Source organism: Fusibacter paucivorans (assembly GCF_018390735.1).
Taxonomy (GTDB): Bacteria; Bacillota; Clostridia; order Peptostreptococcales; family Acidaminobacteraceae; genus Fusibacter; species Fusibacter paucivorans.
Genome location: NZ_JAHBCL010000007.1, coordinates 57672 through 115342, shown reverse-complemented (window position 1 = coordinate 115342; position 57671 = coordinate 57672). Strand labels below are relative to the sequence as shown.

Here is a 57671-nt window from a genome sequence, read left to right as displayed (position 1 = left end):
TATGAAAACAATCAGTTGGCGCGAACGACTTATACAGATAAAATCGTTTTTAACAACGTCTTTGAAGAATGGATTTACAATCGGGAAATCAATTTATTGCCAAACGAGCAATATTCCTTAAAGCATTTACACTTCGATCGGCTCAACAATGGCCCTATTGATTTAAAACTCACCGTTGACAGCGGACGTCTGGAGATAGCCTATCGCGTATTTGAGCGTGTATTCTTACTTCTCTACGCCCTTTTCAACATTGTCATTCTCTCCATTATCCTCTCGTGGATTTCAAATCCCATCAAGCGCAGTATTCGACGCCTAACCTATACGACAAATGAAATTCGCAAGGGCAATCTCAATGCTGAACTGGAATACAACGAAAATGACGATTTTGAAGGGCTTGCTGAAAGTATTGAAAGCATGCGGCAATCCCTCAAGCGTTCTGTACAAAAACAACAGGTTCTCGAAATAGAAAAAAAAGAATTGATCGCCAATTTTTCACATGATCTGCGAACACCTATCACCTCCATTCGCGGCTATGTCCAAGGCCTGCGAGATGGCGTAGCCCGTACGGAAGCAATGCAGCAGGAATACCTCGATACCATTGCCGCCAAAACAGATATGCTCGAAAGCCTTGTCAATGACCTTTCTGAGATGGCAAAGTACGATCAGCAAGGCATTCAACTAAAGCTGCAGCTCATTAACCTTCGCAACTTTCTCTTTGACTGCGTTGACGAACTCCAGCGCGATGTAAAAAAAGCCGGCGGCGTGCTATACTTACATTACATCATCAAAGACACTTATATATACGCAGATCCTGAAAAGCTCATGCGCGTTTTTATTAACATCATCGAAAATGCAATCAAATACCGAGGCACTGATCCTATAGAAATTGTTATTTTGGCCAACCGAGATGATGATGGTGTTCTCATCAACATCTCTGATAACGGAATCGGCGTCCCAGAAGATGCGATCGACAGGATTTTTGATCGATTCTATCGCTCAGATAAATCACGTAATCTCAATATCAAAGGCAGCGGAATAGGTCTCAGTATCTGCCGTGAGATTATCGAGCTACACGGTGGTCGCATGACTGCTTACAGCAATAAATCAAAGGGACTCACGCTGTCTATTCGCATCAAGGCTTATAAATCAGACAAAGTACAGCCTTATTAAACCATTGTCGCAGGGTCATCTTGCTATTCGCCGTTCAACCTTTTCAGGCAATTGCCTCATTTATAAAATTGGAGATAAAAATGGAAAAAATTCTCGTCATTGAAGACGATAAAAGCATCGCCAGACTTCAAAAGGACTATCTTGAAATTAATGGCTACGCCGTCACTATCGAAGAAACAGGCGACATTTCTAAAATCATCCCTTTGCTTGACGATGTTAATCTCGTCATTTTGGACTTAATGCTGCCAAAGGGAAACGGCATTGAAATTTGCAAGCGTATTCAATCGCTTAAAGACATCCCCATTATCATCGTCTCTGCCAAAGATCAGGATATGGACATCGTACTGGGCCTAGGTGTTGGCGCCGATGATTATATGACAAAGCCCTTTAGTACCAATGAGCTAATTGCCCGCGTGAAAGCACAGCTCAGACGCTATAAAAAAATGAAGTCATCCCCTGCAAATGCCTTTGACGATGCGAATATTATGATTCGCAATATGAGCATTAACGAAGTCACAAAGACCTTTACAGTTGACGGCATACAATTGGACTTAACGCCAAAAGAATTTGATATCATACTCCTTCTGGCTAAAAATAGAGGACGCGTTTTTTCAAAAGAAGAAATATATGAACGCGTCTGGAAATACGACAGCCTCGGTGATGCTTTTACCGTAACGGTACATGTCAAGCGCATTCGCGAAAAAATTGAAACTGCTTCTGAACACGCGCAACTTATTGAAACAGTCTGGGGGGTGGGGTATAAAATTGTCTGAATGGCATTTCATTATCCCTGTTGCAGCATCGTCATACAAGATTAAATTGATAATCGCACTTTATCCGTTTATCAGTCGGACAAAGTGCGATTTTATTTTTAAGTTCATAGACATTTGTATCATAGATGGCTGTTCGTCGAAATTAAACATTTAATCCTTACTGTTTTTTACATAACGCTTTATGAAACGATATTTAAGCGTTCACCCTTCATAAAAGCGCGAATATTGTCTGCGGCAATTGTCATTAGTCTCAACCGCGCTTCTTTTGGCGCCCAAGCGATATGCGGCGTTATAAAGCAATTGTCCAAATGGTAAAGTGGGTGGTCTGCCTCCGGCGGTTCCAGTGTCAAAACATCAAGGCCTGCTGCAAAGATCGTCTTCTGCTTAAGCGCTTCATACAGTGCCGTTTCATCCATTAGTCCACCGCGTGCCGTGTTGATAAAAATGGCGCTTTCTTTCATCATTGCCAAGTGTTCTGCGTTGATGATCTGTTCCGTTTCAGGTGTAAGCGGACAATGCAAGCTGATGACGTCCGAAGTCGTCAAAACGGTTTCCAGCGACGTATATTTAAATTGCGCATGTTCGTGTTCAGGGTAATGCGTGCGATTATAGGCAATGACTTGCATGCCAAAAGCAGCTGCCATCTTGGCCACCGTCATGCCAATCCGCCCCGTTCCAATTAAGCCCAGCGTCTTGCCGGACAATTCAATAAGCGGGTGCTCCCAAAAACTAAAATCAGGCTGTGCTGCCCACGCGCCTTCCTTGACCAATTGCGCATGCTGCCCCACACGACAGGCGATTTCAAGCATAAGTGCCATGGTATGCTGGGCAACGGCGTCCGTCCCATAAGCCGGAATATTGGTCACTGTAATGCCACGCTTTCTCGCGCTCTCAACATCTACAATGTTGTAGCCGGTAGCAGTGACGCCAATGTACTTTAATTTGGGCAGCGACGCCATAACAGCATCGTCAAAAGTCAATTTATTTACCAACACAATTTCTGCATCTTTAGCCCGTTCCACGATCTGATCCTGCTCACAGCGATCGTATATTTCGATATCCCCCAGTGCTTCCAGCGGACCCCAGCCAATATCGCCGGGATTAATCGTATAACCGTCCAGCAATACAATTTTCATGATCCATACTCCTGTTCTTCAAAAATCCGTCAAACCTCATTAATGCCATCTTTCACGATGGTCATTTTATACGAAAGCGTTTTGCACATCCATGCAAAACGCTTTGTGTTTTAAACTATTATTTAATTAATTTCTCGACCATCTGTGCTCTGAGCCGCGCACCATGCGGGAAGCCTGAACCAATCAGCGGTTTTGCATATTTAAAAAATGCTTCTGTCACATAGTTACCGGCTTCATTAATATAAGAAGGATCCATATGCTTCGTCTTTGCCGCTATCTGTTCGAGTTCAAGCAAACGGTATGCTACAGCATAATCACCCGTTCTTACAATGGAAACTGAACCGTCAAGACCATCATCAAGTGCATATTGAACGGCCTTTTCACCAACTTCACGTGCTTCCATCTGATCAACATCCGACGTACAGCCAAGGAAAGATCGCTGGATGTATCCAAGTGTATCGGCGCGAACGCGTTTAATCCCAAGTTTCAATTTTACTTCTGCAACCAACAAGTCGCCAAGCGCGCCTGTACCGGAGAGCTGAACATTGCCATGTGCATCTTTTTCAATATGCTCCTGTAGCTTGGTTACAATCGGAACACCATCTTCATCCTGAATGCCCTCAGACACTGCGATAATACATCTGCCATATTTGTCATAAGCTTCTTTGACATCATTGATAAAGTGCTCAATGGTAAATGCGCGTTCCGGCAAATAGACCAAATGCGGTCCATCATCATTATAAACTTTACCGAGAACGGAAGCCGCCGTTAAAAAGCCGGCATGCCGCCCCATGACAACGCCAATGTATACGCCGCCCAGCGACTTATTGTCAAAGTTGACACCGGAGAATGCAGAGGCGACATATCTTGCCGCAGATCCGTAACCAGGTGTATGATCACTCATGACGAGGTCGTTGTCTACTGTTTTTGGTATATGAATAGCCCGAAACTCATAGTCATCTTTTTTAGCTTCCTCTTTGATAATTCTAACGGTATCCGACGAATCGTTGCCGCCGATATAAAAGAAGAAACGGATATCATGCGCTTTCATCACCTGAAACATTTTCTGGCAATAAGCCGCGTCCGGTTTCACACGCGTCGACAGCAATGCGGATGCAGGCGTTTTTGCCACCGCTTCAAGATTCGAACGCGTTTCGCCTGTCAAATCGAGAAACTGTTCTGTGGCAATACCTTCAACGCCGTGCAGTGCACCGTAAATTCTGTCGACCTGCGGATATTTTTTTGCTTCAAGGACGACACCCACCAAAGATTGGTTAATGACGGCTGTTGGTCCACCACCCTGTGCGACGAGCACATTCCCTCTAAGACCATGGTTGCTCATTAATAAACCTCCTCACGATTATGCTTCATTACAGTTGATATAATGCTGTATATTTCTTTTCGAGATAATCACAATAATAATCGGCATTTAGCGGTTCACCTGTAATCTTCTCAATTAAAACGGTTGGATCGTACAATGCGCCATATTGATGAACCTTATCGTTGAGCCATTTTGTAATCGGCTCAAAATCGCCTTCTGCAAGCAGTGTTTCAATCGCTAAATCTTTCGACATGTAATGGTAAAGCTGTGCGGCATACGCACTGCCGAGTGCATAGGTTGGAAAATATCCAAACAGCGCTTCCGCCCAGTGTACATCCTGAAGAACGCCTTCGCCATCGTTGGATGGCACCACGCCTAAATATTGTTCCATTTTATCATACCATGCTTTTGGAAGGTCCGCTACACTTAACGTCCCACTGATAAGCGCTAATTCGAGCTCATATCGCAGTAGAATGTGCAGTGAATACGTTAATTCATCTGCTTCTGTTCTAATGAGCGATGGTTGAACGATATTGACAGCACGATAAAGATCCATTTCGCTAACTGTTTTAAACTGTTCTGCAAAAGTCTCTTTTAAGATCGGATATAAGTGATGAATAAAAGCCTTGTTTCGGAAAAAATTGTTTTCGTAAATCCTAGACTGCGATTCATGAAGGGCATTGGATGCACCGGTTGCAATTGGCGTACCGCGCAAACGCTTGTCGACATTTTGCTCATAAATACCATGACCGCCTTCGTGTACAGTACTAAGCATCGCCGACAATAGATCATTTTCATAAAAATGCGTTGTCAGCCGCACATCTTCAATATCCACGCCCATGGTAAAAGGGTGTATGCTTTCTTTAAACAGGCCGTGATCACGCTTAAAGCCAATGAGATCCAATAGAGTCTCGCTAAGATGCTGTTGTTTTGCAACTGGATATGATGCGGTCACAAATTCAGTGTTCGGCTTAGGCAAGGCAATAATCTTTTTCAATAGCGGGACGAGACGCGCTTTAAGTGTTTCGAAAAAAACATCCAATTGATCGACAGTCATCCCCGGTTCATAATCATCAATAAACAAATTATATGGATGACCTGAATAGCCGCGATACTCGGCAAACTTTTTCATCATCTCAACGGATTTTTCTAAATAGGGCTCAAATTGATCATATGCCTCTGCTTCCTTGGCATCTTCCCATGCTGCGGCAGATTTTGTAATATGTGCCTGAAAAGCTTCGTATTCATCAGCTGGAATTTTTGACACGCGATTGTGTTCTCTCTGATAATGTCTGATGAGCGCATTTGTTATCTCGTCACATTCGTCAGGCACCGCTGCGAGCGCATCAATACATGCATTAAATTCAGAATCCGTCATTATGCGATGATAAAAGCTGCTGATGACGCCAATGGCATTGCTTCGCGCTTCTACGCCACTCTTCGGCGCACCTGTTGAAGCATCCCAAAAGACGATGTTCGATGTATAATCCAAACCTTGTAATTGTTTAATATAATGGTGGAACTTTTCTTTTGTCGCATTGATGTCTTTGCACATACTCGTTCTCCTTTTTCTTCCGCGGCGTATTTTGCAATTGCACGTTTCAAGACCCTTTCGCCTCTGTCGTACCAGCGGCAGATTTAAAAGGCCATGCGCTTCGTTATGCGCTAATGACTCAGTTCTAATACCGTATGCCATCTCAATCTTGATTATAACAAAAAAAGTTTCCAGTTGAAACCGTTTAGCGAGTATGATAGACTTAACACTGGAAAATTATGAAAGGAGACATTTCGATGTCACTATTTAAAGATTGGACGGCCCTTTTGGAAGGCAATGGTGCGTCAGATGAATTTTGGAATCAATATTTGGCGCAGGAAAAAGACATTTACGAAGCTATACTCACTGAAAAAACAACACAATTGAACGATACCGTTGCTGCTTTTGGCGAAAAGCACGACCTTTCGCCTACACTTGCCGTCGGTTTTCTCGACGGAATCAACACGAGCTTAACCGAAGCGCTCGATTTAGACAGTTTTACGGAAGAGACGGCATTTGATGCTACGATCGATTTCGAAAAACTCTATTTTAACATGCATAAAGCAAAAGCAGAATGGCTCTACTCTATTTCGGCATGGGATGACATTCTCACCAAAGAGCGTCAAGCAGAGATTAAAAAGGATTATAACCGTTCCGTAACCGTTGTTATTGAAAACAAGATCGGTAGAAATGATCCATGCCCGTGCGGCAGCGGCAAGAAGTTTAAAAAATGCTGCATTGACAAGGGAATCTACTAATCACACAGCTGTTATTAACGTCTAAAAAGTCATTTTCTATAACAATACAAAAGTGCGATTTTCGGTTTTTCGCTTATATTCAAATAACATTCAAACGGCAAAGATCTTAGTATGATCCTTGCCGCTTTTCATTGTCACCTCTCAACCGTTCACGGCTAATTAAGAAATTAGCCGATATTCTATTTAAGACAACCCCCTCATCCATACAACTACGAATGAGGGGGTTGCGTTTTTGCTTTTTAGTCTCGTCTAATTTTCATCCGTTACAGCAAACTTCGACCGATAGAGCCGTCTTCTGTCGAGGACAAAGATTGGATCGGTAAACTGCTCAGCTTCCAAATCTTTCAGCGCTTTGTTCATATCGTACATGCGTGCATCGATCATATCGATGTAATGCAGCAATTCACCTTCTGGAATCAATGGTTTCTTTGGACTGCCAAATTCCGGCTCATAATGGTGCGCAAGAATCATATGCTGAAGCAAAAGTGAAACTTCAGGGTCTATTTTAAGGGCTTCTGCCGTCTTTTCAATTTTCTTAATGCCCATGATAATATGGCCTAAGAGCTGACCTTCTTTCGTGTATTCTCCAACAATGCCAAGCTCATTGGCATCCATTTCATTCAGCTTTTCGATATCGTGAAGAATGATGCCTGCCAAAACTAAATCGCGATTGCAGTTATGATAAATATCGCACAGTGCATCACCTGTTCGAAGCATGCGAATAATGTGATAGAGCAAACCGCTCTTAATCGCATGATGATTGGACTTTGCCGCCGGATAGTACATCAATCTGCTCTTGGATTCTTCCAAAAGTGCCAATGTCAGCTTTTTAAAATCTTTATGCGTCATTTTGTTGATATAAAATAAAATTTCATTAAACATCGTTTCCGGATCAATTGGCGCAACTGGAATAAATTGACCATAGTCTACTTTATCTTCAGGTTCTACATTGCGGATTTTAATAATCTTCAGCTGCAACGTCGATTGCCATTGGGTAACAGTCCCCATGACTTTTACCAGTTCACCCGGGTTGTAAATATGTTCAATATCGCCTTTGACATCCCATAGCTTCGCATTGATGTCACCTGTGACGTCTTGAAATGTAAAATCGATATACGGCTTGTTTGCACTAGAGGTTTTCACATTTTTCGCTTTAATCAGGAAAAAGGTCGTCACTTCTTCTCCCACTTTAAAATCTTTTATCAACACACCCCTGCTCCTTTGTCTAGACTGAATAACCTAACTTTACTCATGTCTATTATAGCACAACTGCGTTCGCTGCACCTACCGTATCGCACCATTCTATCCGCTAATCTGTCGTTTGGCGTTAAAACATGCCGTAATGATCAATTTTACCAAGCCCTTTAAACAAGATAATGTAACACGTTTCTTGAATTATAGACCAACAGAAACCTTAAAATAGGACTTTAAAATAGAAAATTAATCCGGAAATAACCATCAAAAAACCGATTTCGACATATTTAACAATGTCAAAATCGGCTGATTTTTCTCGCTGCTCACTTTGAAATTCGATTCAACTGGCTGCGACGATCTTCGTAAAACATCCGCAACCGCGTTTTATATGCAAAAACACTTTAACGTTTTCTATAACATCTCAACTGTATATTTGCTCTTTAACGCTTCTACCTTTTCAAGGTAAGTCGCATTTTGTTTCTGAATGAGCAATTGCTGCTTAATCTGAGCTGCAACGGCATCAAATGACTGCACAGCCGCTTCTGTATAACCTGTTTTCTTGATAATATGAAAACCAAATTGTGTTTGAACGGGTTCAGAAACCGTATCGGTTGCCATTTCAAATGCAGCTGCTTCAAATTCAGGTACCATTTGACCTTTTTGGAAAAAGCCCAAATCGCCGCCGTTTTCTTTAGACGGGCATGATGAATATGTTTTTGCAGCTTCTTCAAAAGACAAGTCACCTTTTAACGCTTCTTGAACTTCATTGGCTTTTTCAAGGGTATCAACCAAAATATGTGATGCCTTGACTTGTTCGCCAGATGCAAAATACTGCGTATTGGCTTCGTAGAAAGCTGTTGCCTCATCATCTGTTACCGCTACACCTTCAATAAGATTTTTTATATTGAACTGTTTAAGCAGGTTTTCTTTTGCTTGATTGAGTTCCACCTTGAAAGCCTCAGTTTCTTCAAGCTTTGTATCCACCGCTTCTGCGTAGAAAAGCTCTTGGTAAACCAATTCATCCAAAAGGCGTTTCATTCCCTCATCACCTTGAAACTGCGATTGAACCTGCTGTCCAAGTGTTTGAAAGAACATGTTTAAATCATTTTCAGTAATGGCTCTGCCATTTACTTTTGCAAGTACTTTATCCGACATAATCGTCTCCCTTCAATCAATAGCTATGCTCACTATCATAACAAATTTTCTTGTAAAGCGCCATGATAAAGCGAGAATTATCCAACATCGCGCTGTTTAAACTGTTCGTAAAATGCATCAAATACCGATTTCGGAATGCCCATTTCCGAAAAAACCAATGCATTAAGCGATAAGTCAGCATCATCTACACCAACGATTTTCCATGCATAGTAATCGGCAATATGCATGCTCATAATGAGTTCGCAGTTGACGATGTTTTCATTCATCGGGTCGTGATGATAAAGTGCCGCTTCGATCACCGGTATTGGTAATCCCCACAAATCCAGTAAATGTCCCCCTAATTCTTCATGACTAAAACCAATCTGATCTTTTTCAACTAAATAGATTTCATGATCTGAAGACTGCTTGAGAATATCTCTCAGTAACTGCGGAAAATTGCACATGAGGACAATATTGCCGACATCATGTAATAACCCAGCGGCCGATATATTGTTATTCAGTTTTTTTCCAAGCACTTCAATATACAAGGCATTGAGTATTTTATTAGCATAATTAACATGCCGCCAGTGTACTTCTTTAAATTCGGGATCAAGTCCGTTATTGTCAAAGACGGCATTCGTCAATATAATGTTTTTAACATTGTTGAGCCCTATGTACATAATCGCCTGTCGAACAGAGCCCGTCTTCGCATTATAAAAAGCACTATTCGCCAGTTTCAGCACATTGGTGGCAATGGCAGGATCTTCTTCAAGTCGTGTTGATATTGCATCCACTGAGGCATTATTTTCAATAAGGCCTGTCAAGACATTATAAATTTTGGGAAGTGTCGGCAAGTGCCGCAGATTAGATACTAAGTTCAGCAGTTCGGCATTATTAATCCGTTCATCAATTTCGATGAGTTTCAATACCATGAGGACGAGTTCGGATATATCCTGATTCTTACGCCAACTCATCTGCGCATGCGCGTTGCCCTTAAATGCCATTCCATATTGATGATTTTCAATATTGATGCGGATAATTTTAGGGTAATGCTTTTGTAAAAACTTTAGATATTGTTCATTTTCATCCTGATTGGCAATGTCGACAATAACCGTATTAAAATTTTCTGCTTCAAGCGGCAAATAAGACGCTTCAATGTGCTCCACCCACTTAAGTGCATAGTGTTCTGGATTAAAACGCCTTTCAAACTTACCAAAAAATGCAACATCCTTTGATATGAGCATTATTTTCTTCATGAATGACTCCTCAAGCTAGTCTGTTTATCAATCTATTCTATTATACCCTATCCCAATTTTAAATTCACAAAATAGTTGAAAATTCTTGTCACAGAGGCTGTTGGTATGTTAAAATTGATATATTAATAACAGCAATTATTATCATCTTAAATTGTACCTCCCTCTGAGAATCCCTATGTTACAATTTAACTTGATAATTAATTGATATAGTCATTCCTTAATAATACTAGAGTTTCCTTGCTCTAGTATTCTTTTTTTATTGCTTACAAACACTGTCTTTATGGTATATATTGAATAAGAACTGGGATATGATGGAGGGATGAGTTTGTTAAATGCATATCAATTAACAGGTGCTTTTGAGCCCTATATCACACAAATTTTCAAAAACGTCGATGAAGAGCTGATTCCCGAAATGGGCGCCATTACCTTTCACATCGCTTCCAATAACCTCATTATGACATATAAAGATAAGGCTTTTACCTTCAAAACAGATCACGAACAGCTCGAAACGCTTTATGAAAAAAAACACGAACTTCAGGCATTCATCGAACTTATGCCGGATTTTGACCACGAGTGGCATCAAATAGTCATAACACAATTTACATTAACCCGTCAAAATCTTATTGCGTTTCTGCTCGTCTTTGACCGAAAAATGCTCTCACCTTATGAACGACTGCCTGTAAACAGCCGAACGGTAAACCGATCAATTATTGATGCCATTATCGCTGAAACACTGAGCATTCTTAATGAAGGAATCCGCACACTTGCCGAAGGGGAAGTGTTTTCACCGCCCTCAGTCGTTTCGTTAATGCGTGCTGCCGGCAAATCACTGTTTACAGAGCTGCTCGATGCGCCGCAAAGCGCCGCACCATTTGAAAGCATTAGTAAAATCTCTTCATTAAGTTATGAAAAGACTTTTAGCAACGGCAAAATACTACTGGCTTCTCTGGATGATTTGACTAGGCTTACCCGCAACAGCGCCTTTGAACGAATCGTCTCTTTTGAAACTGCCATACCACTTCATCGGTTACGGCATATTCGCAAAATTTTGGAACTATCTGGAGATGATATTTATCTGCTTTCAGACGGGGAATATATCTACGGCACCGTTCGCATCCTCGATGCTGTTGAAGCGTCACGGTATCTCAATCAGCTGCTAACCATTGAGTTTAGCCATTATGCAAGCTGGCAGCTATCGTACAACCTCGTCCGCCTCTTTCAAGTCGTCCATGAAGAACTGTTTATTCCCAAACCCAAAATCAGTTATTATAAATTCAGTCGGACACTTCGCGAGCTCTATCCAGAATTTAATGCGAAGCATACCCTACAGCTCTACAAACTGATTTTAGAAGCCTTTAAACAAATTAAGGGCACCCTTATTGTATTGTCTAAGAATGCCCGCAGCGAAGCACTTCGTTTAAAAAATCAGGGATTTGTCATTGAACCCAAACCACTTTCCGAAAGCGATATTCAGTCCATCACACGTATTGACGGAGCCATCCTCATGGACTTGGACGGCGTCTGTCACGGCATTGGCGTTATTCTCGACGGCATCGCCACTGAAAAAGGCGATCCATCAAGAGGTGCTCGGTATAACTCTGCTATTCGCTACGTTGAAACCGTCTCTCACAACACCACTTATGCAGATGTCATCGTCATCGTCATCTCCGAAGACGGCGATGCCGATATGATTACAAAACACACATTAAATACGATCTCATAAAAAAGCGTTGTCTTAAACAGTTTTAATACTGAATAGGACAGCGCTTCATTATTTTGCATTAATGTTTAGATCAATGTTTAGATCAATGTTAAAATCATATAAATGAGCATGGTTGCTAAAAGTGCCAAAATCATACTGCCGCTGACTGTTTTTAGCCAGCGCATTGCATCAAAGCCAATACTCTTCAGTGTATATTCTCGATCTGATATCGTTTTAAATTTAATATTCGAACTGCGCAGCAATGCTGTCATCATATGTGTAAAGAGCAGCGAGAGTCTAGCGTCAATTCGCATAATCGCCCGCGGCATAATGTGAAGGACAAAAGCCATACTCGGCTGGTACAAAAGGCGCTCTGCACTGATCCAGTGCATTGAAGGATTCACGTACATCCACTTACCATTTTCATTTTTTCTAAGCAGTCCGTTGATGAAGAAAACGTAAATCAGCCCGCCAAACAAAAAGATCACAGCACTGTGCATCAGGTTTTCCACTTCATAAAAGGCATAATGAAATTGACGTGTTCCGCCTAAGTGAATCGCGGCATCTCCCAACGCCGATAAAATCATTGATGGATGTGTTCCTTCGTAATAAATGGCAAAAGCCAATAGAAACAGCGGGAAATAGATCCACTTATTGCTGGTCTTTGGCGGTGTTTCTTCCGCTTTCCAAATAAATATGGCCACCATCATCTTTAATGCATAGGCCACTGTAATCATACTGCCTACATCAAAGAGAATCAGTAAAAAGCGATAAAAGAAACCGTGTATTTCGACATAGTGTTCCAACGCATGATATAGCAGTGTCTTTCCCAAGTAACCATTGAATCCCGGGAACGCTGTAAGACCAAGAACACCCACGAGAAAGAGTACAAACAGAATATATTTGCCCCTGCCAAATCCCTTCAAGTTATTTAAACTCAAATCCTTGACCAACGTATAGATAACGCCGGCACATAGAAACAGCAGCACTTTGTAGATACTATGGTTAATAATATACAGCAGTGTACCGTAGGCTGCATAGTTTTCATCAACCCCCAGCAGTGCCACACCCAACAAAATGAAGCCGATTTGGCTCATCGAGCTAAAGGCCATAATCCGCTTTAAATTCCGCTGATACATAGCCATAATACCCGTCAGAATAATATTGGCATAGGCAATAATCATCAGCATTGTGGCAAAATAATGATCGAGTCTCAGAAAATCATTTGCTACCATGATAATGCCGAATACGCCGCATTTCAGCATGACACCGGACAATACCGCAGAGGCAGGAGACGGTGCCGCCGGATGGGCTTTCGGCAGCCAAACATGCAGTGGGAAACAACTTGCCTTAACCGCATAACCAATGAAAATCAGAATGGCAATCACGTATTTGATATAACCCATCCCCTCAAAAATAGCACCGACTTCGTCAATCATAAAAGTCCCCGTATAGGCATAGAGCATAAAAATGCCTAGAAGCTGGACTAAGCCGCCGAAAATTGCCATGTTCAGGTAAATTGAACCCGCTTCATGAGAGTACTCATCTTCATCGTGAATAATCAATAGATACAATGAAATGGTCAATATTTCAAAGAACGTAAACATATTGATGATATTGGCAGAAAGGAAAAATCCAACCGTTGCTGACAATGTCAGTGTAAAAAACATAAAATAACGATTTCGATGGTTGTACTTGATCAAATAAAGAAAGGAATACAACATGGTCACAAACCATGCAAAAACGGCAATGGCCACAAATACAAAGCGATACAAATCACATTTTAATACAAATCCCGTTCCCATAACGCCTGGAATCGTCAACCAGATGACTTCACCGGTGCTGACAATACCGTAGATCTTATAGGTGATTAAGGCCTCTACCACCATCATACCTATCAGAAAGAAATTGCGGTATGACTCTCGAATCATGCCAATCCAATAGCTGACGACACTGGCAATCATCGGCATGAAGATGATTATTAAAAGCATTGTACTGACTTTCATCTCACCCTCCTATATGTTCAAGTAATTGACGACATGCTGGTTGATAAACGTCAACAGCGGATTTGGAAAGAGTCCCAGTAAGAGACACAGCAACACGAGCACAGCAATTGGCACGCGCATACTCAGATCCATTGGTACAATCTCGCGTTCTGTTTTCGGCGATTTAAAAAAAGCATTAATGCCGACCGGCATTAGGTATAGCGCCGTCATGAAGGCGCTGAAGAGCATGACGAAAATAAACGGCATCTTTGCCTGCTCAATGGCGCCGAGGGATAAAAACCACTTGCTGACAAAGCCGTTGGTGGGCGGCAAGCCCATAATAGAGATGGTTGCAATCATAAATGCACCAAAGCTAAAAGGCAGTTTTTTACCGTAGCCATCAACTTCATCAAAATCTGTAATCTTCGCATTTTTATAAAAACTGCCAACGCAGAAAAACAACGACATTTTAATAACAGCGTGATTGACGAAATGCAACAGCGCTCCCGTCAGCGCAATGCCATTTGACATGAGTATCCCGAGCATGATATAGCCAAGCTGACTAATTGTAGAGTACGCCAGCCTTCGTTTAAGATTTTTTTGATGATACGCCAAAAAGGCCCCAACGAGAATAGAAACCGTTACCATGGTAAGCAATGCATTCTGCAAGTAACCATGCGCATTAAGAAAAGCCGCACCAAAGAGGTAATAATTCAATCGAAGCATCGCAAAAATACCCGATTTTACCACGGCTACAGCGTGGAGCAACGCACTAACAGGCGTTGGCGCCAGCATTGCCGAAGGCAGCCAACTATGAAATGGCACCAGCGCCGTCTTCACACCAAATCCCAAAAACAGAAATAAGTAACTGATCACGAGGGTATCCCCATAGACACTCGCCTGTGAAAACGGCGTAAAATCCAAATTGCCAACATTAAAAAAATAAACGCTCATACCGACGATTACGAAACTAGAACCAACAAAACTGTAAATTAAGTATTTATTGCCCAAGCGAATGGCCTCTTCTGTATTTCTAAAAATTATGAGCGGAAATGTTGTAATGGTCAATAATTCGTAAAAAATATAGAGCATCATCAGGTTGCCTGACACCGCAATGCCGATCACTGCCGTCAGCACACAGAGCATATAGCTGTAAAAATGATGCGCGCGCGGCTCGCCCTTCATATAAGAAAAACTGTATAGCGTCGCCATGAGCCATAGAAAAATCGCCAAACTGCAAAAGATAATTCCCAATCCGTCTAATCGAAAGTGAAGACGAATAAGATCAATCATCTGAACACTGACGAGTTCAACATTTTGGCCGCGGATAAGCGCCTGTAAAATTAAAAAAATCTCAACGCCCAGCGTCGTCAACACCCATCCCTTTGAAAGTTTTTGCCGCTTCTTTGGTAAAAACTCATGAATGACACCAGAAGCAAAAGGCAGGAAAACCATGGTGTACAATCCAATTGCCGTCATATGTACACCCCCCCTGTCATCACTGCTGCCATTAGTTCCTTGGCATTAATAAAGTGAAAAATACTATTGGCGAAAAACCCCATCAGCACCATGATGCCAATGAGAAACACCAGTGGCAAAACCTCTCTAAAGGGCTTTGCCGTCACTTCAAAGTGCCGCATTTCAATATTTTCAGGACCAAAAAAGCCATTGATTATAATCGGTACTATAGTACGTTGCATTTAAAATCGCACTAATAAGAATGACAAAAAGGGGAATAACACTGCCGCTTGTCAACGTTGCCAGCGAAAGATTCCACTTCGTGATAAATCCTGGCAAGATTGGGATGCCAACCATGGATATTGCACCAAGTGCAAAACAGCCAAGCGTAATCGGAAGCTGTTTACCGACACCCTTCAATCGCTTTATTTCAGTGGTTCCCACCTGCTCGTACATTGAACCAACGCTCATATAGATAGCCGCTTTGGTTACCACATGTGCCAGCAATTGATACAGTGCAATGCGAATGCCGTATTCATTGCCAATGCCAATGGCTAAATAGACATATCCCAGCTGCGAAATCGTTGAATAAGCAATCATTTTCTTAAGATCCTGCTGGTGAATTGCAAAAATAGACCCACTGAGCATACTGGCGATGCCTAGGATAACGAGGACGCTATTTAAATGCAGCGCATTAAACAAAGTGATACCATAGCCGCTGAACACGAGCTTCATCATCACAATTGGCGAAATTTTGATGGTCACCGCCGAAAGCTGTGCGCTGAGTGGTGCCGGTGTCGTCGCAAAGAGATCCGGCATCCACGCAAAAAAGGGAAAGAGCACGCCATTGACACCAAGACCTACGATACACAGTGTCATACTGAGTGTATAATAATTGGCATCCTCTGACTGAAATGTGTTGAGTGCCGCATGCAGCATTTCAAAATCCATCGCATGCGTTTTGTACACCATCATTGCGAGACCAACAAACAATAAAAACAGTCCAAAGAGATTCATTGTCAAAAACCTTAGCTTCTCATAAGGTGCCGCCACTTTATTTTTAATCTGAATCATGTGATAGGCAGCCATGATAATGATGACATAGGCAACATACAGTGTTACAAACGTGTCTGTAAAAACTACAATGGTAATCGCCGCATTCATAATATGCATCAAACTGTAATACGTCGGAATTTTTGAAGGATCAATATATTTGCGTAGTGAATAATTGGAGAACCAAGTGATGGCGGCAATCGTCATATAGAAGACGGAGATCACCAGAACGCTTAAGGTACTGATAACCTTAAACCCTAACACCTGACTGAGAAATGACGGATACAAATAAGCACCGTAAGCATTGATATAATAAAAATTGAACAGCATCAGTATAAATGCAATAAAGAAAATACCGCCGCTGATCTGATGAATCATATGTACGCGTTTGGTTCGCTGAAAATAGAATGCGCTGACCAACAAGAGGACAACGCAAAATATCGGACCGTATCTAATCATACAAGCCTCCCGTCAAAAACATCATCCGAACGTTTATCATACTAACGGTTAAAGAAAAATTCGTAAATGGATAAACCCAATGCCGCTAAACAAAAGACAAATACATAGCCTGCCGTATACACACCTCCGCCTGCAATGGCGGCAACGGCCAATATCCCCAATATGCCAGCCGTCAGCTTGCCGCGTTTTGTCAACCTGTAATTTTTCATCCTAATACCCCTTTATCATAAACATATCCTAAGCGATTTCAATGCTGTCACATCATTGATGCATTGATTTCTTTCTCCTCTATTTTACTGTATTCAACGAGAATTTACCAGTCATTAACATACTTTCTCAACATACGACCCCCCTTGTGAAGGGATTAACGTAATTGAAAAGCGTTTTCACTTAGTGTATAATGGGGCATAATGCCGTTGAAACGATCCATATCAGGAGGTCATTATGATTATTCAAGTGAATGCATGGGCTGCCTTTACAGCAGGTATTGCCTCTTTTTTTTCACCCTGTTTACTGCCGCTAATCCCAGCTTATATCATGTATTTAACCGGCAGTTATGATGTTGAAGACATCAAACTTCAAAGGCGAAAAGCCATTATTCAGACACTGGGCTTCATTTTAGGATTTACCATCGTCTTTATCCTCATGGGCGTTACTGCCAGTGCTGTCGGGAAATTATTTGCCTCCAATAAAGCATGGCTTTCCAGAGTAGCAGGCATCTTTATCCTGTTTTTCGGCCTTAATATGCTTGGCATTTTAAAATTGCCGTTTATGCATCAGGACTATCGGAAACAATTCGTCCTCAAAAAAACAACCCCACTCTATGCCGTTGGGATGGGAATGGCATTCGCCTTTGGCTGGACACCTTGTTTCGGCCCGATTATCGGTGCTATTCTCGCTTCGACGACAGCCTTTAGCAGCAATGTCAGCGAAGGCGTCTATTTGCTCACGATCTACTCCCTCGGCATGGCGATTCCATTTTTACTCACTGCCATCTTTATTGATTTTGTACAAAACCACCTTGTAGCGCTGAATAAGCATATGTCATGGCTCAACAAACTCGCTGGACTCACGCTCTGCTTGTTAGGCCTATTAATGCTACTCGGTAAACTGGGTCCTTTGGTTAGCAGTCTTTTTAATTTATAAACACGAACAGGCGCCATAATGCCGTGTTCCTGAAACAAGGAGTTTATTTATGATGAATTATAAAAACACTTTTCGTCCATCGAAAAAAATACTGCTGTCTTTTGCAGGCATCCTGCTGATCCTTTCTTTGACGGCATGCCAGCCCGCCGATGAACCGTCATCATCTGTCGAGCCGTCATCAACTGCGGTAAACCCCACTGAAAGTACCGATGCACCAACAGCAGAAAACAATACTCCCGATGCTAATGATCCCGGAAATACTTCAGCACAATCAGATCAGTCAGCGTCAACAGCCAGCTCAGCCGATTCAGATTCTGAAAGTGCAGAAGCATCATCCGAAACCGCCGAAGCACAGGAGCCCTATTATTTTGACGACTTTGAATTAACCGCTTTAAATGGTGATACTAAATCGCTCTACGACTATGAAGGACAGCTTATCATCCTCAATTTTTGGGCAACATGGTGTACATACTGCGAACAGGAGATGCCGCTGCTCAACGAAGTTCATCAACGTGATGGTATTAAAGTTGTCGCTATTGATGTCGGCGAAGATGCCCAGACCGTTCAGGACTATATCGATTTGTACGGTTATGATCTTGACTTCTATTTAGATGAAGACAGCGCCCTCGCCAGTATGTTCGGTGTCTCCGCCTTTCCGACGACAATCTTCATCGGCCCCGACTTTGAGTACTATTATTCATATCCGGGCATGCTGACAGACGATTATCTCTCCCAACTCCTGGATGCAATCGACACCTACCAAGCAACGAAAAACGAAGGTCAATAATGGGCACACGACTTCATTTATGATAAAATAGCCTTATCAACCGGAGGTGCTTTATGAAGATAAAAGTGAATAAATCTTATTTTCTAGAGAAGTTGGAACACTTGCTCAAGACGGACAGCCCCAGCGGCTATACGCACCATATGATGGCAACACTTTCAGAGTGGGTCGATGCATTGGGTTATGCTTATACCTTTAACCAGAAGGGCGGCATGATTATTACCATTGAAGGAAAAGATCCTTCTAAAACCGTTGCACTTTCAGCACATGTCGACACCCTTGGCGCTATGGTGCGAAGCATCACTGCCGAAGGCTTTTTAAAATTCACACTAGTCGGCGGACCTATTGTTCCGACACTTGATTCCGAATACTGTCGTGTGCATACACGCGATGGCGACGTTTACACAGGTACTTTCCTAAGTAACGCACCTGCCGCACACGTCTTTAAAGAAGCGTCTACCCTTTCGCGAACACCTGAAAATATGATCGTTCGCCTTGATGAACGCGTTCGTTCAAAGGAAGATGCTGCTGCTTTAGGCATTCAAGCCGGCGATTTTATCTGTATTGACCCCAAGACGACTATTGTCAATGATTTTGTCAAATCACGCTTCATTGATGATAAGGGATCCGTCGCCTGTATCCTTGGCGTTATGGAATATCTTTCTGCCAATCATATCAAACCGACTTATACGACAAAAGTGTTGATTAGCAATTATGAAGAAGTCGGTCACGGCGCTTCTCAAATACCATCCGATGTCGTCGAAATGCTCGCCGTTGATATGGGCTGTATTGGTGATGATTTAAGCTGTACAGAGTTCGACGTGTCAATCTGTGCAAAGGATACTTCTGGTCCTTATGACTACAACCTCGTCTCTGAGCTCATCCAATTGGCAAAGTCCGTGGAACTCAGCTATGCTGTCGATATATATCCTTACTATGGCTCAGATGTCAGCGCTGCATTAAAAGCTGGAAACGATATTCGCGGTGCGCTAATCGGTCCGGGCGTTCACGCTTCACACGGCATGGAACGTACGCACTACGAGGCGCTTCACCACACGATGCAGCTAATTTACCTCTATTTAACACGCTAGTAATAGCGAAACAGCACATTCACATTATGAGCGCGCTCGCAAGCATCCGCAAGCCAATTGCCAATGCTTGCGGGCGTTTCATTATTTATGTAAAATTGTAAATTATTTTTGAATATTACATGCATCATCATGTTTTTCCTAAATTATTTAGGGTATAATAAGTTACTAATAAAATAACCATTATGTTACATGAATAACAAACCCTTGCAATGACGACATGCCGCTATGACACATCCCATTGACAATCGCCACAAAAAGGGGGGCACTTTATGAAAAAAAATCTATATACACTGCAATTGACATGTATCTTGACCGCCATCTGGCTCATTCTCTTCGAGCACTTCACTTGGCCGCTTCTCCTATTGGGAATGGCAATCAGTTTTCTGGCAATCCGAATCTCTGAACGCTATTTTCTAGGCTTTACCTTTTATGAACGCTATTATTTCAACCTCTTCAACATGGCGCTTTACATGCTGTTTCTCGTAAAGGAAATCTATGTTGCCGGGATCGCTACCCTTGGCAAAATCATTACCGGCGACGTCCATACCGATATCATCAACATTACAACTGAGCTCCCCACTGATTTTCAGCGCAGTATTCTGGCAAATTCCATTACCTTGACGCCCGGCACCGTCACACTTGACGTAAATGATCGACAAATTACCGTTTTATGGCTTGATGTGAAAACAAAGAACCAGACACTTGCCGGGGAGATCATCAAGGGCAAGTTGGAACGAAAGCTGAGGTGATGTCATGTTTCCCATTCTATTACTGATCATTCTTCTGTTAGTGAGTTCACTGAGAATTATCATTGGACCAACCATTTGGGACCGCATGTTAGGCCTCAATATGGTTTCTTCAAAACTCATTATGCTATTGGTGTTGATTGCATCTTTTAGACAGCAGACCTTTATTTTGGATGTTTCACTCACCTATGCGCTACTGGGCTTTATCGGCATGATTTTCATGTCACTGTATATTCAGGGAAAGGGGCGATTTTAATGCAGCAATTTATCGGAACTGTTCTCATCTATCTCGGTATTGCCTTTATTGCATTCGGCGTTATTGGAATCTATCGTTTCAACAATTTCTATCCGCGAATCCTCGTCGCTTCAAAAGTCGATACGGTTGGTTTTCTCACGCTGATGATTGGCGTTATCGTCCGAAACGGCTTTTCAGTCTTCTCGCTGAAAGTTGGTTTGCTCGTCGTCATCACATTGTGCATCAATCCCCTGATTACGCATTCCATCGCTCGATCGGCCTATTACAGCGGCTATAAGATCAGAAAGGACTAACGCATGCTCAATTTAACCCTGCTCGCATTGGTCGTATTTTCACTGTTCGCTGTACAGACGCAAAAGCTCAGACACGCCGTTATTTATTTAGGCGCCTTCTCTATGAGCATCGCATTTGTCTATTTGCTTTACGATGCCCCGGATGTCGCCTTAGCTGAAGCAATTATCGGCAGTTCACTGTCGACTATACTCTATCTCGTCGCCTTGCAAAAATACAAGATCTTTACCATCTACATCTGTGTAAATGATAAAGAAATAGAAGATGCACACTTTTTTTCAGGCGAAAAAACATTGGAACGGCAATTGTCAAAGTTTTGTGCACGAGAAGAACTGGAGCCACAAATTATCTATACGGTCGAAGATGTTCATAAGCTATTTGAACATCCCTACGCCATTATTGTCACTTTTGACAAGCAGTATATTACTTTATATGCCCACCCGGAAAATTATAAAATGCAAGCAATGGAACAATTTTTATTAAATGAAAAACCAGCGGATACCCCTTACCGATTCATTCAAATGGAGGATTAGCATGAAACGCAGACGCACGATTGCCCTCGCAATCTTTATATGCTTTGCCGCCGTCTTTTGGATGACAAGGCAAGCAACACTCGTCACAGACGCACCCGTTGCCGCTTATTATATTGAAAATGCCTACCACGACACGGCATCTGTCAACGTCGTGACAGCAATCTATCTCAACTATCGCTATTACGATACGATTTTCGAAGCACTGATGCTTCTCTTTAGTATTATTGGCGTCATCTACATGTCCGTACACGAAGGGAGTGAACACGATGAATGAACACTCTGACTTAACGTCAACAACACTTGGTTTCATCTACCCGCTCTTTATTATCTACGGCCTCTACATTATTTTTAACGGTCACATTTCACCCGGTGGTGGTTTTCAAGGCGGTGCCGTCCTATCAGCCATGTTTATCAGCAAATACCTGATCCTGCCGTTACTCGATACGCCGCTGGCAAAAATTCAAACAGTTGAAAAGCTGTTGCTGCTGCTCATTGTTGCAACGCCTATTCTCTTTTTGCTGACGCGCTTTAATACAGCGTATGCCGTACTGAATACACCCTATCTTATCTTAATGAATACGCTTATTGGTTTTAAAGTCGCATGCGGTATGAGCGTTATCTTTTTAAGATTTGTTTTTTATGAAATGCAGTGAGGTGACCATGCAAAATTTTATCATGCAGATCGACAAGCTCATAACCGGCGAAAACGTAAGCCTAGCCCTCTTTTTTATCGGTGTTTACGGCATTATTGCACGTCGTAATATATTGAAGTCCATCATTAGTCTCAGTATTATGCAAGCTTCCATCATCTTGTTCTTTCTCTCTATCCGCCATACAGATCAAATGGTGCCGCCCATCGGCATTGGCCTCACCGGCGAAGTCGCCGATCCATTGCCGCAAGCACTAATGATTACGGCAATCGTCATCGGTGTTTCCGTCACGGCATTAAGCCTTACGATGTTTACGTCACTATACCATAAATACGGCTCAACTAACTGGAAAAAAGTTAAGCAGAAGCGAGGTGATCAATAATGTACTGGCTGCTCGCGATGATTTTAGCCCCGATCTGTACCGGCTTACTTCTTTATGTCTTCAAACTAAAACACCGCATTTGGATCGCTTTAATTCTACAAGCCGTTCTCATGGGATGGACACTGGTACAAGGTGTCCATTTTGAACCCCTTCAGCTATCGCTTTCATCCGTTGGTATTCCATATGGCATGATGCTGAATATGGATCGTTTAGCATGGCTCATGCTCGTGCTTAACAACGCGCTCTTTTTATTCATGACGATCTTTAATCGCGACAAGCATTACATGGATCCGCTCTTCATCTTTCTGTTTCTTGGTTTGCAGGGATTAATAAACGGCATCTTTTTAGCCTATGACCTATTTAATACGTATCTTCTCATTGAGGTTTCAACCGTAGCCGTTAGCATTCTCATTATGTACAAGCGCGATTCGCGATCGATGTATGATGGTATGATCTATTTGCTTGTCAATATGTTTGCCATGGTTTTTTTCCTTATGGGCATTGGCTATCTCTATAAATACTTTGGCGTTTTGGACATCGCATCCGTCAAGACGGCAATTGGAGCCGTTGAAGATCGGCAAATTCTCTATTTGCCTTATGCTTTTATCTTAACCGGTGTTTCACTAAAAGCAGCCATCATGCCGCTCTTCAGTTGGCTTCCCAAAGCACATGGTACACCAAGTGCACCTTCTATCGTCTCTGCCGTTTTATCCGGTATCTATGTTAAAACCGGCGTCTATCTGCTCATTCGCGTCCATGAGGCTTTTACACCGCTTCCGATGAATAATGTCTTTATCGTGATGGGGATTATTACTGCCATCCTCGGCTTTACTTTCGCTATTGCACAAAAGGATATTAAACTCATCCTCGCTTATCACACAATTTCTCAAGTGGGGCTCATTCTCATAGGCATTAGCAGTACCTCCGCCACACAGCAGGCCGGAGGGTTATATCACCTTTTTAATCATGGGATTTTTAAAGCATTGCTCTTTCTAATCGCCGGACTCCTCATTGAAACCTACCATACTCGAAACATTACGCAAATGCATGGTCTATGGCAAAAATCACGTTTTCTCACGGTAATCCTGCTCATTGCCGTACTAAGTATTACAGGTGCACCATTTTTCAGCGGCGGCTATTCAAAGTATTATATCGCCTATGGAAACAACGGCATCATCATGCAACTCATCATGCAGTTTATCAACCTTGGCACCATTCTCTCCTTCGTCAAGTTTTTTAAACTCATGCCCGCCGCAAAGGAGAATAAAACAATCACCTCTACTTTGACCGATCCGGATACATCAGCAGACACGAAGGCCGTGTATATCCCGACGGCAACTAACGATGAAGACGATATGCCATTGACACTTTCCCCCGGCAGTAAAATAACACTCATCGCACTTGCTGCACTCGCCTTTTTTTCCGGCATTGCAGGAGATATCATTATGCCTTGGCTCACAGGTTATGAGAGTCATCTAAACGTACTCAATCAGCTTCAAAAGTTGCCAAATTACTTAATCCTCGTCGTCATGGGCTTTGGAATCTACCGTCTTGGCTTTCATGAAAGTCTCTTTATTAAAGCCTTCCGAGCCGTTGACCTCGGCTTTAATGCCATAGCGGCAACCGTCGTTATCTATTTTATGGGAATGTTGTCACTGCTTTACTTTGTCGTCTAACGGCACTTGTTTAATGCGGTAATGATGGCATTTCATTAAACAGTATATAAAAAGCGCTTTTTTCAGCAATTGCCGAAAAGAGCGCTTTTATTCGTTAAGCAACGATTAATCATATTAATGCCAACTGTTGTTTTACAGGTATCAAAGCTATTTAAAATATGCGATGCCGACAACACCTTCCCCGGTATGCGTCCCGATGACAGCACCGACTTCAACGTCGTAGATGCGTTCAATTTTAAACCGCATTAAAAGTTCTCGCTTTAAAGTCTCCGCCAGTTCAGGCGCATCAGCATTGGCGATGGCGATATCTGGAATTTCTCTCATTGGGTAATCATTTTCCAGTTGATCAATCATCCAAGCAATCCCCTTGCGGCTCCCCCTTGCTTTATGGGCAACATTCACCTGACCTTCCTGCACTTCGATAATCGGCTTGATGTTCAACATTTTACCGAGTGCCGTAGCGCCAGCGGAGAGTCTGCCGCCTTTGTGCAGGTTATCGAGCGTATCGAGCATACCGTATAGCTGTGCACTCGCGACGAGATCATCTTTTTTTGCCATAATTGTTGCCGCATCATTTCCTTCTTGAATCAAATCATAAAGACGCATCACCATAAGACCAAGTGAAAAACTGGCAGTTCTGCTGTCAATAAGGAAAATCAAGTCTGAATTCAGCATTTCCTTTGCAACAACTGCTGAGTTATAAGTACCGCTCAATTCAGAAGACAGAAAAACGCCAATAATCTGATTGCCTTTCTGCAGTTCTTCTGAAAAAATTTCGTAAAACTCGTTAGGATTAACCTGTGAAGTCGTCGGAAGCGTCTCAGATGATCGCATTTTTTCATAGAAAGCGGTATTGGTTAGATCCACTTTATCTATGTATTCACCATCTTTAAACAGCACTTTGAGCGGTGCGAAAAGAATATTTCTTTCTGCTAAAAAAGCCGGTGAAAGATCACAGGTACTATCCGTTATTAGTGTAATGCCCATATAAACTCCTTGTATAATGAACGCCTGCGGTTCAAATTATTAATCATTTATCATTAACATCGTGGGGTACAATGATAATTATGCCTTTTAATTGTGTATAAGGCCGCCTCATCATCAGCCATGACATAGCACTTACTGAATGCCTTCACCATATTTTTCTTCAAAATACAGTGTGATTTTTGAAAGTGCTTCTACGAGCACACCAGTCTCACCGTCGCTTAATGTGCGAATGACGAATTCGATCATATCATCGTGAAATGCCTCATGATGACGATAAGCTGCCTCGCCGGTATCCGTCAGACCTATTTTTACAACTCTTCGATCATTTTCATCACGTACTCGCTGAACATAACCTTTTCGAACGAGATTATTCACAGCAATCGTCAGCGTTCCAACTGTCACGCCAAGTCGATTGGCAATTCGCGTCATGTTTGGAGCCTTCTCCAGACCAACCGCCTCGATCACGTGTAATTCACTGATGGTAAGATTTTTAAAATCACCTGTTTTTAATGCTTTTTCTTCAATGGTCAAAATATTATTAAATAGTACAACTAGAAGATTGTTTAAAATATCGCGTTTAGATTCCATTCATATACTCCTATCCGCGCTGTCAAGTCAAGGCATCTCTCGATACATTACAAATGCGTTTAAGACCTTGCAACTTCAATGAAAAGGGCAGTCATCTGAAAAATCTCTTACTAGCGTTTCCATATAAACAGCCCAATACTTTGATTATCAAAGTATTTTTATTATAGCCAACCGTCTTTTTACTGTCAAGTCCTTGATCTCATCCTAAAATTATTAATTTTTTGAAATCTATTGACAAATATCCTCAGCATGTTATCATATCTTTATTAAGTTTAGAGGTGTTACAAATGTATATCTATTCATTTACAATAACACAACTGCATCATCATCATAGATCGGGTTTTATCTTCAATAACGCATAGTCATTGCAGCATTGTAGATATAAACCCTATTTGAGTTTCCTAAATAAGGGCGCGTATCTATGATGAGTCAATAGTGAATACACTGAGTCATTTAGGTCCGTCCTAAATGACTCTTTTTTATTGCTTCTTAAAAATTACCGGCTCACACACGAACAGCCGAATACCAATCACATTCAGAAAGGAATTGGTTATGAAACAGCGAAAAACAGGTTCACTGGTTGACAACAAAAAAAGATATGCCCTCATACAGGAATTAACGCAGCTTTACAAGGCACACGGGTACGTTCAAATTTCCATTCCCATTTACGAACCGGAAAGTGACGTGAAAAATGGCAATTCCAAAAAATCAGTTCGGTTTGTCGACCCGACCAAAGGCATTTTAACCCTGCAAAACGATCCGACAACAGCTATGATGAAAATGCTTCAGCAGGAAAAACTAAATGACGTCAATAAATTCTGCTATTATGCCAACACATTTGGCTATCAGGCCAATACACTTCAGGAAATGACGCAGATCGGTCTTGAATACTACGGCATCTCAGAAGCCGCTTCCGATGCAGAAATCGTCGTGCTCGCCATTAAATCACTGCTTCGCATCAACAAAGAAGCCTTGGTCGAAGTCAGTGAACTCAGACTGTATAAGGCCGTTGAAGCGATTATCAATCAAATGGCGCCCGATCCGGAGCGCGTTCGCTTCTTGCTTTCAACGAAAAACATTCCCGGCATTCGCCGTGAAATGCTTCCCGAAGCATTGGAAGCTCTGTTAATCGAATACCTCGGCTGTACTGGGTCACCAAAAGAAGTCATTGAACGCGCCAAACGCTTCATTGAAAATCCGCTCTTTAAAAAGAAGAATGCTTTAACACAAGCCATTCACTATTTGGAAGAAATCGTTGAAATTGTTGAAGCTTACGAACTCTCTTCCTATTTTTCACTGGATTTAACCATCTTCGGCGAATACAAATACTATAACGGGATCTTCTTTAAGGGCTATCTTAAAAACTGTCCTACAGAAATATGCTCAGGCGGCCGCTATGATCTGCTGTCGGCTGAATACGGCAAACCCATCCCGGCATGCGGCTTTGCCATTAAAATCGATAAAATACTCTCGACGATGGCAGTAAAACCAATATATCGACCAAATGCGATCATGATTTGCGAACACAAAATAAGCGAAAGCGGCATTCAAATAGCCGAGCTTTATCGCTCAAAGGGGTTCATCGTCGATATACGCTCTTATCAGTCTGAAAAGGCCGCCATTGATTTGGCACTCGCTCAATCCGTTGAAAACATCGTTCTCTTAAGCGATAAAACTGCCAAAGTCATTAACCTGCGCAAAGATGAAATTGTCAAATATCCCATTGGCGAATTTAAAGGCAAGGTATCCGTCACATTTAAAAATGAAAGCATCCATTAGAGAGGAAGGTTCTTATGAATACAGCCAACACTAATCCGGTTACCCTCGCATTGGCCAAAGGCCGCATTTCCGAAGAATTCTTTGCAAAGTACTCTTCAAAGGTCAAAGCAGTCAATATCGAATCGCGAAAGCTCATTTATCAAATTGACCATATTAAAGTCATCCTCGTCAAACCTGTGGATGTGCCGACATATGTTGCCGCAGGCGTTGCAGATCTTGGAATCGTCGGTCGCGATGTCATCCTCGAATCCGGCAAATCCTTTTATGAACTCAATGAACTGGATTTTTCAAAATGTCGTATGTCCATTGCCGGGTTTGATGAAAATATCAATCTCAAAGGCAGCATTACCATCGCGACCAAGTATCCAAACATCTGTCACATGTTCTTTCCAAATGCCCGAACCATATATCTCAACGGCTCAGTGGAACTGGCGCCGATTATGGAACTGTCCGATGTCATCTTCGACATCGTCGAAACAGGTGCCACGCTTAAAGAAAACGGTCTTGTCGTCATTAAGGACGTGATTGACATCAACCCTGTACTCATCGCCAATAAGGCGTCTTATAAATTTAACCGCGTCACCATTAATGAAATATCCGCACTATTTAATCCAGAAGAAATCGAGGTGCTTCCATGTACAAAGTAGAAGAAGTCGAGTCGCGAATCAGGCTCAACGCAAATGAAATCAATATTCCCCTCAGTGATGCGGTGATTGATGATATTCTTTCAGAAATGAATCTCGCCGGTTTTAACCGCTATCCGGAAAGCGATTCGCAGTCGCTCATCAAGGCATATGCCGACTATATGAAAATCGATGAAGACGAAGTCATTGCCGGCAATGGTTCTGATGAAATTTTGGACATTCTCTTTAAAGCATTTACCAGCTATGGCGACAAGGTCATGTCTATTGCGCCGAGCTTTGTCATGTATGAACTCGTGTCACAAGTTTACCGATGTGCCTTTGTGCCTTATCAACTCAAGGATTACAACAGTTTTGACACTGACGATTTTATTGAGGTTCTTCAAAAGGAAAAACCGCGCATGGTCTTTATCTGCAATCCCAATAATCCGACTGGCTTGCTCATTCCAAAAGCAGATCTCATCAAAATAGTGGAATCCACAGACGCCATGATTATTTTAGACGAAGCCTATGGTGAATTCATCAGTGATACCTTTAGGGATTACAGCATGATTGATGAACGCCGCAATTACCGTAATCTCATTGTTTTGAAAACACTTTCAAAGGCTTATGGCCTCGCAGGACTCCGCGTTGGGTTCGGTATTGCAGGCAAAGAACAAGTCGCTGCGATGGCGGAAAAAAAATATCCTTACAATGTCAGTCTCTTTTCACAACAATTTGCCCTCGGTCTTATCAATCGCGCTAGTTTGCCTTTTTTCAAAGAGCGTATTCAAACAACCATTGAGAATCGCCGCTACTTTGTTGAAGCGCTGAAAGCATTTGAAACCATTACGGTCTTTCCATCCGCTGCAAATTTTGTTTGGCTCTATGCACCTACAGTGGATTTAAAAGCACTCAGTGATGCTGCCGGTATTTTGATCCGCGTCTTTACCACCGACCAGCTCAAAGGTTATTGCCGCATTTCCATTGGCACCAAAGATGAAATGGACGCCATGCTGGACGCCATTAAGGAGGGCCTATCATGAGAACCGCTGACTATAAACGCAGCACCAATGAAACCAATATTTTTATTCAACTCAATCTCGACGAATCAAATGCACCCGATATCGATACAACGATCCCATTTTTCGATCACATGCTGTCACAGCTCGGCAAACACAGTGGGTTTACGCTCTTCGTAAAAGCGGCCGGCGACGATCCGCATCATATCGTCGAAGACTGCGGCATTGCCATTGGCAAGGCATTTTATGAGGCACTTGGCGATAAAAAGGGCATCGAACGGTACGCAAGCATTTTGCTGCCAATGGACGAATCGCTTTTTAGCGCCGCAATCGACATTTCCGGCAGACCTTTTCTAAACTTTAAATGTGAATTTCCAACACCTGCTACCAGCAATTTTGAATCAGAACTCGTGCGTGAATTTCTAATGGGGTTTGTCAGTGAAGCGCGAATCACACTGCATATGATTCAAATGGAAGGCATCAATACACATCACATGATTGAAAATATTTTCAAAGCACTTGCATATGTTCTGAAAAAATCCGTACAAATTACCGGGGATACACTCCCTACGACGAAAGGAGTCATTGCATGATCGCAATTATAGACTATGGTATTGGCAATGTATTTAACGTTCAAAACGCCGTTGTACCGCTGATGAACGACGCTAAGCTCACCAGTAGCCCCGCTGAAATTCTCTCGGCGTCTCATATTATTCTTCCGGGTGTCGGCGCCTTTCGGGATGCCATTGAAGCGCTGGAACAACAAGGCCTCGTCGAAGTGCTCAAACAGGCACACGAAAAACGCATTCCTATTCTGGGCATCTGTCTCGGCATGCAGCTGCTCTATGAAGTCAGCTATGAAAACGGCACCTATCAGGGACTCGGCTTTTTAAAAGGACCTGTGGTGCGTTTTCCCGAACCGCAAGTGAAACGCATCCCGCAAATTGGATGGAATACGCTCGTTGAAAACAAAGCGTCGCTCTTCAGCGGTGTCGAAGGTGAAGTTTACTTCGTACATTCCTACTACGCACAGGGCATAGAGGATGAAATCCTCACCTATGTCGATTATGACGGCGTTAAAGTGCCAGCCATTGTCGGCAGTGACAAAGTTTACGGCATGCAGTTCCACCCTGAAAAAAGTGCTGAAGTCGGCCGAAAATTATTAGAACGTTTTTTCAGTTTATAAGCATATTCATCTGATGATTGCAGTGCATAAGCAGCTATATAGGCAGCATTTGCCATACGGTTCGCATCACAGCTGTGTCATCTCATTCCAATAAAGAGGTGTTCCATGAAACTATATCCAGCCATTGATCTCTATCAAGGCAAATGCGTGCGACTTGAAAAAGGCGCATTCGACAAATCAAAAACTTATTACGAAAATCCCTTGGATGCTGCAAAATACTGGGAGGACCAAGGCTCCGACTATATTCACATCATTGACCTCGACGGTTCAAAAGACGGTCAGTTCGTCAATTTTAAAAGCCTTGTCGACATCGTTCAAAAGACATCGCTGAAAGTTCAGTTCGGCGGCGGCATTCGTTCCATGGCAAATGTGGAAACACTTGCAAACATCGGTGTCGATCGCATTATCATCGGCTCGCTGGCTATCAAGCAATTCGATCTTTTTAAAACTATTCTCAATCAGTTCGGCGAAAAAATCGTCTGTGCCATTGATGCCAAAGGCGGTTATATTGCCACAGACGGCTGGACAGAAATTTCGGAATACCATTTTCTCGAATTCGCTAAACTGCTGGATCAAGTCGGATGTTCCAACATTCTCTATACGGATATCAGCCGAGACGGCATGCTGACTGGCCCAGATTTAAAGAGTTATCAAATGCTCAAAGTCGGCAGTAAACAAAAGATTGTCGCCTCAGGCGGCGTCTCCTCACTTGACGATTTAAGAAAACTCAGCACTCTCAATTTAGACGCCGTCATCGTTGGCAAGGCCTTTTATGAAAATGCCTTTACCTTTGACGAAGCCATCAAAGCATTACAGGAGGAAACAAATGATTAAAAAACGCATCATTCCATGTTTGGATATTGCCGACGGCCAAGTCGTTAAAGGCATTAATTTTAAAGATATCAAGACTATTGCCGATCCAGTAGAAATGGCAAAATACTATTACGAATCAGGTGCCGACGAACTCGTCTTTTATGACATCACCGCATCTTATGAAAATCGGGGCACCATGGTTGAACTCGTCAAAAATGTCGCAAAACAGGTTTTCATTCCTTTAACAGTCGGCGGCGGCGTCCGAACTGTTGAAGACTTCGACGTCCTGCTAAAATCCGGTGCAGATAAAATCTCTGTGAACAGCTCTGCAATCGCCAATCCTGAACTCATCCAAGAAGCCAGCGAACGTTTTGGCGCGCAGTGTGTCGTCCTCTCCATGGACGTCAAACGCGTTGGCGATCAGTTCAAAGTCTTTTCAAAAGGCGGCAGAATCGAGACGGAACTCGATGCCATTGAATGGGCAAAACGCGGCGTTGCACTAGGGGCAGGCGAGTTAGTCGTCAACTCCATTGATACAGACGGCGTTAAAAAAGGTTTTGATCTGGAATTGCTCACGGCCATCAGCGCTGTGGTCAACGTGCCAATCGTCGCTTCCGGCGGCGCAGGCAAAATCGAAGACTTTGTTGAGCTCTTTCATAAGACGGATATTGAGGCCGGTCTCGCCGCTTCAATCTTCCATTCAAAGGAAGTCTCAATGACTGCCTTAAAGCTCGCCATGAAACGCGCTGCGATTCCAACGCGCCTCGCCTACATGCCACCGCTCAAATGGGATGAACGCGGTCTCGTGCCGGCGATCGTGCAGTCTGATATTACCCAGCGCGTCCTCATGATGGCCTACATGAATGAAACGTCATTAAGAGAAACCGTCAAATTGGGCGAAACCGTCTTTTTCTCGCGTTCAAGACAAGAACTCTGGCATAAGGGCGCAACCTCAGGCAATACGCAAGTTGTCACCGATATCCGCTATGACTGTGATGCCGATACACTCCTCATCAAAGTCAAGGAAAACGGTCCTGCGTGTCATACCGGTTCTTATACTTGTTTTGGCGAAGCGCCCGATGTCTTTGAAAAACTCTTTGAAACCATCATTGACCGTAAAGAAAATCCTATAGAAGGCAGTTATACCAATTACCTTTTCGAAAAGGGCATTGATAAAATTCTCAAGAAAGTTGGCGAAGAATCAGCCGAAGTGATTATTGGTGCAAAGAATACACGGGAAGAACTTATTTACGAGATGAGCGACCTCTTCTATCATAGTTTCGTACTGCTCGTCAATGAAGGAATCAGTTTAAAGGAAATAAAGGACGAACTGCAATCGCGTATTAAACCGCGTCAGTAGTGTTGTGTTTGAAGTCTTAGTCGTGTTAGAAGTGTTAGAAGTTTTAAAAATTTTAGTAATGATCAGTAGCATTAGTCATCTCAATGTCAATTTCGCAGACCTATTTCGCTGTATGTTATTTCTTCCCGGTTGGCGTATCCGTGAACATGTGTGACGATTAAAGCACTTATATTTTTATGACTTCATATAAAAAAAGGGATGTGCGCATGTCTATGCGGGCATCCCTTTTAAGGCTGGAAAACAGGGCGTGTTGAACGATCAGTCTCCGTAGTACATCATGCCTATTTCATCAAAATAAGCCATCAGCGTTTCCATATAATCCATATAGTCATCAGAAGTATCGACGGTATCGACGATGCTGTCGTCATCCGGATTTGAAATCATCAGCCTGTAGTGCGCTTCATTTAAGGCCTCCGGTGTTTTGACACGAAGCTGAACACGATCGCCTTGTTTAAAATGATCCGTATCGTGCTTTAGAGTAAAGACGGGATAGTGCATCGCCGTTTGTATCAACTCGCCTGCATCATATCTGAAATCGCCGACGCCGTAGACCATGTCGTCAAAGAGTTCAAAGGATGCATTGCCTTTGCCGTCAATGGCATGATCATAATACTGCGCCGAAAACGACTTAATCGACCGATAAAGATCTGCTTCGACCTGTACGCAAATGTCAATGGTATAGTCGGCACTTGGGCCTGCATCATAAACGAGTATTTCCATCTCGTCATCTGTTATATCCAAATCCGTCACCAAAGCGCCGATATAAGAGAGCGCCCATGCATCCGCCTCATAGCCATAGCCAAAATCAATGCGCGTGTAAAGCGAATCGCCATTGACATTTAAATGGTCTATCACGCCATCGTGATCAAAATCAATGCCAATGGTATCAGTTGACCATTCGGGTTCTGCCGATTGAAGAAAGGCAATATTGGCTTTTTCTATATCTGAAAAATTGTTTTCATCAAACGTGTTTGACGGCGTATACCATGCTTTTTTTCCAAAGTACTGCTGCCATTCCTCAGATTTAAAGGCATAGCCATGTCGTGCATAGATTTCATTAACACCCGCTTGCAGCAGCACTTGATCATACCCTTTTAGAGCATCAGCTGTTAGCCGAACCTGATCGCTCTCAGGGAACAAATACGTTTCTGAAAAATTGCCGCTTTCATCCGATCCAGATGCGTCTGAAGATGCAGACTCCGTAGAATCAGTTGTCGCCGTTTTATCATCGTCAGCTTTTTCAGCGTTGTCCGTTGTCGCCCCCACATTTCCCGCATCCGTATCATTCGTATTGACATCCGTTTCTGATGCCGTTTCTTGAATTGTTTTTTCCTGAGACTGCTGTGATGCGGTGTCTGAATTATCCTCAGGTGAGTCGTTTGAACCGCAGGCCGTAAAAAGTACCATACTGATGATTAAAACTAAACACATCTTCATTTTTTTGCTGCTTATATATCCATATAACATTTACACTGATCCCCCTTCAATCTGTCATATCCTTTATTGTATCAAAATCTCATAGGCTTGTGTTGGCAAAACGATTGATTAAGAACATGGGATCATTACCTTTCGCCACGCCTTTACAGCACTGTGTTGAATTTTAATATTTTGAAAATAATGCATACAACCGCATTCGAAAGCATTTAATACAAATGCAACATATTAAACGCAGCGAAACAAGAATGAAACAAAATGTATCGACGTTCAGACGACAGCTGCTGAAAAGAAACGCGAACCCTTGCAATAACCTCTTAAAATCTCCTAATGACACTTCGATTACATACTGGTATAGAATTTGCTTATTAATAATATAAGGCTGTGTGGACCATTATTTATGAAACAATGAAAGGAGGCATTTCATAAGGCACAGTTCTGATCTATACCATTGTATTATAAATATCATTTATTGGGGGATTTATTATGGAAAAATCAAAGTCAAGTGCACCGAATACTGCACCAAGCAATCCTTTGTCCAGACGTGTTGGCTTTTTTCTAGGACTCGGATTATTTATCGCCATCCTGATCATGCCAACACCATCAGGACTTGAGCCCATCGGTCAAAGGGTTCTGGCTGTTGCCGTGTTAATGGCAACGTGGTGGGGAACAGAAGCCATACCGATTCCCATTACCTCATTGCTTCCCATCGCACTCTTTCCGCTGCTAAATATCAGCGGTGCCAAGCCAACGACGAATATTAGTATGCTGCCGTCATATGCACATTGGGTCGTTTATCTCGTCCTTGGTGTTTTTGTACTCTCCGCCGCAATTGTCAAATGGAATCTTCATAAGCGTATTGCATTGCATATTATCCGTTTAAGCGGTAATAAACCCAGTCGCGTCGTCTTGGGATTTATGGTTGCAACGGCATTTATCTCCATGTGGATGTCCAATACGACGGCTACAGCTATGATGTTGCCTGTCGCCATTTCAATCCTCGTACAGATTGATGCCTCACACGAAGAACCCTTTGGCAAATGCCTTATGCTGGCCATTCCATTTTCTGCGACCATCGGCGGCATTGGTACTATAATAGGTACTGGCACAAACCTAACCGGTGTTGCCTTAATTAAAGATACGATTGGGCTCGATATCTCATTTTATGAATGGATGATGAAAATCGGCCTGCCTTTTGTCATCATTATTATTCCAGCCATGTGGATTTTTATGACAAAGTATTACAAAGTCAATCAGTCCATTCAACTTGATACGAGCGTTGTTAATGACGAACTCAAAAAACTTGGTAAAATGTGCAAAGGTGAAAAACTCACCGTCGCCATTTTCCTCGCAGCAGTCGTCCTCTGGCTTACGAAAACACTCTACAAGCCTTTCTTTCCTATGATCGGCGACGAAACAATTGCAATGCTTGCAGCCATTGCACCATTTGTCATTCCCGTTGACTTCAAAAAAGGCATTTTTGTCATGGATATTAAAACGGCGATAGAAAAAATCTCTTGGGGAACCCTCTTGCTCATCGGCGGTGCTTTAACGATCGGCGGCGCTTTTGCCAGTGCCGGCTGTGCCGCATGGATTGCAGGCGGTTTGGGATTCCTTGAAGGTGTTCCGATGTTTGGCATTATTATGTTTGTTGCCATCATCGTCGCATTCTTGACCGAGGTCACGACAAACATGGTCGTCGTTGCCGCTTTCTTGCCAATGCTCGTCGGCATTGCTCAAAGCGTGGGTGTTTCACCATTCCTACTCATGCTTACCGCGACCATCGCATCGAGTTTCGCATTTATGCTGCCGCCTGCAACACCGCCAAATGCCATTGCTTACGGCACTGGGTACATTGATATGAAAGACTTAATTAAGACGGGCTTCTGGACAAAAGTCATTTGTTTAATTATTTTCCCAATTGTGCTCTATCTCGTCACACTACGTGCTTTTCCAATGATGTAGTGCATTAACGCCATCATTAATTAAGACCATCGTTAAACGATGGTCTTAATTTTTTTGCTAATCATTACAATTACCGCTAATCACTGGGCATCCATAAAAGCCTACACCTCGAACTTGAAAATCAATCATTGGCGTAATCTTAGTCCTGATCTTAAACTTAATCTTAAATTCGGTCAAATTAGACAGTCGGATGGCAAAATATTTTAACGCTTAATTGCCACAACTCTAATCCGCTTATAATCAACGTACCAGCTCTTATCGACATATAATGAATCTCGCAGCTGCTCAATGGTCTTATTGATAATAACTTGTTGATCATTCGCTTCAACCGTTTTAAAAAAGTTGCTGCTGAACATGGCAATCCAGTTTCTCATGCCCTCTTCGCCTTCAAGCTTCGTAAAGCGATCATAGTGTATCGCATATGAAACTTCAAAGCCAACGCGTTCCAAAAGCTGTGCGTATTCGCCAATACTGGGAAAATACCAAGGAAACTGGTAAGTATATCCCCTCGCTTCAATGTTTTCGATAATCCGCTGATTAATTTGACTGCAATTGTCTTTGCCGCCAAATTCAACGACCATTCTGCCGCCGGGTTTTAATACCTGATAAATGCTCTCTAAAACACGTTCTTTCTCTAAAACCCAATGCAGTACCGCATTACTGAACACCGCATCAAACGCAGTCTCAAAAGCTAACGCAGTGGCATCCATCACACTAAAACTTATACTGGAGTATTTCTGCTGTGCTCTCAAAACCATTGCTTCCGAAGCATCAATACCAACAACCTCAGCACCGGATTCAGCAATTTTTTGTGTCAAATCGCCCGTGCCGCAGCCTAAATCGAGTATTTTTTCGCCGCTTTTGGGATTCAGCAATTCAACCAAATCATTACCGTAATTGGCAACAAAGCTATGTTTGCCATCGTATAGACTGGCATCCCATTTTTGATTGCTACTCATGGTGTACCTCCTCTGAATGCTTAAAATGACGGATGTGAATGTTTTGCTTCATCACGTTTCATTTTTTTATAGGGTGCAATACCACCTGCTTCGAGTACCTCTTTTAAAAACCCCGTCATCGGTACAATGGCGTATGATTCACCTTTTGTTTGATTGATAATTTTGCCTTGTGCTTGGTCAATCACAAGCACATCGAGATGTGTGATGCGATCTGCTTCAGGGCACTCAATGAGCGGGAGCCCTAAATTAATGGCATTTCTAAAAAAGATCCGCGCAAAGCTTTTGGCAATGACCGCACTGACGCCTAATGCTTTTAGCACTGCAGGCGCCTGTTCACGCGATGACCCACAGCCAAAGTTTTCTTCACCGACAACAGCATCGCCTTTCACAAAATCAGCAGCAAAGCGCGGGTGATGTTCGAATGTATAGACAGACATCTCTTCAATATTTGGCAAACTCAAATGCTGGCTGCCAATAATCTGATCTGTATCAATGTTGTCTCCGAATTTAATCGCCTTTTGTGACATTAGAGCACCTCCCTTGGATCAGTTATCTTGCCTGTAATGGCTGAAACAGCAACTACGGCAGGACTTGCAAGATAAATATAGGAATCCTTACTGCCAACCCTTCCGATAAAATTTCGGTTCGCCGTCGTTAATAGTCTTTCACCATCTCCCAGCAAGCCTTCTGTCGCACCAAAACAGGTGCTGCATCCCGGATTGCAGATCATTGCCCCGCTGTCCATAAAAATTTCCAGAAGACCATCGCGTGCTGCCTGCTTATAGATTTCCCTCGATGCAGGTGTGACGATCAATCGCGTCTGCGGTGCAATTTTTTTGCCTTTTAAAATATCGGCTGCAACTTTTAAATCCTCATAGCGGCCATTGGTGCATGCGCCAATAAAAAATTCATCCATTTCAAGGCCTAAGACTTCGCTGATGCCACAGATATTGTCTACAAAATGCGGACATGCGATCTGCGGTTCAAGATTTGAGATATCATAGCGAATAATGCGTTCATATTGTCCGCCTTCGCATACATCCAATTCAAAAGCGTCATTGCGGCCACGTGAGTTTAGATACTGTTTTACTTTCTCGTCCGGTTTAATGTACGCAAACTTCCCGCCTGCTTCGATCACCATATTGCACAGTGTCATTCGCTCGGCAATAGACATCGCCGAAACGGCTTCACCCTCAAAGACAATAGCCTTGTACGTTGCCCCTTTGGCTGTCAAATCCGAGATGACTTTCAGTGTAATATCCTTTGAATAGACCCCGTTTGATGCTTTGCCGTCAAGGATAATCTTAATGGTCTCAGGCACTTTTAGCCACGTCTTGCCGTCAAGCCACGATACGGCGATATCTGTTGAGCCCATTCCCGTTGAAAGGGCGCCAATGGCGCCATAACTGCACGTGTGCGAATCAGCGCCAATGATGAGTTGCCCCGGCATGATATGCTCTTCAAGCATCACTTGATGGCAAATGCCCACACCGTCGTAAACATATTTAACCGCCTGCTTTTTCGCAAAATCACGCATGATTTTATGCGTATTCGCCGCTGCTACGGTATTGCTCGGCGTATAGTGATCCATGACCATAATGAGTTTCTCATTATCCCATATCGTGTCACCTTCGAGTGTATCTTCAAAAATGCTGATATTAAGTGCTGTCGTCGCATCATTGGTCATAACGAAATCAACCGTCACTTCGACGATCTCACCGGGAACCACACGCTCAACAGCTGCATGTTTTGCAATAATGCTTTCAATTTCATTCATTGTTTCAAAACCTCCATTCATTTGCCCAGCATCTGGGATAATATGAATCGGAGGACTGTCATGATAACTGCGCTTTCTCAACATTACATGTTCTTACTAGGGCTCCTCTCTATACAATCCTTTGCAGAATTTATTATAGAATCCTTTGTAAACGCCACTGCTGAATCCTTTGCTGAATCCCATAAAATTTTCTTTACGAAATTTTTGAGGACAGCCTGTGCTCGCATCGATCAGGAATCAATATCATATGATTTCATTTTGCGCCATAGTGTCGACCTGCTTAGACCTAATCGTTCTGACGCTTTTGTCTTCGACCAGTTCGCTTCATTCAGCGCCTCTAAAATGCGCTGTTTCTCCTGAATAGAATGCTCGCTTAATTTTCTCTTTAAATTGACGTTTTCAATATTGAGAATATCGCCCAAAAGCTGTTTGTAATTTTCAAAATCATAAATATTTTCTTTCAGGACGACCATGGTGCGTTCAATAATGTTTTGCAGTTCACGAACATTGCCGTGGAAATGATAGCCCTCAAGCAATTCAAAGATAGCATCCCATTTTTCTTGATTGTCGATGTATAATTTGTAGTCATTAGTTTTGATAAGGTAATTGCCGATTTTTACAATGTCTTCTCTTCGATCTCTCAATGGCGGAATGGATAGTCTCAAGATATTAATGCGGTAAAAGAGATCTTCCCGGAAACAGCCTTCATTCACTGCCACTGCCAGATCCTTATTGGTTGCTGTGATCACTCTGACGTCAATTGGAATTATTTTATCACTGCCTAACCTTCGGATTTGTTTTTCTTGAAGGACGCGCAGCAGTTGAGCTTGAAGCGTTAGTGGAATTTCTGCTATCTCATCCAAAAAAATCGTGCCTTCATGTGCCAATTCAAAAAGACCCACTTTGCCGCCCTTCTTTGCACCGGTAAATGTCCCTTCTTCATAGCCAAAGAGCTCTGATTCAAGAATGGTCGCCGGCAGTGCGGCACAATTAATGGCCACAAAAGGCTGATTTCGCCTCGGACTGGCGTGGTGAATGCTCTGGGCAAATAATTCTTTTCCCGTACCGGATTCTCCATAAATCAAAACCGTCGAAGCGGATTTAGCATAGCCTTTTGCAATGTCAATACACTGCTGCATTGCCGGGCTGTCCGTTTGAATATCCGAAAAGGCATACTTGGCAACGAGCCCTTTGCCAGCTAAGTTTCGGCGTATTTTTCGCTCACTTTCCTGAATTGTCTTAACATCCTGAAAAGTGGCGACTACGCCCTGTACTTCATCGTTGATAAAAATGGGAATCCGGTTAATGATAATTTGTTTGCCATTCACTTTTTTAAAGACATCAAATTCGGCAGTTCCTGTTTCCATAACCTTAATGAGCTGGGTTTCAGGCAGTACATCGAAGATGTGCTTGCCGATTATATGCTCTCGCTTAATCTCTAAGATCTTCTCAGCCCAAGTATTGTAGACGTTGACGGTCAAGTTCTTATCCAGACCGATAATGCCATTGTAAGAAAAATCTACAACCGCTTTGTGATTTTCCATTTGAATCCGATACTTGGCTGACTTCTCTTTTTCTTCTCTTTGAATCCGATAAACTTCTTTTGCACTTTTAATGGCATTGACAATGGCATCACGCGATGATACCACGCGAATGTACTCAATGCCGCGTGCCTCGCATTCGTATTGAGAGACGACGCCGCCAATCCCCAACACCATGCCGTCTGCAATGGCACCATCCATAACAGCTGAAAGGTCGGTTCGGCTCTCAAATATATATTGTCTAATGTCGGCTTCAATAAGCTTTGCTACCGTATCCATATAGGCAATTCGTCTTTGATAACTAAAGAGGCCAATGACGCCTTTCGTCTCTTTTGCACGTTCCAGCGCATCCATGTAGTCTGCCAGATTGTGTGCCATATCGACGACGGGCATCGCTGTCACTTCACGAAGGTATTTCGTATTGCCCCCACGGCTGATTAATACTTCGGTACCTTCCTTTTCAAGCTTCTTGCACAGTTCAAAAGCCTCTTCCAAATAAGCAGTATAGACTTCAATTGCTTCGTTTGTCTCATTGACGATACACCTTATCCTTTCGCTCAAATCTTCATATGGCGAAATAAACACGATACCGGTTGCCATTGATTCACCCCTTAACTTTCCTAATCTTCGCTTAACATCCCTAATAATCCATAACATCTATTGGCATTATTGAAAATACAGCCTCGCCAGAATCAATTGTCGATTGCCTTGAATGCTTTTAAAATCAGCATTTTAGCGCTTTGAACTTCTTGCTTGGTACGTTTTTTCATGCCTTTATTATCTAAATCTCTCTATTTATACTTTACGATTGGTTTTAATATTGGTTTAACGTCTCTTTGAGACCTTTTCTTGATACTTGTTTTAATACTTGTTAGACACTGGTTCAATACTTGTTTCAACACCTATTCCTATTATATAGTGTGTTTCGATTTTTGTTACCCATTCTTTTCTGATAACGCCAGTAATGCAAGAATTCTTTCCTGTACGGGGCTAAAGGCTATTGTTTCCCCTGTCGTATGATTAATCGCGATTCCTTTTTCAAGCTCCAGAGATACGACATCTTTATGGTGAATGCCATTATAGAATGTATCATCAATTTCAAGCGGACAGATGCCGTTGTTGACACAATTCCGATAAAAAATTCGTGCAAAGGATTTCGCGGCGACGAGTTTAACGGCACAACCCTTAATTGCAATTACGGCCTGCTCCCGTGAACTGCCGCACCCGAAGTTGGTATCGCCTAAAATGATATCACCTGCTGCCACGGTCTCTACAAAATCAGAATCGAGATCTTCCATACAAAACGAAGCGAGTACGGCAGCATCCTTGGTCACCAGCCGCCGCGCAGGGATGATGACATCTGTGTCAATATTCTTGCCATATTTATATACTTTTCCTTTAAACGTCATGCAATCACCTCTTGAATAGCTGTAATACGCCCCGTCAGTGCTGAAGCAGCCGCCGTAATGGGTGATGCCAAATAAACCATTCCCTTTTTGCTGCCCATTCTACCGATGAAGTTGCGGTTTGTCGTTGACAGACAGACTTCATCATCACCGATAATGCCAAAATGGCCGCCAAAACATGCGCCGCATGATGGCCCATTGACGAAAGCGCCCGATTCGATAAAGGTCTTTATCAGCCCCTCTTCTAACGCCTGCTGGTATACCGCCTGAGAACCCGGCGTGATAAAGACGCGAACCGCTTCATGAATTTTCTTGCCCTCTAAAATGGCTGCCGCTTTCCGTAAATCCGAAATGCGCCCATTGGTACACGATCCAATGTAAACTTGATCAATCTGTGTGCCAGCCACTTCGTCAACCGGAACCACATTATCAGGCGAAGACGGTTTTGCGACCTGCGGCGTTAGCATTGTCAAATCAACGGTTAGCACGGTATCGTATTCAGCATCTTCATCAGCTGTGATACCGTTAAAATCCCTTTTTAGAACTGCTTTCAAATAGTCTCGCGTCACTTCATCCTGTTCGATGACACAGTTCTTGGCACCCGCTTCCACTGACATATTGGCAATTGTAAATCGGTCATCAATGCTAAGGTACTTGAGACCTTCACCAGTTACTTCGATACTCTTATACACGGCACCTTCAGCACTGAGTTTCCCCAGTATATACAGAATGATGTCTTTGCCTTGAATACTGGCATTTGGCTTGCCATTCAGCACAATTCTAACAGCACTTGGAATCTTCATCCACAATCGTCCCTTGTCTATTGCTGCTGCAATATCTGTCGTCCCCAGCCCCGTTGAAAAGGCACCTATCGCGCCATAAGTAACCGTATGCGAATCAGCGCCAATAATAATATCGCCCGGTGCTGCATACCCCATGTCCGGTAAAATCGTATGACAAATACCAACATTTTCAAGCCTTTTGAAACCGTACTGCTTAACATACTCGCGGCTGTACTTATTCTGATTGGCAGATGCAATGTTGGGCGCCGGCGCATAGTGGTCAATAACAACCAATACTTTTTCTGGCGCTGCCGGTTTGATGCAGCCCATTTTGGACAGTGCATCAGGCACGAATGGAAACATTACATCGGTTATCATGATTAAATCAATGTTGACATCATGAATTTCGCCCGCTTTTACGATGGACTTGCCACATGCTTTCGCCAGCATTTTTTGGGTCATTGTCATGCCCATCTGATCACCTCTTTTCTTTTTTGAAATTTACTTTTTATTTTTTGGCGTTTCATCATTAAATTCTGCAAGTCTTATGCCAATCAATATATGGACGTTTTGTGCTCTATTGCCATGCGTCTTACATCAGTAATAAACAAAACGTTTCACCATTCAGCGAAACGTTTTGTTTTGTTTCATTATGTTTCATTGCGTTGCAAAGACTTTGAAATGGATTTGAAATGGCTTTAAAATGGTTTTGCCCATGGTTTCGAAACGCTTTAACCCACCAAATCACAGCCGCGCTGCAGTGCCGCTTCATTAAGCGGCATCATTTTTTCTTTTGATGCGCCGAATACTTTTCGCAGCGCCTTTTTGACGGAATCGATTGACACAACATTGGTTGCCGCTACATAGGCACCGAGCATGACGAGATTTGCCACTTTGCCGCTGCCGATGCTAACGGCAATTTCATTGGCCGGTATATAGTAAACGTCAATATCCTCTCGACTGCTTTTTACATCAATCAGCGAGCTGTTGATAAACAATTTCCCACCTTTCAGCAGATCATTTTCAAATTTTTTAAGCGACGGTAAGTTCATGACCATTGCCGTTGTGGCATCGTTCGATACTGTCGGCGCACCAATGGCATCTTCGGCAACAATGACGTTGCAATTCGCTGTACCGCCGCGCATTTCCACGCCATAGGACGGCAGCCACGAGACTTGTTTGCCTTCAAGCATCCCCGCATAGGTAATCAGCATTCCCATGGACATGACACCTTGTCCACCAAAACCGGCACATATGATTTTTTCATTCAGCATCTATTTCACCTCTTCCAGTGTTTTGTAATTGCCCAGCGGATAGTAGGGAATCATATTATCCTTTAGCCAAGTCAGCGAATCTACCGGGCTGAGTCCCCAATTCGTCGGGCAAGTCGACAGCACTTCTACCATGGCAAATCCCTTGCCCGCCACTTGGTATTCAAATGCTTTGCGAATCGCTTTTTTTGCATTCCGAATACTGACCGGATCGTGTACAGAAACCCGCTCAACATAGGCTGTTCCCGGGATTGTCGCAAACATCTCAGAAATTTTAAGCGGCATGCCGGCATGTTTTGGGTCTCTCCCCAAAGGCGATGTCGTCGATTTCTGTCCCGGCAGCGTGGTCGGTGCCATTTGACCGCCCGTCATGCCGTAGATCGCATTGTTAACAAAGATCGTCGTAATGTTCTCACTGCGATGCGCTGCATGAACAATCTCTGCTGTACCAATTGACGCCAAATCGCCATCGCCTTGATACGTAAAGACGACTTTATCTGGATGCACCCGTTTAATGCCCGTTGCAACTGCCGGCGCTCTACCGTGTGTGGCTTCCTGAAAGTCGATATTAAAATATTTAAATGCCAATACCGAACAGCCTACCGGTGATACACCAATGGCTTTCGGCAAGACATCCATTTCTTCTAGAACTTCTGCTACCAGACGATGAATGATACCATGGGTGCAACCCGGGCAGTAATGTGTCTCCACATTTGAAAGTCCTTTTGTTTTCTCAAATACAATTGCCATTCGCCTTACCTCCCCAATAATTGCTTTGCTTCTGCTACAATATCATCGACAGTCGGAATCATCCCGCCTGACCGTCCGTAAAAAGCAACGGGTACTTTGGATTCAACTGCCAGTCTAACATCATCAACCATTTGCCCACAGCTCATTTCGACACTGAGTATGCATTTGACGGTTTTGGGAAGCGCTTGATAGGCAGCTTCAGGAAACGGCCAAAGTGTCATCGGCCGTATTAGCCCCGCCTTTATGCCTTCTGCTTTTAAAATCTTAATCGCATTCTTGACAATTCTCGCAGTGGTGCCATAAGCTGTAAAAACGATCTCCGCATCTTCAAGCTGATAGATTTCGCAGCGCGTTTCATTGGCTTTTATCGTCTGATACTTTGCTTGTAACCTTATATTAAGGGCTTCGAGCTCTTCGGGCGCTAAAAACAGCGAGTTGATGACATTAGGTGCTCGATCGCCATCCGTTCCCGTCGTCGCCCAGTTTTTTTCTGGGAGCGTCCACTGTGGTATTTCGCCAAATGCCACCGGTTCCATCATTTGCCCAATCATACCATCAGCCAGCACCATCACGGGATTTCGGTAATAATCCGCGAGATCAAATGCCTCTTGAACCATATCCGTCAGCTCCTGCAAACTGGCAGGCGCTAAGACGATGAGCTTATAATCGCCGTTGCCGCCACCTCTGGTCGCTTGATAATAATCCGACTGCGCAGGCTGTATACCACCTAATCCCGGGCCCCCTCTCACAACGTTCACCACCAGACACGGCAGTTCACAAGCGGCAATATACGTCAACCCTTCCTGCTTTAGCGCCAACCCAGGTGAAGAAGAAGATGTCATAACCCTCGCCCCTGCACCTGCAGCCCCATAAACCATGTTAATGGCGGCTACTTCACTTTCCGCCTGTAAAAAGACACCACCGTGTTTCGGCAGCTCCTTTGCCATGTATTCAGGCACCTCGTTTTGAGGTGTTATCGGGTACCCGAAAAAATAACGGCAACCCGCTTTAATAGCAGCAGCACCAATGGCCTCATTGCCTTTCATCAATACTTTTTCCATGCTTTATTCATCCTCTCTTTCTATCGTTCAACTGTGATGACAACATCCGGGCAGATCATGGCACAGTTGGCGCATCCCAAGCATTTTGCCATGTCTTCAACAGCTGCCGGATGGTAGCCCTTTGCATTGATTTTCGTCTTATCCATTTTAATAATGCTAACCGGACAAGCAGTTGAGCAAAGCTCGCAACCTTTGCATAAATCTTCATTAAATGTTACTTTCGCCATTTTATCCTCCTCATATCCATTCAAATTGCGTTTATTATAATTGATTGGCATATGCCGTTACATCCAATCTTCTCTAAAATGCATCTGCATCGGCATTAGCTTGGTATCGATTCCCATTTCCAACATCGTATGCATGCTCACATCCAAACACTGATTCATCAGTGTTGACTGTATACAGGTATAGACTACGGGTATTTCGAGAATCCATGAGATATTGCGAACCAGACGGTTACCTTTTTTAATGTCGCTCAATGTGGTTTCTCGAAGCATATGCGTATTGTTGACGAGGCCTGTCACTTTAAGCCCGGCGATGTCTTCAATGGCCTTAATCTGCATCAAGACACCTTTTACATCCTGTGTTTCAGGCCGATTGGCATTGACGATACAGAAAACATCGCAAGCTTCTTCAATAAAATAAGGACGATAGCGGGCGAGGATTTTGGCGCCAACGGCATCACCGCCCAAATCGATCACAACTTGACAGGTCTTGTCTTGAAGCGGTGCCGCGGCACGTGCCGAAACAGCCGGCATGTCTGCACTGTTTTGATCTGCGAGTGAGCTGCCAATAACTTCGATACCCTTTGATGCCAATAGTTGGCGCTTTTCTCGGGATCTAAAATAAGGATTGACAATATCGAGATCAATAATGGCAACGCGTTCACACTTTTCTGCAAGTTTCAGTGCATAATTAACTGAAAACTCCGTTTTGCCGCTCCCATAATGACCCGTGATAATATGGATTCGCCGTCCATCAGCCATTACAAGTCCCCTCCGCTGCCATATCACAGCTGCCCAGCTTTGACATATGACTGATAATAGGTGCATCGACTTTTTGCGCAATGGCTTCGACGACGTGTGCAATCCCCTCAGGCGAAATGGACGTCTGATACCCCATGGCATGAAGCATGTTCAAAAGGTCTTCCATCGCAACATTTCCCGCCGCTCCCGGCGCAAATGGACAGCCGCCCAGTCCACCGGATGCCGCTTCAAAGTTTCGTATACCGGCATTGAGTGCTACCAGTGTGTTGGCAAGCGCCATTCCCCTAGTGTCGTGGAAATGTACGATGAGCTTCGATGGATCGATTTGCGCTGTTACGGCTTTTAAAATCCGTTCAACTTTCATTGGATCTGCTACCCCAATGGTATCCGCCAGGATGACTTTATCTGCACCTGCGCGGAGTCCTCGCTCGGCAATTGAAACAATGCGCTCAACGGGAACCACTTCATTAAATGGACAGCCAAAAGTCGTTGCCAGTGCCAACCTGATTTTTACTTTGCCCATTTCACCGACAATGCCTTTAAATGCTTCAAATGATTCGTCAATGGTTCTGTTGACGTTTGCTTTATTGTGCGCTTCGCTGACAGAAATAACGTAAGTGATGGCGTCCACGCCTGCGGCTTTTGCTTTTAATGCACCGAATTTATTGGGCACCAGCGCAATGAGTTCAAGATTCTTTGCTGCGGCATATGTGCGAATACTGCTGACTACCGTTTCTGCATCACGCATTTGCGGCACCCATTTTGGATGCACAAAAGAAGTCACTTCGAGGTGCTTGACGCCGCTGTCAATCATTCGGCGAATAATTTCAAGCTTGTCCTCTGTTTCAATAAAGGTTTTAATGTTTTGAAATCCGTCTCTTGGGCCTACTTCTGTTATGCTGACATCTTTCATTCCTATCATGGTTTTCTCCATTCTCTTTTGATCAAATAATGCCTTCTGTTTTCAGCGCTGCAATTTCAGCAGCATCCAGACCGAGCATGCTGCTGTAAACATCCGTATTGTACTGCCCTAGTGCCGGTGCAGGTTTATCAATGGTCGGACGCGTTGTCATCAGCTTAACGGGATTGCCGTTGATTAGCATGTTGCCAATTTTAGGATGTTTCGATTCGACAAACATTTCACGTGCGCCTACGATGTGCGGGTCATTTGCCAATTTCGCCATATCGAGAATTGGTGCTGCCGGAACACCGGCCGCCAAAATGGTATCAACCGCTTCATCAATGGTCATCGTTGATGACCAATCCTCTATTTCCTTTTTTAATGCCTGATGGTGTGTACAGCGCTTTTCATTGGTATTAAAACGTTCATCTTTCATTAAGTCTTCACGTTTCAATACTTTTTGACACAACAGGTTGTAGAGCTTATCATTGCCACAGCCAATGACAAATTGACCGTCTTTTGCTTTAAAAGAGTCATAAGGGTATGCTGCCGCATAGCGATTGCCCATAAGCGGCGGTACATTGCCGGAAGCAAAATAACGCTGCGTCATGGTCTCCAGTGATGCAACCGCCGAATCCACCAGTGATACATCCACGCGCTGGCCCCTGCCAATCATACTGCGAGCATTGAGGGCAGCCAGTATGCCAATGGTCAGATTAAGGCCTCCAAGAACATCCCCCATAGCATTCCCCACACGCGTCGGACTGCCATTTTCTTCACCTGTGATACTCATCAGCCCGCTCATGGCCTGTGCGATAATATCATAGCCCGGCCGTGATGCATAAGGCCCATAGGAACCAAAGCCGGATACCGCCGCATAAATAATTTTTTCATTGACTTCTTCCAACACTTCATAGCCAAGTCCAAGTCGTTCCATCACACCCGGTCTAAAATTTTCAACGACGACATCTGCCTGCTTCACCATTTCTAAAAAAAGCGCCTTACCCTGCTTTGCTTTCAAATTCAGCGTGATGCCCTTCTTATTGCGGTTGATATTTGCATAATATAAGCTTTCACCATTTTTAAATGGCCCAAACTGTCGTGTATCATCACCAGATATGGGTTTTTCAATTTTAATGACTTCTGCGCCAAAATCCGCCAGCATCATTGTACAATAAGGGCCTGCCAAAACTCTGGTTAAGTCCAATACCTTGACACCTGCCAATGCACCTACATTTTTAAAATTCAAGTTTTTCGCCTCCAGTTATCATATTTTGTATACCTTACCTTTGTGCAATTAGCATGCCAATTTAAAAACGCCTGAAAATAGCTGTTTTCAGGCGTTTTTAAGGATATAAAAAACAAATTGTTTCAAATGGTATTATTCTGTTTCACTGTTCGTGACGCTTTGATTCATAAAAATAAGCCCATTGTCCAGACAACATTTTTTATGTCATCATCACACTGGGCTTTTTAATCTCCTTTATTTTTCTAAATACTGTTTTGGCGATACGGCCTCTTTTGACCACCCTTCTTTTGTGGTCCCCGGAAGCGGATAGCCATTGGGCATCATATTTTTCGGTACGACTTGTTTGCCAACCGTATCACAAAGTCTCAGCCGAACGCACTCTTCCATTCTGGCACCTCTGCAATACATATTGATAAAGCCGTTTACCCCCGTCGTCTTTTTGTACTCCTCACAACAATTGACAAAAGAACACCCTGCTAGATTTTTACACTCTGACATTTTAACCCTCCATTCTGACATAAGCCTGTTAATGATTACGACCTGTATGCACCCCCCTGCATTCAAAATAACATATACCCATATTTTACAAAAATATTAACAATTTTTTCACAATATAAAAAAGTGGTAATCACTCTTAGACCTCCATCGTACCGTGTCAATGGAATCATCAGAAATCTATCGTCATCAACTTTGATCTGAGTCGGATTCGCTAACCGCCATACGCGTCCTGTTTACGAAATAAATCCCTACGCTAACGCTAATGAGACCGAGTACAATGGATAAATTAAAGTGCTCACCCGGCACCAACAACGCCGTCAATAAGCTGCCGGCCACTGGAATCATAAAGCGAAAGATAGCAATTTCACCTGCTTTGTTGAATTTGAGCAGTGTAAACCAGAGGCCAAAGGCCGTTGCCGATAAAAACGATAAATAAATAAGCAGCCCACCTGAAAAGGCCGTAAACGGCAAACTGTCCACCCTCGCCTGCGTCAAACCGTAAGTCAGCAAAATCATTGCACCAATCAGCATTTGCCATGCCGTCACTTTAAAAGGATGTATAGATTTTCCCGCTCGTTTTGCCAACAGTGTGCCAATACCGCTTGAAAGACCTGCAAGAAGCATAAACCCTTCCCCATACAAGGTAAAGTTAAAGCCGCCAAACCCTTGATCGATATTAACAATGACAATGCCTAAAAAACCAAAGATGATGCCAAGTACTTTTCCGTGGTTAATATGATCGTCCTTGTAGATAAAATGAGAGAGCACTACAACAATAAATGCGTTCATACTTTGCAAAATAGAAGCCTTAATCCCCGAGGTATTGGCCAAGCCATTGTAAAAGAAAAAGTAGAGCAAAGTCGTATTGAAGAGCCCTAAAACCAGCAACATACGAAATGCTTTAAAATCAATGCGCATGTCCAATTTCAACACCACTTTTGAAAAGATAAATAGAATAACGGATGCCATGGTAAATCGAATACCTGCAAAGAGAATTTTGACGTTAAAGTCACTTGCTGTTAAGTGTAAATCTGCGTAGCTGAGCTTTAGTACTGGAAACGCACTTCCCCATAAGATACAGCAAAAGAAAACAAGTATCATCACACGCCTTTTTTCTTTAAACCAATTCATAAAGCCTCCTATAATGATGTCATATGCCCATGATGTCATAACTGCGTGTCATTGCTTGTTTTGACCATGCCGCCTATGCTATTTAATTGCAATCCCCGTCACTGGGTCAAAGAGATGAATACACGCCGGATCAATTTCTAGACAAAACATCATCCCTTTTTCATAATGACCGTTCGCGGGCAATTTCGCAACAACTGTCATTTGCTCATGTACTAAGTGAACGTTCATATCACTGCCAAGCATTTCAATCACTTGGATTTTAAAATCTGAGTGTCTACCATTACTGCTAAGGGCAATTGCTTCTGGTCTTATGCCCACAGTTACCGCTTTACCAATAAAGGTATCAGAATCCCGCAGCCGTTTTGGAAGCTGCAGGCGCAAACCATCCATTACAAGAAAATCTGATCGCTCATCTCGTTTTAGTATCGCAGATAATAAATTGATTTGGGGGGTGCCAATGAAACTGGCGACAAAGGCATTTGCCGGATGATCATAAATAGCCTTTGGATGATCTACCTGTTGAATGACACCGTTTCGTATAACGCAGATTCGCGTCCCCATCGTCATCGCTTCTGTTTGATCGTGTGTCACATAAATAAATGTCGCATTAAGCTCCTGATGTAATTTGATCAGCTCTGTCCGCATCTGAACACGTAATTTGGCATCGAGATTTGAAAGCGGCTCATCCATTAAAAAAACGGATGGTTTCATCACCATTGCCCGTCCAAGTGCTACGCGCTGTTTTTGGCCTCCAGAAAGCTGATCGGGTTTTCGATCCATCAGTTCTTCAATATTAAGTACCTCTGCTGCCCGCTTGATGGCCTGCTTAATCATCGTATCGGGCATTTTGTGTCGCTTAAGTCCGAAAGCGATGTTTTCATAAATCGTCATATGCGGAAAAAGAGCATAATTCTGAAAGACCATGGCGACATTGCGATCCTTCGATGCAACGTCATTGACTGATTCACCATCTATCAGCAGTTGACCATCAGTAATGGATTCGAGTCCTGCGATCATTCTCAGTGTCGTCGTCTTTCCACAGCCCGAGGGGCCTACAAGCACCATGAATTCACGGTCTCGAATTTCTAGATTAATGCGATCAACAGCTTTGTAATTTCCCGGGTATATTTTGGTAATGTCCTTTAGGTTCACATTTGCCATGTGACGCCCCCTTTCATTTTCGCTGCGTCACTCGGCCCATCCTCATATCATCACGCCTCAGTTCTTCTCGTATTGGTTCTTCTCGTATCGGTTCTTCTTATCTCGGTTCTTCTTGTCTGGTTCTTCTTGTCTGGTTCTTCTTGTCTGGTTTCTCGTTTCAACACTTCTGTCGGTTGCTTATTTGCTTTCAATAACCCACTTTATCGGATATACCTCGCCCTTAACAACCGGAATCCGATGTTCACCTGCTTCTTATCACCTTTAGAAAAAGCCTTCTCCGAGCACTTCTCTGACATTTGAAATCATAATAAATGCCTCCGGATCATGGTCTTTCACAAAGACTTTCAGCCGGATAAATTCCTTCCGGTCCATAACCGATGTAATGATTTCCTTTTCATCCGATGTGTAAGCGCCTTTTGCCGTATAAATCGTTGCCCCTCTGCCGATGTCTTCCACAATAAAGTGCTTGATCTCGTCTGATTTCAAGGAGATTATGGATACACTGACCTTCATGCGAAGTCCTTCGATCATGTTGTCAATAATATAACCGTTAAAGACAACCCCAAGGAGCGCATAAATCCCAAGTTCAATTCCCAGTACAAAACTGGCGAGAACTACGACGATGAGATCTGCCATCAATAGCGCTCTGCCCATATCTGTACCGAAGCGCTTATTCAGAACTTTGGCAATAATATCAGTTCCGCCTGTTGATGCATTTTGATTGAAGACGATCCCAAGGCCAACGCCTGAAATCAAAACGCCCATAATCAGATTGACAATAGGGTCCTGTACTAAAGGGCCTGACAGTTTAAAAACAGCATCTAAAACTGAGATCAAACCTGTTAATAAGAAACTTGCATAAATTGTCTTTGCCCCAAAATCAGGCCCAATGGCGATAAAACCAATAATGTAAAGCAAGACATTCAATACCAATAAGATAGCGCCGATAGGAATATTGGGCAAAACGCTCTGTATGACAATTGCCAGCCCTGTAACACCACCTGACGCCAATTTTGCCGGGATCAGAAAGAATGTAATACCAAGGCTGACAATGAATGTACCGAGTGTAATCAGCAATAGGTTTTTAAATGATTTCACTTCTACCTCCATAACTTACCGTATTCATTAGACAGATGTACAAATATCACCACTTAATCTATTTGTCTCTTATTATCCATCATACAATATTCAGCGGATTTGGACAATTAGTCTTCTATTCGAAATCATATCATTAAAAAGGCCATAAACCGATAGCAGATGGTTTATGGCCTTTTTTATTTAGGGTTAAGGAGTAGATGTGATTAACATCTAAAAAAGTTTGAGGTTTTGTAATCAATAAATATTTGAGGTTTTGTGTTTTTATTGTTTTTTGGTTAAAATGGTTTAGGGTTTGGGTTGATATTTCTTTATTACAGCTTTGGCAATGTACTCAATCGGTACGCTGTAATTCATGCTTTTCTTTCTGAGATATGCGTAAGCTTGATCCTCTGTAAGATTCCACTTACTCATAATCAGTTCTTTTGCTTTCACAATCGCAGCCGCTTTTGCGCTGTCGGTTAATTCCCGGTCTCTTTGTGACTTCGCTTTTTTGGCTTCATTAATTGCGACCAATGACGCTTTGACGATTTCCATCATATCATTGCGGTCAATGGGTTTCTTGACGAACTTTTTTAGCGTCGTTTCGTCGAGTAACTGCATAAAGTCATCATTGATGCTCTCCGCTGTTAAAACGACCTTAGAGAGTTGATCTGTCTCTATAATTTCGATCAACTGCTTTGTATTAATCCCCCTAATACTCGTATCCAGCAAAATCAAATCAGGCAGGATTTGTCTTGCAAGTCGAAGTGTTTTGAATGCGTCTTTACATTCAAAGATTGCATAGCCTTCTTGAGACAGCCACGTACAAATTTTGGTGCGAATGGACACCTGTTGTTCAACGATGAGTATCTTCGATCTAACAGCTTTCATAACTTAGAATTTTCTTAAATACCTGTTCAGTTCCCACTGAGACACGTATTTGGAGTATTCGTTCCATTCGTACATTGCAGCTTCTTTGTAACGTTTGAAGGCGTGGTCTCCTATGGCTTCTCGCATTGTGGCGCTCTGTGAAAACTCTTTTAACGCTTCATACAAGTTCGAAGGCAATCTTTCAATATTCAGTTCATCAATCTCTGTATCTGAGTATTCATATAAATTATTTGAAATCTGTGCGGGCGGCTCTATTTTATTTTTTATGCCGTCGAGCCCAGCTTTCAGTGTTGCTGCCAGCGCCAAATACGGATTGGCACTAGGATCCGGACTGCGAAGTTCCAATCTCGTGGATTCGCTTCTACCGGAAGGTACCCGTATGAGCGGGCTTCGATTCGATAGCGACCATGCAATGAGTATTGGTGCCTCGTAACCTGGAACGAGTCGCTTATAAGAATTCACTGTTGGATTGGTCAAGGCCGTAAACGCTTTGGCATGCGTTAACAGTCCCCCTAAGAAATGATAGGCCGTTGACGACATCTGCAGTTCATCCTTCGGGTCATAAAAAGCATTCGTTCCATTAGGATTTGAAAGTGAGATGTTGAGATGCATGCCTGAACCACTAATGCCAATGTGCGGTTTTGGCATAAATGTCGCGTGCAAACCATGTCTCTGTGCGATAATTCTCACAACCATTTTAAACGTCATGATATTATCAGCTGTTTTTAATGCATCTGCGTATTCAAAGTCAATTTCATGCTGACCTGGTGCAACCTCATGATGAGAGGCCTCAATCTTAAAGCCCATCTGCTTTAAAGTAAGTGAAATATCATTTCTCGCATTGCCGCCCATGTCCATTGGCGCTAGGTCAAAATAGCTCGCTTGATCATGGACTTCAAGTGAAGGGACGCCGTTGGAATCCGTATGAAAGAGAAAGAATTCACATTCGGGACCAACGTTCATCGTATACCCCAATGCCTCTGATTCTTTGACAGCCTGTTTTAAAATATACCTTGGACAGCCTTCAAAAGGTGTACCGTCCATATTGTAGACATCGCATATCATTCTGGCTTCTTTTGGGGAAGAGGTCCATGGAAAAACGGTAAAAGTAGTGATGTCCGGTCTGAGGTACATATCTGATTCTTCAACTCTCACAAAGCCATCTATACTGGATCCGTCAAAGGTAATCCCACTCTCCAGCACTTTATTGAGCTGATGAGCCATGATGGTCACATTCTTTGGAATGCCGATAATATCAGTAAACTGCAAGTGGATTAATTCTACATCTAATGCTTCAATGAGATCCATTAATTCTTTTTTTTCATCGGATATATATTTCATAGCGCCTCCAAATTTTCTGAATTAGCCTGCAAATGCCTCCTTTTTCATCTAGATTCCGCATCGCCGACAATATTTGCTTAAAACTGTACGCCTTATCGCAGCGCTTCTTTGTGCATAGCTTACCTTTTGTCATATGCTGCGTCAAGCACTAATTTCAAACATTGTCCCGCGGCGAAACCGATATGTGCTGTACGAAATTTTCATTAGGAACCTCACTTTGACAAACAGCCTAAGCTATTCCCACTTAAAAATCAAGGTCTCAGCAACTGTTATTCAGCTTTTATCCCCAACCGACGATTGTCGTCCTCGACATAGGCAATTATCATGTCATTTCCAAAGCTGTCAACCGCTTCGAGAACGTCCAAAGACGATCCGGGATATGGCAATCTGTACACTGCACCGCTTTTCGGTAAATCCTTCCGGCAATGCTATAACGAAAGTGCATTATTCCATACAAGGGCAATCTGCATTTATTGTTTGAAGTCTTATGCAGTGTGTATTAAAATAAAAAGGCGTCATCAATAAGAAGCTCATTTGCTCCTACTGAAGACGCCATTGCCTTTGTATTTAATTATCCCCTGAAGTTATACTGTATACAGGTTTAATATTTTCTGATTATAAACCAAAACAAAAACATTTTCAAGCCCTTTTTGAAAATAATTTGTTTTTTCGTATTCTTTCTGAAAGGAGCATTTGTCAAATTGCTAAAAAACATCTTAGACTTCGTAGAAATCCGAACAAAACTTGCAAGTGTTCTGCCAATGTTCATCGGCATATTTTATGCCCTTAAGCTCGGCTTTTCACTTAAACCGCTCAATTTCATATTGCTTTTAATTTCGCTCCTCTTTATTGATATGACAACCACCGGTCTCAACAATTATTTTGATGCTAAAAAGGCCATTTTAAAGCACGGTTACCACTATGATGAACACAACCCCATCACAGCCGGCAAATTGTCTGCGGCCTTTTGCCGGCACTTGCTCATCGCCTTTGCTTTTATCGCCGCCATCGCCGGTATAGGTCTCGTATTGGCATCGCACTGGCTGATTTTTCTGTTTGGTGCAATTTCATTTGCCGTTGCTGTCGGTTACTCCATGGGCCCTCTTCCTATCTCTAGGACACCCTTTGGTGAAATATTCAGTGGTCTTTTTATGGGACTGCTCATCCCAATCATTTCAGGATTTTCAATGATTCCGATCGATCACATTCTAAAAGCGAACTTTCATGGTACCATGCTATCGCTCGTTATTAATCTGCAATTGGTCCTGCAATTCTTCGCCATCGGCTTACCGCTCGCCTGTCTCATTGCCAATATCATGCTCTCCAACAATCTCTGCGATGCCGACGAGGACATTGTCAACGGCCGTTATACGCTGCCCGTTGTCATCGGCCGCGATAAGGCGTTAAAGCTTTACAGGTTTCTATTTCACACGGCATATGCACTTTTGCTAATTTTAATAATCCTTCGCATATTGCCGCTCACCACTTTAGCAGTCGTTGGAACATGGTATTTTACTTCAACACTAATGAGGACTTTCGTAAAATCACCTTCCAAAGCATTAACTTTTGTCAACTCCGTTAAAATATTCTTTATATTCGCCTCTGTTTACGCCTCTGCATTATTGATCAATCTCATTTTAAAGCATCTAATTCTATAACGAAATGCAATGGCAACCGTGCCACTCCACCTTTCATTCCCTTGCATGCCGCCATGCTTGATCTCTGTATACCATTACAAAGCTGTTGTATTGTTTCGTTATCCCTTAAAATTGATCTGTTTCTTTTGTATTTTCTACAATTATTATATAATAGCGTTAATATACAATAAAATGAAGGCTTCCGAATACATCTACCAGAAGAAGAGGCTATGATGTCCCAATAGCTAGTCGCGAAAGGAGTTATGAAGATGAAAAAGTATGATTATATGATCGAATATATGAATTGGCCCACAGTGCGTTCAAAAATTGACGCCGGTGCAAATGCAGTCATTATCTGTACCGCATCAATCGAACAGCACGGCTATCACCTCTCCGAGTCAACAGATCCTATTTTGGGTGAAGCTATGGCGCTACGCGTGGCTGAAAAATTGGGCAATACGCTTGTTGCACCCATTATACGCCCTGGTCTATCGGCTCATCACATGCCAATGGCAGGCAGCATCACCCTAAGACCTGAGATATACCGTGGTGTCGTTGAGGACTATGTTACGTCCCTTAAACGTCATGGTTTTAAATATTTCATCCTCTTTTCAAGTCATGGCGGCAATTTTTCTGAAGATGAAAAAATATATGCTAACTTAAAAACACTTCATCCTGATTTGACATTTATACGCCCGCTGTCCTTTGAAGGCCTCGTCGGTCTCATGGCAGATTTTGAAAAGACATATCAACTGCCTTCGGGCAGCTGCGGTCACGCTGGCGCTTTTGAAACTTCCGTTATGCTTGCAGAAGCTCCTGAACAGGTGGAAATGTCTAAGGCTGCCGCTGGCTATGTTGGACAGTTAGATGCCAAGGCAGCAGAAAAAATGTTTGCAAGCGGCATTGTCGGTCTCACAGAAGTCGGCGTACTCGGCAATCCGCTCCCGGCAAAAGCAGCATATGGTACAACTTTCTTAGAAAAAGTAACCGATGACATGGTTGAGAAAATT

General features: G+C 42.9%; 58 protein-coding genes (2 of these 58 cut by a window edge). 25 read left to right on the top strand and 33 right to left on the bottom strand.

The window, feature by feature from the left end; all coding sequences use genetic code 11:
• Both KHM83_RS05495 and KHM83_RS05490 read left to right on the top strand, forming a co-directional pair.
• Positions 1–1170, top strand: the 3' portion of a protein-coding gene (locus tag KHM83_RS05495; RefSeq protein WP_213235905.1) for a sensor histidine kinase. 279 nt of this gene lie to the left of the window's left edge; the window shows 1170 of its 1449 coding nt (coding positions 280–1449); its start codon lies beyond the left edge, outside the window; the stop codon is at positions 1168–1170.
• 80 nt (positions 1171–1250) lie between these two features.
• Positions 1251–1943 (top strand): response regulator transcription factor, encoded by a 693-nt coding sequence (locus KHM83_RS05490; protein ID WP_213235904.1) that lies wholly within the window; start codon positions 1251–1253, stop codon positions 1941–1943.
• A gap of 179 nt (positions 1944–2122) precedes the next feature.
• Here KHM83_RS05490 and KHM83_RS05485 read toward each other — a convergent pair whose 3' ends face one another.
• From KHM83_RS05485 to KHM83_RS05475, 3 genes are all read right to left on the bottom strand, one after another.
• On the bottom strand, positions 2123–3079 hold the full coding sequence (locus KHM83_RS05485) for a D-2-hydroxyacid dehydrogenase (RefSeq protein WP_213235903.1): 957 nt from the start codon (positions 3077–3079) through the stop codon (positions 2123–2125).
• A gap of 118 nt (positions 3080–3197) precedes the next feature.
• The gene (locus KHM83_RS05480; RefSeq protein ID WP_213235902.1) at positions 3198–4421 is read right to left on the bottom strand and encodes a 6-phosphofructokinase; all 1224 of its coding nucleotides are present in this window, start codon (positions 4419–4421) and stop codon (positions 3198–3200) included.
• A gap of 28 nt (positions 4422–4449) precedes the next feature.
• Positions 4450–5955, bottom strand: coding sequence for a carboxypeptidase M32 (locus tag KHM83_RS05475; RefSeq protein WP_213235901.1), 1506 nt, complete (start codon positions 5953–5955; stop codon positions 4450–4452).
• A gap of 236 nt (positions 5956–6191) precedes the next feature.
• On the opposite strand from KHM83_RS05475, the gene KHM83_RS05470 reads away from it, so the two are divergent.
• On the top strand, positions 6192–6692 hold the full coding sequence (locus tag KHM83_RS05470; protein WP_213235900.1) for an SEC-C metal-binding domain-containing protein: 501 nt from the start codon (positions 6192–6194) through the stop codon (positions 6690–6692).
• A 249-nt stretch (positions 6693–6941) separates the two neighbouring features.
• Here the strand turns inward: KHM83_RS05470 and KHM83_RS05465 are convergent, their stop codons facing one another.
• From KHM83_RS05465 to KHM83_RS05455, 3 genes are all read right to left on the bottom strand, one after another.
• A complete protein-coding gene (locus tag KHM83_RS05465) occupies positions 6942–7901 on the bottom strand; it encodes a 3'-5' exoribonuclease YhaM family protein (protein ID WP_213235899.1) in 960 nt (319 codons plus the stop codon).
• A gap of 396 nt (positions 7902–8297) precedes the next feature.
• Entirely contained in the window at positions 8298–9041 is a 744-nt protein-coding gene (locus KHM83_RS05460) for a peptidylprolyl isomerase (RefSeq protein ID WP_213235898.1), read from the bottom strand.
• Between the two features lie 77 nt (positions 9042–9118).
• On the bottom strand, positions 9119–10276 hold the full coding sequence (locus KHM83_RS05455; protein WP_213235897.1) for an HDOD domain-containing protein: 1158 nt from the start codon (positions 10274–10276) through the stop codon (positions 9119–9121).
• Between the two features lie 325 nt (positions 10277–10601).
• On the opposite strand from KHM83_RS05455, the gene KHM83_RS05450 reads away from it, so the two are divergent.
• Entirely contained in the window at positions 10602–11999 is a 1398-nt protein-coding gene (locus tag KHM83_RS05450; RefSeq protein ID WP_213235896.1) for a DNA integrity scanning protein DisA nucleotide-binding domain protein, read from the top strand.
• 77 nt (positions 12000–12076) lie between these two features.
• Here KHM83_RS05450 and KHM83_RS05445 read toward each other — a convergent pair whose 3' ends face one another.
• Genes KHM83_RS05445 through KHM83_RS05425 form a run of 5 tightly spaced genes read right to left on the bottom strand, consistent with a single transcriptional unit; the run spans position 12077 to position 17142 of the window.
• Positions 12077–13984, bottom strand: a complete 1908-nt coding sequence (locus tag KHM83_RS05445) for a complex I subunit 5 family protein (RefSeq protein WP_213235895.1) — start codon at positions 13982–13984, stop codon at positions 12077–12079.
• Between the two features lie 9 nt (positions 13985–13993).
• Positions 13994–15442 carry a complex I subunit 5 family protein gene (locus KHM83_RS05440; RefSeq protein ID WP_213235894.1) on the bottom strand — a complete coding sequence of 483 codons (1449 nt, stop codon included), beginning with the start codon at positions 15440–15442 and terminating at the stop codon, positions 13994–13996.
• Positions 15439–15663 carry a hypothetical protein gene (locus KHM83_RS05435; RefSeq protein WP_213235893.1) on the bottom strand — a complete coding sequence of 75 codons (225 nt, stop codon included), beginning with the start codon at positions 15661–15663 and terminating at the stop codon, positions 15439–15441. The genes KHM83_RS05440 and KHM83_RS05435 overlap by 4 nt, the downstream gene beginning before the upstream one ends.
• Positions 15614–16933 carry a complex I subunit 5 family protein gene (locus KHM83_RS05430; RefSeq protein ID WP_213235892.1) on the bottom strand — a complete coding sequence of 440 codons (1320 nt, stop codon included), beginning with the start codon at positions 16931–16933 and terminating at the stop codon, positions 15614–15616. The genes KHM83_RS05435 and KHM83_RS05430 overlap by 50 nt, the downstream gene beginning before the upstream one ends.
• 41 nt (positions 16934–16974) lie before the next feature.
• Complete coding sequence (locus KHM83_RS05425) at positions 16975–17142, bottom strand: hypothetical protein (protein WP_213235891.1); 168 nt, start codon at positions 17140–17142, stop codon at positions 16975–16977.
• A gap of 235 nt (positions 17143–17377) precedes the next feature.
• On the opposite strand from KHM83_RS05425, the gene KHM83_RS05420 reads away from it, so the two are divergent.
• The 11 genes from KHM83_RS05420 to KHM83_RS05370 all read left to right on the top strand — a co-directional run bounded on the left by KHM83_RS05420 (position 17378) and on the right by KHM83_RS05370 (position 24488).
• On the top strand, positions 17378–18079 hold the full coding sequence (locus tag KHM83_RS05420; RefSeq protein ID WP_213235890.1) for a cytochrome c biogenesis CcdA family protein: 702 nt from the start codon (positions 17378–17380) through the stop codon (positions 18077–18079).
• A gap of 49 nt (positions 18080–18128) precedes the next feature.
• Complete coding sequence (locus KHM83_RS05415; protein ID WP_213235889.1) at positions 18129–18866, top strand: TlpA family protein disulfide reductase; 738 nt, start codon at positions 18129–18131, stop codon at positions 18864–18866.
• Positions 18867–18919: 53 nt separating this feature from the next.
• Positions 18920–19954 carry a M42 family metallopeptidase gene (locus KHM83_RS05410; protein WP_213235888.1) on the top strand — a complete coding sequence of 345 codons (1035 nt, stop codon included), beginning with the start codon at positions 18920–18922 and terminating at the stop codon, positions 19952–19954.
• A 269-nt stretch (positions 19955–20223) separates the two neighbouring features.
• Positions 20224–20703, top strand: a complete 480-nt coding sequence (locus KHM83_RS05405) for a Na+/H+ antiporter subunit E (RefSeq protein WP_213235887.1) — start codon at positions 20224–20226, stop codon at positions 20701–20703.
• 4 nt (positions 20704–20707) lie between these two features.
• Positions 20708–20956: a monovalent cation/H+ antiporter complex subunit F gene (locus KHM83_RS05400; RefSeq protein ID WP_213235886.1), complete on the top strand. Its 249-nt coding sequence runs from the start codon at positions 20708–20710 to the stop codon at positions 20954–20956.
• Positions 20956–21249, top strand: a complete 294-nt coding sequence (locus KHM83_RS05395; protein ID WP_213235885.1) for a cation:proton antiporter — start codon at positions 20956–20958, stop codon at positions 21247–21249. The genes KHM83_RS05400 and KHM83_RS05395 overlap by 1 nt, the downstream gene beginning before the upstream one ends.
• Positions 21250–21252: 3 nt before the next feature.
• Entirely contained in the window at positions 21253–21780 is a 528-nt protein-coding gene (locus tag KHM83_RS05390; RefSeq protein ID WP_213235884.1) for a Na(+)/H(+) antiporter subunit B, read from the top strand.
• A 1-nt stretch (position 21781) separates the two neighbouring features.
• Positions 21782–22054: a hydrogen gas-evolving membrane-bound hydrogenase subunit E gene (gene mbhE / locus KHM83_RS05385; protein ID WP_213235883.1), complete on the top strand. Its 273-nt coding sequence runs from the start codon at positions 21782–21784 to the stop codon at positions 22052–22054.
• Positions 22047–22433: an MnhB domain-containing protein gene (locus tag KHM83_RS05380; RefSeq protein ID WP_213235882.1), complete on the top strand. Its 387-nt coding sequence runs from the start codon at positions 22047–22049 to the stop codon at positions 22431–22433. The genes mbhE and KHM83_RS05380 overlap by 8 nt, the downstream gene beginning before the upstream one ends.
• Before the next feature lie 7 nt (positions 22434–22440).
• Positions 22441–22812 (top strand): sodium:proton antiporter, encoded by a 372-nt coding sequence (locus KHM83_RS05375; protein ID WP_246542867.1) that lies wholly within the window; start codon positions 22441–22443, stop codon positions 22810–22812.
• On the top strand, positions 22812–24488 hold the full coding sequence (locus tag KHM83_RS05370) for a complex I subunit 5 family protein (RefSeq protein ID WP_213235881.1): 1677 nt from the start codon (positions 22812–22814) through the stop codon (positions 24486–24488). Before KHM83_RS05375 ends, KHM83_RS05370 begins: the two co-directional genes overlap by 1 nt.
• 147 nt (positions 24489–24635) lie before the next feature.
• Here KHM83_RS05370 and KHM83_RS05365 read toward each other — a convergent pair whose 3' ends face one another.
• Both KHM83_RS05365 and KHM83_RS05360 read right to left on the bottom strand, forming a co-directional pair.
• Complete coding sequence (locus KHM83_RS05365; protein ID WP_213235880.1) at positions 24636–25475, bottom strand: DegV family protein; 840 nt, start codon at positions 25473–25475, stop codon at positions 24636–24638.
• A 132-nt stretch (positions 25476–25607) separates the two neighbouring features.
• A complete protein-coding gene (locus KHM83_RS05360; protein ID WP_213235879.1) occupies positions 25608–26063 on the bottom strand; it encodes a MarR family winged helix-turn-helix transcriptional regulator in 456 nt (151 codons plus the stop codon).
• Between the two features lie 552 nt (positions 26064–26615).
• On the opposite strand from KHM83_RS05360, the gene KHM83_RS05355 reads away from it, so the two are divergent.
• The 7 genes from KHM83_RS05355 (at position 26616) to hisF (ending at position 32843) form a co-directional block, all read left to right on the top strand.
• A complete protein-coding gene (locus tag KHM83_RS05355; RefSeq protein ID WP_213235878.1) occupies positions 26616–27842 on the top strand; it encodes an ATP phosphoribosyltransferase regulatory subunit in 1227 nt (408 codons plus the stop codon).
• Positions 27843–27856: 14 nt separating this feature from the next.
• Positions 27857–28489 (top strand): ATP phosphoribosyltransferase, encoded by a 633-nt coding sequence (hisG, locus tag KHM83_RS05350; protein WP_213235877.1) that lies wholly within the window; start codon positions 27857–27859, stop codon positions 28487–28489.
• Entirely contained in the window at positions 28477–29508 is a 1032-nt protein-coding gene (hisC, locus tag KHM83_RS05345) for a histidinol-phosphate transaminase (RefSeq protein WP_213235876.1), read from the top strand. Before hisG ends, hisC begins: the two co-directional genes overlap by 13 nt.
• Positions 29505–30077, top strand: a complete 573-nt coding sequence (hisB, locus tag KHM83_RS05340; RefSeq protein WP_213235875.1) for an imidazoleglycerol-phosphate dehydratase HisB — start codon at positions 29505–29507, stop codon at positions 30075–30077. Before hisC ends, hisB begins: the two co-directional genes overlap by 4 nt.
• Positions 30074–30670, top strand: a complete 597-nt coding sequence (gene hisH, locus KHM83_RS05335; RefSeq protein ID WP_213235874.1) for an imidazole glycerol phosphate synthase subunit HisH — start codon at positions 30074–30076, stop codon at positions 30668–30670. The genes hisB and hisH overlap by 4 nt, the downstream gene beginning before the upstream one ends.
• Positions 30671–30775: 105 nt before the next feature.
• Positions 30776–31504, top strand: a complete 729-nt coding sequence (gene hisA, locus KHM83_RS05330; protein WP_213235873.1) for a 1-(5-phosphoribosyl)-5-[(5-phosphoribosylamino)methylideneamino]imidazole-4-carboxamide isomerase — start codon at positions 30776–30778, stop codon at positions 31502–31504.
• Entirely contained in the window at positions 31497–32843 is a 1347-nt protein-coding gene (hisF, locus tag KHM83_RS20015; RefSeq protein WP_213235872.1) for an imidazole glycerol phosphate synthase subunit HisF, read from the top strand. Before hisA ends, hisF begins: the two co-directional genes overlap by 8 nt.
• 258 nt (positions 32844–33101) lie before the next feature.
• Here the strand turns inward: hisF and KHM83_RS05320 are convergent, their stop codons facing one another.
• A complete protein-coding gene (locus KHM83_RS05320) occupies positions 33102–34280 on the bottom strand; it encodes a YARHG domain-containing protein (protein WP_213235871.1) in 1179 nt (392 codons plus the stop codon).
• A gap of 483 nt (positions 34281–34763) precedes the next feature.
• Between KHM83_RS05320 and KHM83_RS05315 the strand changes: the two genes are divergently transcribed.
• On the top strand, positions 34764–36242 hold the full coding sequence (locus KHM83_RS05315; protein WP_213235870.1) for an SLC13 family permease: 1479 nt from the start codon (positions 34764–34766) through the stop codon (positions 36240–36242).
• 203 nt (positions 36243–36445) lie between these two features.
• Here the strand turns inward: KHM83_RS05315 and KHM83_RS05310 are convergent, their stop codons facing one another.
• The 19 genes from KHM83_RS05310 to glnA all read right to left on the bottom strand — a co-directional run bounded on the left by KHM83_RS05310 (position 36446) and on the right by glnA (position 55024).
• The gene (locus KHM83_RS05310; RefSeq protein WP_213235869.1) at positions 36446–37201 is read right to left on the bottom strand and encodes a class I SAM-dependent methyltransferase; all 756 of its coding nucleotides are present in this window, start codon (positions 37199–37201) and stop codon (positions 36446–36448) included.
• Positions 37202–37221: 20 nt separating this feature from the next.
• Positions 37222–37728, bottom strand: coding sequence for a LeuD/DmdB family oxidoreductase small subunit (locus KHM83_RS05305; protein WP_213235868.1), 507 nt, complete (start codon positions 37726–37728; stop codon positions 37222–37224).
• Complete coding sequence (locus tag KHM83_RS05300; protein WP_213235867.1) at positions 37728–38978, bottom strand: 3-isopropylmalate dehydratase large subunit; 1251 nt, start codon at positions 38976–38978, stop codon at positions 37728–37730. The genes KHM83_RS05305 and KHM83_RS05300 overlap by 1 nt, the downstream gene beginning before the upstream one ends.
• A gap of 230 nt (positions 38979–39208) precedes the next feature.
• Positions 39209–41119, bottom strand: coding sequence for a sigma 54-interacting transcriptional regulator (locus tag KHM83_RS05295; RefSeq protein ID WP_213235866.1), 1911 nt, complete (start codon positions 41117–41119; stop codon positions 39209–39211).
• Between the two features lie 335 nt (positions 41120–41454).
• Positions 41455–41928 carry a LeuD/DmdB family oxidoreductase small subunit gene (locus KHM83_RS05290; protein WP_213235865.1) on the bottom strand — a complete coding sequence of 158 codons (474 nt, stop codon included), beginning with the start codon at positions 41926–41928 and terminating at the stop codon, positions 41455–41457.
• Positions 41925–43181: a 3-isopropylmalate dehydratase large subunit gene (locus KHM83_RS05285; protein WP_213235864.1), complete on the bottom strand. Its 1257-nt coding sequence runs from the start codon at positions 43179–43181 to the stop codon at positions 41925–41927. The genes KHM83_RS05290 and KHM83_RS05285 overlap by 4 nt, the downstream gene beginning before the upstream one ends.
• Positions 43182–43438: 257 nt before the next feature.
• Positions 43439–43981 carry a 2-oxoacid:acceptor oxidoreductase family protein gene (locus KHM83_RS05280; protein WP_213235863.1) on the bottom strand — a complete coding sequence of 181 codons (543 nt, stop codon included), beginning with the start codon at positions 43979–43981 and terminating at the stop codon, positions 43439–43441.
• Positions 43982–44728 carry a thiamine pyrophosphate-dependent enzyme gene (locus KHM83_RS05275; RefSeq protein ID WP_213235862.1) on the bottom strand — a complete coding sequence of 249 codons (747 nt, stop codon included), beginning with the start codon at positions 44726–44728 and terminating at the stop codon, positions 43982–43984.
• Positions 44729–44733: 5 nt separating this feature from the next.
• Positions 44734–45789 (bottom strand): 3-methyl-2-oxobutanoate dehydrogenase subunit VorB, encoded by a 1056-nt coding sequence (locus tag KHM83_RS05270; protein ID WP_213235861.1) that lies wholly within the window; start codon positions 45787–45789, stop codon positions 44734–44736.
• A gap of 20 nt (positions 45790–45809) precedes the next feature.
• A complete protein-coding gene (locus KHM83_RS05265) occupies positions 45810–46016 on the bottom strand; it encodes a 4Fe-4S binding protein (protein WP_213235860.1) in 207 nt (68 codons plus the stop codon).
• 57 nt (positions 46017–46073) lie between these two features.
• A complete protein-coding gene (locus tag KHM83_RS05260) occupies positions 46074–46775 on the bottom strand; it encodes a type 1 periplasmic-binding domain-containing protein (RefSeq protein ID WP_213235859.1) in 702 nt (233 codons plus the stop codon).
• The gene (locus KHM83_RS05255) at positions 46768–47697 is read right to left on the bottom strand and encodes a hydroxymethylglutaryl-CoA lyase (protein WP_213235858.1); all 930 of its coding nucleotides are present in this window, start codon (positions 47695–47697) and stop codon (positions 46768–46770) included. Before KHM83_RS05255 ends, KHM83_RS05260 begins: the two co-directional genes overlap by 8 nt.
• 22 nt (positions 47698–47719) lie before the next feature.
• Positions 47720–48925, bottom strand: a complete 1206-nt coding sequence (locus tag KHM83_RS05250; protein WP_213235857.1) for a CaiB/BaiF CoA transferase family protein — start codon at positions 48923–48925, stop codon at positions 47720–47722.
• A 234-nt stretch (positions 48926–49159) separates the two neighbouring features.
• The gene (locus tag KHM83_RS05245; RefSeq protein ID WP_213235856.1) at positions 49160–49423 is read right to left on the bottom strand and encodes a hypothetical protein; all 264 of its coding nucleotides are present in this window, start codon (positions 49421–49423) and stop codon (positions 49160–49162) included.
• A gap of 186 nt (positions 49424–49609) precedes the next feature.
• Positions 49610–50554 carry a DMT family transporter gene (locus tag KHM83_RS05240; RefSeq protein WP_213235855.1) on the bottom strand — a complete coding sequence of 315 codons (945 nt, stop codon included), beginning with the start codon at positions 50552–50554 and terminating at the stop codon, positions 49610–49612.
• Positions 50555–50632: 78 nt separating this feature from the next.
• Entirely contained in the window at positions 50633–51715 is a 1083-nt protein-coding gene (locus KHM83_RS05235; protein WP_213235854.1) for an ABC transporter ATP-binding protein, read from the bottom strand.
• Between the two features lie 261 nt (positions 51716–51976).
• A complete protein-coding gene (locus KHM83_RS05230; RefSeq protein ID WP_343213122.1) occupies positions 51977–52813 on the bottom strand; it encodes a YitT family protein in 837 nt (278 codons plus the stop codon).
• Positions 52814–53098: 285 nt separating this feature from the next.
• A complete protein-coding gene (locus KHM83_RS05225; protein WP_213235852.1) occupies positions 53099–53683 on the bottom strand; it encodes an ANTAR domain-containing response regulator in 585 nt (194 codons plus the stop codon).
• Between the two features lie 3 nt (positions 53684–53686).
• Positions 53687–55024 carry a type I glutamate--ammonia ligase gene (gene glnA, locus KHM83_RS05220; protein ID WP_213235851.1) on the bottom strand — a complete coding sequence of 446 codons (1338 nt, stop codon included), beginning with the start codon at positions 55022–55024 and terminating at the stop codon, positions 53687–53689.
• A 701-nt stretch (positions 55025–55725) separates the two neighbouring features.
• Here glnA and KHM83_RS05215 point away from each other — a divergent pair.
• Together KHM83_RS05215 and KHM83_RS05210 are read left to right on the top strand one after the other, a co-directional pair.
• The gene (locus tag KHM83_RS05215) at positions 55726–56682 is read left to right on the top strand and encodes a UbiA family prenyltransferase (protein WP_213235850.1); all 957 of its coding nucleotides are present in this window, start codon (positions 55726–55728) and stop codon (positions 56680–56682) included.
• A gap of 248 nt (positions 56683–56930) precedes the next feature.
• Positions 56931–57671: the 5' portion of a creatininase family protein gene (locus tag KHM83_RS05210; protein WP_213235849.1), read on the top strand. 24 nt of this gene lie beyond the right edge of the window; only the first 741 of its 765 coding nucleotides appear in the window; the start codon lies at positions 56931–56933; its stop codon lies off the right edge, out of view.

Excerpts from the sequence above, each read along its gene's own strand:
- KHM83_RS05490 (WP_213235904.1), top strand. The coding sequence starts at position 1,251 with ATGGAAAAAATTCTCGTCATTGAAGACGATAAAAGCATCGCCAGACTT.
- KHM83_RS05485 (WP_213235903.1), bottom strand. The coding sequence starts at position 3,079 with ATGAAAATTGTATTGCTGGACGGTTATACGATTAATCCCGGCGATATT.
- KHM83_RS05480 (WP_213235902.1), bottom strand. The coding sequence starts at position 4,421 with ATGAGCAACCATGGTCTTAGAGGGAATGTGCTCGTCGCACAGGGTGGT.
- KHM83_RS05475 (WP_213235901.1), bottom strand. The coding sequence starts at position 5,955 with ATGTGCAAAGACATCAATGCGACAAAAGAAAAGTTCCACCATTATATT.
- KHM83_RS05470 (WP_213235900.1), top strand. The coding sequence starts at position 6,192 with ATGTCACTATTTAAAGATTGGACGGCCCTTTTGGAAGGCAATGGTGCG.
- KHM83_RS05460 (WP_213235898.1), bottom strand. The coding sequence starts at position 9,041 with ATGTCGGATAAAGTACTTGCAAAAGTAAATGGCAGAGCCATTACTGAA.
- KHM83_RS05455 (WP_213235897.1), bottom strand. The coding sequence starts at position 10,276 with ATGAAGAAAATAATGCTCATATCAAAGGATGTTGCATTTTTTGGTAAG.
- KHM83_RS05445 (WP_213235895.1), bottom strand. The coding sequence starts at position 13,984 with ATGAAAGTCAGTACAATGCTTTTAATAATCATCTTCATGCCGATGATT.
- KHM83_RS05440 (WP_213235894.1), bottom strand. The coding sequence starts at position 15,442 with ATGACGGCAATTGGATTGTACACCATGGTTTTCCTGCCTTTTGCTTCT.
- KHM83_RS05435 (WP_213235893.1), bottom strand. The coding sequence starts at position 15,663 with ATGCAACGTACTATAGTACCGATTATAATCAATGGCTTTTTTGGTCCT.
- KHM83_RS05430 (WP_213235892.1), bottom strand. The coding sequence starts at position 16,933 with ATGATTAGATACGGTCCGATATTTTGCGTTGTCCTCTTGTTGGTCAGC.
- KHM83_RS05425 (WP_213235891.1), bottom strand. The coding sequence starts at position 17,142 with ATGAAAAATTACAGGTTGACAAAACGCGGCAAGCTGACGGCTGGCATA.
- KHM83_RS05420 (WP_213235890.1), top strand. The coding sequence starts at position 17,378 with ATGATTATTCAAGTGAATGCATGGGCTGCCTTTACAGCAGGTATTGCC.
- KHM83_RS05415 (WP_213235889.1), top strand. The coding sequence starts at position 18,129 with ATGATGAATTATAAAAACACTTTTCGTCCATCGAAAAAAATACTGCTG.
- KHM83_RS05410 (WP_213235888.1), top strand. The coding sequence starts at position 18,920 with ATGAAGATAAAAGTGAATAAATCTTATTTTCTAGAGAAGTTGGAACAC.
- KHM83_RS05405 (WP_213235887.1), top strand. The coding sequence starts at position 20,224 with ATGAAAAAAAATCTATATACACTGCAATTGACATGTATCTTGACCGCC.
- KHM83_RS05400 (WP_213235886.1), top strand. The coding sequence starts at position 20,708 with ATGTTTCCCATTCTATTACTGATCATTCTTCTGTTAGTGAGTTCACTG.
- KHM83_RS05395 (WP_213235885.1), top strand. The coding sequence starts at position 20,956 with ATGCAGCAATTTATCGGAACTGTTCTCATCTATCTCGGTATTGCCTTT.
- KHM83_RS05390 (WP_213235884.1), top strand. The coding sequence starts at position 21,253 with ATGCTCAATTTAACCCTGCTCGCATTGGTCGTATTTTCACTGTTCGCT.
- mbhE (WP_213235883.1), top strand. The coding sequence starts at position 21,782 with ATGAAACGCAGACGCACGATTGCCCTCGCAATCTTTATATGCTTTGCC.
- KHM83_RS05380 (WP_213235882.1), top strand. The coding sequence starts at position 22,047 with ATGAATGAACACTCTGACTTAACGTCAACAACACTTGGTTTCATCTAC.
- KHM83_RS05375 (WP_246542867.1), top strand. The coding sequence starts at position 22,441 with ATGCAAAATTTTATCATGCAGATCGACAAGCTCATAACCGGCGAAAAC.
- KHM83_RS05370 (WP_213235881.1), top strand. The coding sequence starts at position 22,812 with ATGTACTGGCTGCTCGCGATGATTTTAGCCCCGATCTGTACCGGCTTA.
- KHM83_RS05365 (WP_213235880.1), bottom strand. The coding sequence starts at position 25,475 with ATGGGCATTACACTAATAACGGATAGTACCTGTGATCTTTCACCGGCT.
- KHM83_RS05360 (WP_213235879.1), bottom strand. The coding sequence starts at position 26,063 with ATGGAATCTAAACGCGATATTTTAAACAATCTTCTAGTTGTACTATTT.
- KHM83_RS05355 (WP_213235878.1), top strand. The coding sequence starts at position 26,616 with ATGAAACAGCGAAAAACAGGTTCACTGGTTGACAACAAAAAAAGATAT.
- hisG (WP_213235877.1), top strand. The coding sequence starts at position 27,857 with ATGAATACAGCCAACACTAATCCGGTTACCCTCGCATTGGCCAAAGGC.
- hisC (WP_213235876.1), top strand. The coding sequence starts at position 28,477 with ATGTACAAAGTAGAAGAAGTCGAGTCGCGAATCAGGCTCAACGCAAAT.
- hisB (WP_213235875.1), top strand. The coding sequence starts at position 29,505 with ATGAGAACCGCTGACTATAAACGCAGCACCAATGAAACCAATATTTTT.
- hisH (WP_213235874.1), top strand. The coding sequence starts at position 30,074 with ATGATCGCAATTATAGACTATGGTATTGGCAATGTATTTAACGTTCAA.
- hisA (WP_213235873.1), top strand. The coding sequence starts at position 30,776 with ATGAAACTATATCCAGCCATTGATCTCTATCAAGGCAAATGCGTGCGA.
- hisF (WP_213235872.1), top strand. The coding sequence starts at position 31,497 with ATGATTAAAAAACGCATCATTCCATGTTTGGATATTGCCGACGGCCAA.
- KHM83_RS05320 (WP_213235871.1), bottom strand. The coding sequence starts at position 34,280 with ATGAAGATGTGTTTAGTTTTAATCATCAGTATGGTACTTTTTACGGCC.
- KHM83_RS05315 (WP_213235870.1), top strand. The coding sequence starts at position 34,764 with ATGGAAAAATCAAAGTCAAGTGCACCGAATACTGCACCAAGCAATCCT.
- KHM83_RS05310 (WP_213235869.1), bottom strand. The coding sequence starts at position 37,201 with ATGAGTAGCAATCAAAAATGGGATGCCAGTCTATACGATGGCAAACAT.
- KHM83_RS05305 (WP_213235868.1), bottom strand. The coding sequence starts at position 37,728 with ATGTCACAAAAGGCGATTAAATTCGGAGACAACATTGATACAGATCAG.
- KHM83_RS05300 (WP_213235867.1), bottom strand. The coding sequence starts at position 38,978 with ATGAATGAAATTGAAAGCATTATTGCAAAACATGCAGCTGTTGAGCGT.
- KHM83_RS05295 (WP_213235866.1), bottom strand. The coding sequence starts at position 41,119 with ATGGCAACCGGTATCGTGTTTATTTCGCCATATGAAGATTTGAGCGAA.
- KHM83_RS05290 (WP_213235865.1), bottom strand. The coding sequence starts at position 41,928 with ATGACGTTTAAAGGAAAAGTATATAAATATGGCAAGAATATTGACACA.
- KHM83_RS05285 (WP_213235864.1), bottom strand. The coding sequence starts at position 43,181 with ATGGGCATGACAATGACCCAAAAAATGCTGGCGAAAGCATGTGGCAAG.
- KHM83_RS05280 (WP_213235863.1), bottom strand. The coding sequence starts at position 43,981 with ATGCTGAATGAAAAAATCATATGTGCCGGTTTTGGTGGACAAGGTGTC.
- KHM83_RS05275 (WP_213235862.1), bottom strand. The coding sequence starts at position 44,728 with ATGGCAATTGTATTTGAGAAAACAAAAGGACTTTCAAATGTGGAGACA.
- KHM83_RS05270 (WP_213235861.1), bottom strand. The coding sequence starts at position 45,789 with ATGGAAAAAGTATTGATGAAAGGCAATGAGGCCATTGGTGCTGCTGCT.
- KHM83_RS05265 (WP_213235860.1), bottom strand. The coding sequence starts at position 46,016 with ATGGCGAAAGTAACATTTAATGAAGATTTATGCAAAGGTTGCGAGCTT.
- KHM83_RS05260 (WP_213235859.1), bottom strand. The coding sequence starts at position 46,775 with ATGGCTGATGGACGGCGAATCCATATTATCACGGGTCATTATGGGAGC.
- KHM83_RS05255 (WP_213235858.1), bottom strand. The coding sequence starts at position 47,697 with ATGATAGGAATGAAAGATGTCAGCATAACAGAAGTAGGCCCAAGAGAC.
- KHM83_RS05245 (WP_213235856.1), bottom strand. The coding sequence starts at position 49,423 with ATGTCAGAGTGTAAAAATCTAGCAGGGTGTTCTTTTGTCAATTGTTGT.
- KHM83_RS05240 (WP_213235855.1), bottom strand. The coding sequence starts at position 50,554 with ATGAATTGGTTTAAAGAAAAAAGGCGTGTGATGATACTTGTTTTCTTT.
- KHM83_RS05235 (WP_213235854.1), bottom strand. The coding sequence starts at position 51,715 with ATGGCAAATGTGAACCTAAAGGACATTACCAAAATATACCCGGGAAAT.
- KHM83_RS05225 (WP_213235852.1), bottom strand. The coding sequence starts at position 53,683 with ATGAAAGCTGTTAGATCGAAGATACTCATCGTTGAACAACAGGTGTCC.
- glnA (WP_213235851.1), bottom strand. The coding sequence starts at position 55,024 with ATGAAATATATATCCGATGAAAAAAAAGAATTAATGGATCTCATTGAA.